The following is a 54617-nucleotide window of genomic DNA, read 5'->3' on the forward strand; positions in this document are numbered from 1 at the left end:
TCGACGACGGACTGGAGGCGGTGGAAGCGGCCGTGCGAGAGGCGCTGCTGGCCGGCACCGCCAGCGACGACGTCATCGTCAACATCCTGGCCCGCAGGCGAGAACCGCCACGACCGCTGACCATTGTCACCCCCGAGGACCTGGCGCTGCGCCATCCGCCCCGCGCCGACTGCAACCGCTATGACAGCCTGCGAGGCCTCCATGCAGCGGCATGAGATGATGACGGCCATGACCGAGTTGGGGCTGAAGGGCATGGCTGGCGCCTTCGACGAGGCGGTGACCACCGGTCTCCAGCGCAAGCGCACGACCATGGAGGTCCTGACCGACCTGCTGCGTGCCGAGGCGACGCACCGCCATGCAGCGTCGGTTCGTTACCGGATGTCGGCCGCCAGGCTGCCGGCGGTGAAGGACCTCGACGCCTTCGTCTTCGGCGACACTCCCATCAACGAAGGACTGGTGCGCTCCCTGCACAGCGGCTCGTTCCTCCCCGGCCGGCGCAACGTCGTGCTGGTCGGTGGGACGGGCACCGGCAAGACGCACCTCGCCACCGCCATCACCGCCAATGTGGTACGAGCCGGCGCCCGCGGGCGCTACTTCAACACGGTGGACCTGGTGAACCGGCTCGAGGAGGAAACGCGCCTCGGCAAGGCCGGCACGTTGGCGGCCCAGCTCTCGCGTCTCGACCTCGTGGTGCTCGACGAGCTTGGCTACCTGCCGTTTGCACGCTCGGGCGGTCAGCTGCTCTTCCATCTCGTCAGCAAGCTCTATGAGCAGACCTCGGTCATCGTCACCACGAACCTGGCCTTCGGTGAGTGGCCGACCGTCTTTGGCGACCCCAAGATGACCACCGCGCTGCTCGACCGCATTACCCACCACTGCGACATCGTCGAGACCGGCAACGACAGCTGGCGATTCAAGCACCGCAGCTGACGCGCGGGACCACCGGCAGAAGATGCTTCGCGCTGGTTGCGCCTCCGGTCGGGCTACGCCCGCCCTACGCCGCAACCAGCGCGAACGGCACGCCCGCCATACCCGTCACACCGCTCGACAAACGGGGTCCCTTTTGGACGCCGATAGGGGGTCCTTTTTGGACGCCGATTGACACCGGTCGCGAGCATATCGATCCGATTGCGGATCGGAGGCACCCATACGTTCGTGAGGCCGGGCACGCGCACTGTGCGGTCCAGCTCCTCCACCAGCTTTGCCGGCGTCATCCCCGCGCGCCATTGATCGCGCGGCTTGAATTGGATGGTCGTCTCGAACATCTCGAGCGGTGCCGGGTCGGTCGCGGTCTCGGCGCGTCCGGCTTTGCCGAACACGGTTTTGACCTCGGGAACGGTTTTTATCAGCCGGTCTGTGCGCTGGAGCAGGGCCGAGGCGCTCGCGGCCGAAAGGCCGGGAAGCGCGGACGGCATGTAGAGCAGATCGCCCTCATCCATCGTCGGGATGAACTCGCCACCCAATCGGGTCAGCGGCCATGCCGTCGTCGCCAGTACCAGGGCGGCGATGCCGATCGCCGCCCAAGGCCGCGCCAACACGCGGTCGAGCGCCGGGCGATAGGCACGGGTGAGCACGCGGTTGATAATGTTGTCGTTCTCGGCCGGAATGCGTCCCCGGATCAGCCATCCCATCAGGACCGGCACGAGCGTTACCGACAGGATCGCCGCTGCCGCCATCGCATAGCTCTTGGTGAAGGCGAGCGGGGCGAACAGCCGTCCCTCCTGCGCTTCGAGCGTGAACACCGGCACGAACGACAGCGTGATGATGACGAGGCTGAAGAACAGCGCCGGCCCGACCTCGGCCGCGGCCTCGGTGATGACGCGCCAGCGTTCCTCGCCCGCCAGCGCCACGCCCGGATGGTCGTGTTCCCATCGCTCGATCCGCTTGTGCGCGTTCTCGATCATCACGATCGCGGCATCGACCATCGCGCCGATCGCGATGGCGATACCGCCCAAAGACATGATGTTGGCGTTCACCCCCTGCACACGCATGACGAGCAAGGCCGCGAGCACCCCCAGAGGCAAGGTGACGATCGCGACCAGCGCAGACCGGACATGCCACAGAAACAACCCGCAGATGATCGCGACGACGACGAACTCCTCGATCAGCTTGCCCGTCAAATTCTCCACCGCGCGGTCGATCAATTGCGAGCGGTCATAGGTGGTGACGATCTCGACGCCGGGGGGAAGGCTCGCTTTCAGTTCCGCGAGCTTGGCCTTGACGGCTTCGATCGTCTGCCGTGCATTCTTGCCCTGACGCAGGATGACGACTCCGCCCGCGACCTCGCCTTCGCCGTTCAGCTCGGCGATGCCGCGGCGCATCTCGGGGCCGATCTGGATCGACGCGACGTCGCCCAAGGTAACGGGGACGCCGGCACCGGCGACCTTGAGCGGGATCGCGCGGAAATCGTCGACGGTGCGCAAGTAACCTGACGCGCGCACCATATATTCGGCTTCGCCCAGCTCGAGGACGGACCCGCCGGCCTCCTGATTGGCGCGGCGAATGGCATCGACGGCCTGAGTGTGCGTGACACCGAATGCGGCGAGCCGCGTCGGGTCGAGCAGCACCTGATATTGCTTCACCATTCCGCCGATGCTCGCCACCTCCGCAACGCCGGGCAGCGTTTTCAGTTCATAACGTAGGAACCAGTCCTGCAAGGATCGGAGCTGCGACAGGTCACGGCGGCCGGTGCGGTCCAACAGCGTGTATTCATAGACCCAGCCGACCCCCGTCGCATCAGGACCCAGCGCGGCCTGCGCGCCTTGGGGAAGCCGTCCCTGCACCTGGCTCAGATACTCCAGCACGCGTGAGCGCGCCCAATAGAGGTCGGTCCCATCCTCGAAGAGGACATAGACGTAGCTGTCGCCGAAGAACGAATAGCCGCGCACGGTTTTCGCGCCAGGCACGGACAGCATCGTCGTGGTGAGCGGATACGTCACCTGGTTCTCGACGATCTGCGGGGCTTGGCCCGGCCAGCTCGTGCGGATGATGACCTGCGTGTCGGACAGGTCGGGGAGCGCATCGACGGGGGTGGCACGCATTGCGAACACCCCGGCCATGGCGAGCGCGATGGCCGCCAGGACGACGAGGAAGCGGTTCGCGACCGACCAGCGGATGATCGCGGCAATCATCGCCCAGCCTCGCGCGTCATGCGGCGCAGCGTTGGACCATCGGCGGGTTGATCAAAGCCGAACCGCACCCGCTCACCCTTGCGATACCCACGCACCAACGCGGGATCGGCGACGCGGAACGTCATTGTCATGGCCGGCCAGCCGATCGCCGGAACGGGCTGATGGGACAGGGTGACGGAACTGCGATCGATCGCCTCGATGCTGCCGACCGTCTCGTAGATCGACGCGGTGGGTTTCACGGCCGGCTTTGTTGCGGGTGACGCTTCGACACCAATCGGACGCGCATCGAGGCCAGCGAGGCTCGCTTCGGAGTCGATCAGGAACTGGCCCGACGCGACAACCTTCTCACCCTCGGTCAGGCCGGCGACTATCTCGGTTTTGCCGCCGCCTTCTGCGCCAGTGCGAACCTCGGCGGGTCGAAAGCGTCCACCCGGCCCTGCCAACATGACGAGTGTGCGCCGGCCGGTCCGGATCACGGCCTCACTCGGAACAAGGAGTGCATCGCGGCTCCCCTGGTCGAGCGCCACGCTGGCGAACATACCGGGGCGCAACCGGCCGGCACGGTTGGGGAGCTCGACGCGGATTGTGAGCGTGCGGCTCGCTGCCTCGGCCTGGGGCAGGATCGCAGCGATGCGGCCCCTGAAGCTTTCGCCCGGGAAAGCCGCCAGCGTGGCGATGACGGGCGTGCCGATCCGCAGGTTTCCTGCGAGGGCCTCAGGGACAGCCGCGTTCAGCCACACGGTGGCGAGGCCGTTCACCTCCGCCAGTGTCTGTCCTTGCGCGACCGTCATCCCCTGTCGGACGCCGAGCGTCTTGATGACGCCCCCCACGGGCGTGCTGATCGTCGTCACACCTTGCGGTCGGCCGCGCCACTCCGCCGATGCAATCGATCCGGCGGGCATCCCGAGAAGCAACAGGCGCTCTCGTGCCGCCCGCGTGAGCCCGGCATCCCCGGTGCGGCGCACGGCGAGATACTCCGCCTGCGCGCCCGCCCATTCGGGCACAAGGATATCGGCGAGCGGGGCGCCTGCCGGCACGACATCGCCTGGCGCGCGCGCATAGACGCGCTGAACGAAGCCGCCGCTGCGTGCCTGCACGACCGCAACGTTGCGGTCATTGAACTCGATGCTGCCGGTTGCCGAGGCCGAGTTTGACAACGATCCGCGTTCGACCGTGACGATCCGCGCGCCGAGCCGCTGGAGGCTGGCCGGATCGATCGCTACGCCCGGTGCGGCGCTACCGCCTGCGCCCTCGTCGGCATAGCGGGGGATCAGTTTCATCCTCATCGACGAGAGACCCGGGCCGTCGTGCCGCTCCCCCGGGATCATCGGATCATACCAGTAGAGGATCTTCTTCTGCGGGGCTGGGGATGCCGTTTGATCGGCAGCCGAGGACGTGCCAAGTTTCGCGAGCCCGAAGCCCACGCCCCCTGCGACCAGCACCAGCGCGCTTACCGCGGTGACAAGGCGGGCGCGGGTAATGGTAGTGTCGCTCATCGATCGGCGCTCCCGAAGGTAATGGTGAGGCGGACAGAGTCTGCGGCGACGAGCGCCTCACGGTCGAGCACGGTCAGCTCGGCGTCGGCGAGCGCGGTCTTGGCTTCGATGGCATCCGCAAGACTCGCGCGACCGGCAGAGTAGCTCGCTATCTCCAGATCGGCTCGCTTCCGAGCGAGCGGAAGGAGCACGTCGCGCGCGCGCTGCCATTGGCTGTGATGCATTTGGTGGTCCGCCAGCGCGGCCTCCAGATCGGCTGCCAATGTGCGCCGGGTTTCTTCGCGCGCGGCCTCGGCCTGCGCCTGTGCGGATTTGCGGGCTTCGATGCGCGGGTTCTGACGCGATCGAGCGAACAGCGGCAGGCTCATCGAAACTCCCGCCGACACCATGTCGCCATACCGGGGGTCACGGCGTTGATAAGCTACCTCTACCCCCCAATCGGGTCGCTTCTCCGCTCGCGCCGCATCCACGTCGGCCTGGGCGCGCTGAATACCGGCCTCGGCGAGAACCATGTCGGAGTGAAGGCTGAGCGCGTCCCGCAGCCGCGCCGGAGCCAGATCGATCGCGGGCATATCGCCGGCAATCTCGGGCGCCGATACGCCGGTCCAGCGAGCCAGCATCGCGCGGGCGCGCGCAACGGCGGCCATCAACTCGTCGCGGCGGTCGTCGAGTGCCGCGATCTCCTGATCGGTCGTCAGTGTCTGACCAGGGCGGACCGAACCGGTCGTCACGGCGGCCCGCGCAGCGGAAGGGAGAGATCGAAGGAATAGCAGAACGGTGTCGAGGGCAGCTAGTCGACGCTCGGCATAAGCAAGGTCGATCCATGCCTGCCCCGCTCCCAATCGCACCTCCCGGAGCTTGGTCGCTTGCGATGCTTCTGCCGTTGCGATCACGGCGCGTGCCTGCGCTTGCGCGGCATGACGCTTGGCAAGGTTGGGTAGGTCCTGTTGGAAACCGACACGCCCCATCGTCATGTCGTCTCTGGATAGGGAGAAGGCGGGTGGCCCAGAGACAGGATAATTCTCGATTCCGATCGACACACGGGGGTCCGGAAGGCTTCCCGCCGCACGTGCATCGGCTTGGGCGGCGCTGACCCCCGCGCGACCGGCAACCGCTCCCGGGGCGTTGGCAACCGCATCGCGCAGCGCTTGGTCATAGGTAAGTGTCTGCGCGTGCGCGGCGCTCGTCGTGAGCGCGGCGACCGCGAGCATCATGGATGCGCGCATCCCTCTAGTCCCTTCATGTCATAATGATGGCCGGGCTCCAAATGGTTGATCGGAGCCCGGCACCTGTTCAGGCTCGCCAGCTTAAGTTGACTGGCCGCCCTTCATTGACATGCAGGCGTCGCGACCGCGTTCCATCATCGGGCACACGCAGGCGCTCGACTGGGGAACGTCCGTAACCCATACGCGACGTGGGGCTTGAAGCGGCGCCCGCGGGCCCGGCTGGTAATTGGAACGCCACTCCCAATGACCATTGCTTTTATTTTCAGATGTGGCCGCCGTCGCTGCCGACGCGGCGAGGCTAGCGGCAAATACCGCCAAGATGAACGTTTTCATGTCACTTTCCAATTTGATCGAGATTTAAAATCGGCAGAGCCGCAACCGGCGAACGGCTGCAGCCTGACACGGCTTGACTCGATCAAACGGTAGGCGGTTCGGGCTCGGGAGCGACGTTGAGGCCGGCAAGTGCCCGGCTGGCAGGCCAGATAACGATTTGAGATGCGATCGAGCGCTTCAGCACTCTTGCCGGCTCCTCAAACGTCATGGGAACAACGCATCCCATTTGGGCGATACACGCCAGCGTCAGTCCTTTGCATGGGTGTTCCGATGACGGATCCGGGGTCGCCATACCCGCGCAATCCATGCGGGATGGGGTGACATGGCTCATCGCCATCTTGGGTGAGAGCGATGGGCCGGCCGCATACGCAATTCCTTGGCCCAAAAGGCCAAGCAACGCTCCAACAAGAAGCAAGAGAGAAAGACGAGCTTTCAACACCCGGATACTATCCCAATTGTCAACGCCGAGGTCAATACGGGTGGTTTGCCGGGTGCCGTAGTGCCGGCATGAAGCGCCGGGGAAGATTTGCCGCTCACAAGACAACCTGTCGTTTAGGCGCCGTGGCTAGCAAAGACACGCCGGCCAGCGGCACCGAACGCAATGACGTCATAGGGCTGGGTTCTCATGCCGGGCACCTCCATGCCCGGTGAGCCCATCGGCATTCCGGCCACGGCCAAGCCGCGCACGCCTTTAGGATGCTGGGCCAGCGCGCGCTTCATGTCCGCGATCGGGACATGTCCCTCAAACGCCATGCCGTCGATGATCGCGGTATGGCAGGACGCGAGGTCAGCGGGCAGGCCGATCTTACGCTGCAGCACCTCACGGCGATCATCGTCGATGATCTGGACCTTGCGGCCGAACTGCTGACGCACCTGCGCCGCCCATTTCTCGCAACAGCCGCAACCCGGATCGCGGTGCATGGCGATGTCGGCCGCGGCCGATGCGACCGCTGGGATGGTCATTAGCAAGGCGGCGACGGCGCCACGAACACCATTCTTCATCATCAGCTCCTAAAAGGAAATCCCCGCCCTGCCGGGGGGTAGGGGGATCGACAGGGCGGGGCAGCGCTCCCTTATTGCGGGCGCTTGCCGTGCTTGCTGAGCCACGCCTGCAGCTCGGCAATATCCTTTTCCTGTTTCGTGATCGTCATCTGCGCCATGCGCTTGGTCTCGGCGTCGCGCGCGTCACGCACCGCAACGCGCGACATGGCGATGGCGCCTCGGTGATGCTCGATCATCTTGCGCGTCCACATTTCGGCCGCGTCGCCCTGCTTGGCCGCCATCATCTTCTGATGCATGTCCATCTCGGCCTGGCCGTAGGGATTGCCGGCCATCATGCCCGCCATGTCGTCGTGGTTCATGCCGGCCATCTGACCGTGGTTCATGCCCTGCATTCCGCCGCTCTGCTGCGCGAGGGCGGGCGTGGCGAGCAGCGCCAAAGCTGCGAATGTTGGTGCGAAGCGCATTATTGATCTCCCTGGGTTCTAAGACTTCTACGCGTGCGAGGCGGCTATCCCTCACCCGGGGTGCTAGAACGCGCGAGAAATTGTCAGGAAACAGGACTTTATTTCCGAGGGCTACGCTCCTGAGCCGCGTATATTATGCCTCGATCACGATGTTGCGACGCCGCGTTTTGGGCCATCGCATGTAGAGAAGCACTGCCCCCCCTAACCAAAGCGCAAGCCCACCGATCGCGAAGGCGAGCAGCCAGGGCGTGTTGAAGTTCTCGTGATTCGTCCAATCCATGATGTGAAGGCCCCAGAAGAAGTCGTAGAGCCGCCAAGTGCCGGTTCGGACAGCCGAGATCCGACCGGTGTCGGCCGCGACAAAGACGCGGGTGGAATCGAGGTCGGCGAACGCGACGCGCCAGGCGGGGAGCGTGCCGCGATATTCGGGGCTGGCGCGCTCGATCCGCTCTACCTTCGCCGCTGGTCGAGCACCGCCACGCCATGCCAAACGCGCGATCTCCTCGGCCTCACGAGCCGTTGGTGCTGGCAGCGCTTGGCCCGTCGCGGCGTCGAACAGGCGCGTTCCCTTGGCTGTCGCGACCTCGGCGACCGGGCGGCCAAGCCACATGCGATAGGTGATGGCCTCGATGGGCGCATCTGCTGCGCCTACGATCGCCGATGGTGGGGCGAACGTGCTGCCGCGGGGAAGGGGCGCCGCGGCTTTGCGGTCAACGAGGTGATCGCCATGCACCCGATCGATCGGCAGGAAGCTCATCAGGGCGCCGCTTGCGAACCATAGCAGGAGCTGCGCGCCGATGATGATCGCGAGCCATTTGTGCGTGCGGCTCGCGAGTAGATGCAGCCTCAGTTTCGCGCTTTTCAGAACCACTCCTCCCTCAACCTCGTCGCCGGGGTCACTTCATACCCGGCATGTCCTTCATCATCTCGTCGTGATCGGCCGGGGCGCTCGCGACCAGTGCCTTATACTGTTCGGGCGTCATGCCGGGGAGCTTGCGGACGAACGCGACCATATTCCAAATTAGGGGGTCGGGATGCGTCTTGCCCCATGCCGGCATGGCGCTGAGCTTCACCCCGTGCTTGATGATCCAGAATTGCTGGGCGGGGGTGAGATCTTGAGCGCGCGCGAGTTCCGGCGCCTGTGGATAGAGGCCCTGGCTCATCTCGGATTTCTCGACGCCGGGGCCGAGATGGCAACCGGAACACATTTCTCCGTAAAGGCCCGCGCCGACTGACACGCGCTGCGCCGATGCCAGATCGGCCGGGGGTGTTATGCCGCGCGCGCGTGCCTCAATCGACCGATCGCGCAGGCGTTCGAGCATTGAATAGACCGCCGGCGTGTGCGGTTCGTCGGCCGCGATGTTATACACGCCAAGGTAGATAAACGCGGCTGCGCCCAGCGCCAGGACGATCGCCAGGGCGCCTACGAACGGCAGGCTCGGGAAGTGCTGCCTTATCGAGCGCCTGCCGTCTTGAGCCATCTGTTCCTCCATCGATCAGAACCAGACACGAACGCCGGCGACGATGCTCTTGGACGTTGCGCGATCCCCATCGGCGCGCGCGTAGCGGGCGGTGTCGCCGAAGCGGCGATCCCATGACACGCCGACATAGGGGGCGAACTCGCGCCGGATCTCATAACGCAGCCGCAATCCAAGCTCGGCGTTGGATAGGCCCGATCCGATCCGGTTTTCCGGCACGTCCTGCGCAGCGAAATTGAGCTCGGCGCGCGGTTGCAGGATCAGCCGCTGGGTGATGCGCTGGTCGTAATAGCCCTCAAGCCGCCCTAGCAGGTCGCCCTTGTTGGACAGGAATACCGCGCCCTCTAGCTCGAAGAAGCCCGGTGCCAGCCCCTCCAGCCCGACGGTCGCATAGGTGCGTTTCGGGGACGGCCCCAAATCCTGGCGGACACCCGCTTGTAGATTGAAATAAGGGCCAATGGTCCGGCTATAGAGCGCCTGCACCTCGGCGCTCTCGATGCCCTCGCGGAAGGCTCCCTCGCCCTCAGACTTGATGAAGAGGCGGTTGATGTCACCCCCGAACCACGCCTCGCCATCCCAGCGATAGCCGTCACGACCGTTGCGGAATTGATACTCAGCGAGGTTCAATAGCACCTGGCTGAAGTTTTGACCGCCGTGATGCTGCTGAAGGTGATGGCGACCCATCGCCATCGCGTCCGCGCCGTAAACGCTGTCGGCCGCATGGTCGGTCGGCAGGGGCGGGGCGGGGGCGTTTCCTGCGGGAAGCGCGGTGCCAGTCTGCTGCACCCCATCGGCCGCCATGCCTGGCATTCCGGCCATTCCCGACATGCCCTGCATGTCGTGGCCGCTGTGCTGGTCGGCTGGCATGGTCATCCCCGGCATCGCCGAATGGTCCATGCCCTGCATCGGCTGCTGGGAGCCCTGAGGGACCGTTTGGCCGTTTCCGGGCATCTGCATCCCCGGCATGGCTTCCATGCCCTGCTGTGAGCCCTGCGGAGCCGCATGGTCCATGCCGGGCATAGACGAGTGATCCATGCCCGGCATGGTCCCGTGATCCATACCATTCATGCCGGCCGTTGGCGCGGCGCGGCGTTTCGTCGTCGAAGCTGATGGTCGCCTCGCAGGAGCTGACCTAGTCTTGGCCGGCTTGCCTTTGGCCGTGGGCTTCACCACCGGCTTCTTTTTCGCAGGCATCGGCATGGTCATGCCCGGCATTGCCGAATGATCCATGCCCTGCATCGACTGAGCGGCGACAGGACCGGCGATGCCGAGCATGGTGGCGGCGGCGAGCGCCGCGGTCAGCCGGTTCATGCCGCCTCTCCCGCGAACGGGCGAACGGTGACGACGCGCATCATGCCTGCGGTCATGTGGTAGAGATTGTGACAGTGGAACGCCCAATCGCCGGGTGCATCGGCGGTCAGATCAAAGGTCATCTTGCCTCCAGGCGGCACGTTGACGGTGTGCTTGCGCGGCGCATGATTGCCGTGCCCCGTCACCAGCTCGAAGAAATGGCCGTGGAGATGGATGGGGTGCGGCATCATCGTATCGTTGACCAACGTCACCCGCGCCCGCTCGCCTTTGCGGAACGGGATGGGGTCGGCGGGATCGCTCAGCTTCTGCCCGTCGAAGCCCCACATGTAGCGCTCCATGTTACCGGTCAGATGGATCTCGAACTGACGCGACGGCGCGCGCACGTCGGGGTTGGGCGCGAGCGAAACGAGGTCGCGATAGGTGAGGACGCGGTGATCCAGGCCCTCCAGACCCTGGGGCGGTTCACCGCTACGGTCCTTCGGCATCGGGGAGATGGTCTGCACGCCCGGCCCCATCTTCACGCCCGGCGCATTCTTCGGGTCGCGCATGTTCATGTTCATGCCGCCACCCGACCCGTGGTCCATCCCGGCCATGCCGCCAGCCTGGCCCGATCCGCCCGACATGGCACTATGGTCCATGCCGGCCATGCCAGCACCGCCCGCTGCCATTTGGCTATGGTCCATCCCGGGCATTACAGCGCCGCCCATCTGGCTGTGGTCCATGCCCGACATGCCGGACATGCCCGCCATCGCTGCGCCTGCCGCGACCGTCCCGTGATCGGTCGGCCCCTTCCAGCCCGTCAGCTTCCAAAGATTGCGCGAGGCGTTCTGCATCAAGGTGGGGTCCGGCCCGCGCGTGGCGACCGGGCTCTCGTCCTTCATGCCGGACATGCCCTGCATCCCGCCCATGCTCCCCATGTCCATGCCCATATCGGTCATGGTCAGCAGCGTGCGCGGACGAAGCGGCGGGACCGGGGCGACCATCCCCTCACGCGGGGCGAGCGTCGCCCGGCCCATGCCGGAGCGATCGATAGCCTCGGAGACGAAGCTGTAGGCCCGGTCCTCGGGCGTCACGATCACGTCGAACGTCTCGGCAACGCCGATCTGGAACTCGTCGATCTTCACCGGACGGACATTCTGCCCATCGGCCTGCACGACGGTCATCGGCAGGTCGGGGATGCGGACGTTGAAGTTGGTCTGCGCCGCGGCGTTGATGATCCGCAAGCGGACCCGCTCGCCCGGCTTGAACAGCCCCGTCCAGTTGTCATACGGCCCGTAGCCGTTGACCAGGAAGGTATAGGTCGAGCCGGTGACGTCGGCGATGTCGGCGGGGTCCATTCGCATCTTTCCCCACTCGATCCGGTCCTTGAGCGGCATTTCCCGACCCGCGAGCAAGCCCGCGAGGGTCGGCCGCTGATAGTTGAAATAGGCGCCGCCCATCTGCTTCAGCTTCCGGAAAATCTGCTCGCCGGTCATCTGGCTGTGGTCGGACAGCACGATCACATGCTCGCGGTCGAACGCGATCGGATCGGCACCGGCCGGGTCGATCACGATCGGCCCGTAAAGTCCGCCCTGCTCCTGCTCGCCGGAATGGCTGTGATACCAGTAGGTGCCCGACTGGATGATCGGGAACTCGTAGATGAAGGTCGAGCGCGCCTTGATGCCGGGGAAGCTGATGCCGGGCACGCCGTCCATCGCGAACGGCACGAGCAGCCCATGCCAGTGGATCGAACTGTCCTCGTCGAGATTGTTGGTGACGGAGAGGCGGACCTTTTGCCCCTCCTTCAAGCGAATGAGAGGGGCCGGCACCGTGCCGTTGACGCCGATTGCGGGCGTCGACTTGCCGTCGACGGGAAGTCTGAAACTGTCGATCGTCAGCGCGATGTCAGTGCCCGAGACGGTCGGCAGCGGTTTGACGATCCCGCCCGAGACAGGCTGCGCCCACGCGGGCATATAGGCGGTCAGCGCCATGCCACCGCCAGCAAGGGCGGCGCCGCGAAGCATCTGGCGGCGATCGATAGTGCGGCTCATACGGTCCTCAAGGCTCTCGAACGGGAGTGTCCCTCTAGCCTTGATACGCAGCTCAGGGCGCTATCCCTCAGCGCCCGCCCAATCGCTCCAGCAACTTCGATCGCGCGCGATAGAGGCGGGTTTCTACCGCCTTTTCGCTGATCGACAACACTGCCGCGGTTTCAGCCTGGCTCAACCCCTCGATCGTGCGCAGCACCAAGGATTCCTTCAATGCGGTCGGCAAGCCCGCAATGGCGCGCGTCACGCGGTCGAGTTCCTGTCGGTCGCCCGTCGCGTCGTCGATCGCCACCTGGTCGTCTGCAATGGCTTCGGCTTCCGGGCCGATCGGTGCGGCGAACGCCAGAAAGCGCCGCACGGTGCGCTTGCGCCCCCAATCGCGGCACTTGTTGATCGCGATCGTCGATAGCCACGCGCGCATCGATCGATCGCCGTCGTAGCGGGGCAGGGCCTGATGCGCCGCGACGAAGGTCTCCTGCAGAAGGTCCAGCGCCTCGTCGGCCTCGCCGACGCACGCGCGCACCATGCGGAAGATTGACTGCCGATGGCGGCGCATGATCTCGGCGAAGGCGGCTTCGCGCCCGGCGATGCTGAGGGTCGCCAGCTCGCCGTCCGTAAGCGTGGTCCAGTCGAGGCTCACGCGCCGAACCTCAACGTGCGTCGTCGGTGAGCGCCTTCACCACGGCCTGATCGAACTGGCCGGTCTGATTGGGCCGCAAGAGCTGGCGCATGGCGAAGATGTGCGCCAGCGTCGCTTTCTGGAGCTCGCCCATGACGGCGTGGCTCTGGTCGACCGCTGCGGCGACGCGCGGCCCGTTGCCATGCTCGGCCTCGATCGCTTCAGCGAGCCGGGCATTGTTCGCCCGCAATTCCAGCTCGAATGCGCGCCGCTGCACGGCGAAACGCTGCTCCAGCACTTCAAGTCGCGCTTCCTGGTTGGCGTCCAGCGCCAGCTTATGATGCAGCACGTCGTGCAGCTCCGAGCCGGGCTGGGCACGTGGCGGAAGTAGCGCCCGCCCCACGAACACACCGATGATCGCGGCGATGAAGCACGCGACAATGCCAAGCAGAAGGCGGATGCGGCCGCTCATTGCACGCCGACGAGCAGCGTGGAGGGCGCGAGCGGCGACACCGGCCCCAAGGGCGATAGCGAAGCCGCGCTGGCTTCCTTCGCGGGCACACCGGCACCGAAGATGCCCATGACGAGCGCCGCAGCGATCGTCATTGCCCCAACGCCTAAGCCGGCGCGCGCCGCTGGACGTGCGGCGACCCGCGCCAGCACGCGATCTTCCATGCCATCAAGGCTCGCGGGCACGGGTGCTTGCGCCAGCCTCATCAATACTGCGTCGAGGTCCATGTCGTTCACTCCACCCCTCTAGCATGGATTACGCAAGCGACGCGCCCATCCCTCAAATCCATCCGTGAGGGGTGGTCGATCGGGGCGCGTAATGAAGGACAGGAACCCTCCTGTCGAAAGGCCCCCTATGCGCCGCCTATCCGTTCTGACTGCTGCTGCCGCTCTCGTCATGTTCGCCGGAACGGCGAACGCCCATCCTAAGCTGGTGTCGGCATCGCCGGCCGCCAATGCGACGGTCGCGAAGCCCGCTCGTATCGAACTTCATTTCAGCGAGAAGCTGATGCCAGCCTTCTCCAAGGCCGATCTCACGATGGCAGCGATGCCCGGCATGGCAGCCATGAAGATGGCCAGCGCCTCCGCGCTCTCGTCCGATGGCCGGACCCTCGTCATCACCCCGAAATCGCCGCTCCCATCGGGTCGGTATAGCGTCGCGTGGAATGTCGTCTCGACCGACACCCACAAGGTCGCAGGAACCTACGTCTTCGCGGTGAAGTGAGGCGATGGGGGACTGGTCGCTTATCGGCGTCCGCTTCGCGCTCTACGTGACGCTGGCTGCGCTGTTCGGCCTTGCCGCATTCAGCCTTTATGGGCTGCGGGCGCGCGAGCGCGGCGACGCGCTCGCGCTGCGTCCCTGGTTCATCGCCAGCGCTGGCCTGAGCCTGTTGTTTTCAGGCGCCTGGGTCGTGCTGATGGCCTCCTCAATGGCCGGAACGCCGGCCTGGCCGATCGACCGTGAAGCAGTCGGCGCGCTGCTCACCGGCTCTGCGATCGGAGCAGCATGGAAGCTGCGCATGGTCATGGTGGCCCTCGCGGCGCTGGCAGCGCTGGTCGCGGGCGGGCGCGGCATCTGGCTGAGCATCGTCGCGCTCTGCTCGGCCGTGGCACTCGCAACGCTGGCGTGGACCGGACACGGCGCGATGGACGAAGCCGTGATGGGCTGGGTCCACCTCATCGTCGACATTCTCCATCTGATCGCCTCGGGCGCTTGGGTTGGCGCACTACTGGGGCTGCTCCTGCTCGTCTCCCGACCCGCGGCGCGCGTAGACGCGGCGCATCTGGGGCTGACGCACCGCGCGCTGCACGGGTTCGGCGCGATCGGGACGGTTGTGGTCGGCACGATCCTCGTCACCGGCCTGGTCAACGGCTGGATGCTGGTCGGGATCGGCAACCTCGCCACGCTTCCTGCGACGCTCTATGGTCAGCTCCTGATCGCAAAGCTGGCGCTGTTCGTCGCCATGCTAGGGCTCGCCTCGCTCAACCGCTTCCGGCTCACGCCGGCATTCGAGCGGTCGATCGCAGCGGACGATCACAAGGGCGCCCTCGGCGCGCTGCGGACAAGTCTGGCGATCGAAACCGCCTGTGTCATCGCGGTTCTCGGGCTGATCGCCTGGCTCGGGACGCTCGCGCCGCCTGCATCGGCGATGTGATGCGCGGCCGGGGAGCCCTCGCGGTCCCCGGCCGTTCACGGGGCCGCGCCTGATGGATCAGTCGATCCTGCTCGACGAGACGGGGAGGATGCTGGCCGTGGCCGGCCTGATCTGCGTGGTGCTGCTCGTGCCGATGATGATCGTCGGGCTGATAATCAGCATCATCCAGGCGGCGACGTCGATTAGCGAACAGACGCTGAGCTTCGTGCCTAAGCTGATCGCGCTAGGCGTATGTTTGGTGATTTTCGGGAGCGCAGCGACCGAGCTCCTGACCAAGTTCACGGCCGAGCTGTTCGCTGTGATCGCGAGCATGGGCCGTTGATATGCAGATAGCTGCGCGGGCGGGCGACCGCCCGCGCAAGCCCCGCTATGCCGCCATCCGATCGCAGGAATCGGCGCACTTCCGGCACGCTGCCACGCAATCCTCCATGCCGCCCAGGGCCTCGCAGCTCGCTGCGCAAGCCCGGCAGATCTCGGCACACTCGCGGCAGATATGCTGATGGTGGGCGGACTTGCGCGCCATGAAGTCGATCGCAACCGCGCAAATTTGCGCGCAGTCGGCCATGATCTTCATATGCTCGGGCGCGGCGTGCTGGCCGCCCATTTCGAGGCAATGGTTCATCGCCATGTGAAGACAGGTCACATGGCATTCGTGGCAGGCGTCCATGCACGCCTTCATGCCGGGGTCGATCTGGTGCATCGCATTATCTCCGTATGAGCCCCCGCCTGTTCCTAGATACGCGCGCCGCGCGATCACCCCTTGCCGCGATCTCCGTCGTTCGCGGCAAGTTACATGGCCCACCGACCGAACAGCGTCGCAACGATGATGCCCGCGCCAAGCATGATGAGCGTCAACACTGTCATCGCGGCGATCTGAGGTCCGGTCACGCGCGCGCCGGCCGCCATGCCGCTCATCCCTGCCATTGCGTCGTGTCCCATGTCCGGCATCGGCGTGGCCGATTGCCGGTCCGCGCCGACTTCGTGTCCGCCATGCCCCAGCGCGCGCACCGTGCCCATGCCGTGCTTCAAGCGCACGCCAACCAGCCAAAGGTTGATCGGATAGGCGACTGCGAACCCGACGAGTGTCGCCAGCGACATGACGCCCCAAAAGCGGAGCGAGCTGGCGTGCATCGCGGCCATGTCGCGGCTCATCAACACCACCATCGTCGGGATCATGCCGGCCATGACGGCATTCATCGACAGCCATTCGGGGATGAACGACATGCGAAGCGCGCCCCAATAGGAACCGCCCGCCATGTCGCGCATGAAAAGCGCCTGGAAAATCAGCAGTCCGAACGCGAAGCCGAACACATATTCCGCGATCACGTCCTGCCACATCGGCAGGCCGAGCGCCGTGGTGATCGCGGCTGCGGCGATGACGCCGGTTGCATCGCCCGCCATGCAATGGATGGCCGAGCCGAACGCCTGCTTCCAGAGCGGTCGAACGAAATCCTCGTGCCGCTCGTTCGCCGGCTCCTGGCAGGACAGGACATAGGCCGCGGCCATGATCGGGCCACCATAGAGCGTGACCAACAGCCACCCCCATTTCATCACGCGCAGCTCGGGGTTGCGGGTGAAGGCATCCCACGCGACGTAAGCGACCGAAAGGGCGGTCAGCACGAACCACCCGATCAGCACGGCGTCGAGCCAGGGGGCCGGGGATGGCATCGTCACGGCAGCACTCCTCTACATGCTAGAGGATACGCGGCTCTCCGGATCATCCCTTGCGCGGAGCGGGCTAGGCGAGCTTGCTGGAAACGGCCTTGATCGCTTTCAGTCCCGATCCGAACCGCGCGATGGCCTCCCGGTTCTTCTCCAGCTCGCCATAGGGCAGGTAGGATATGTCGAGGTCGGCTACGCGGCTGAACGCGGGCCGCTGCAACTGCGCGCGAACGTCCGTCTCGCGCGCGTCGGGCGCGACAAGGAACAGCCCCGCGGTCGCGTGAAGGTCGCCACCGCTCAAGGCCAGGTCGAGCATCCTGACGATGCCCGAATAGATCGAGGTCGAATGCTCCACCTCGAACGCCGCGGCGACATGATCGCCGGCCTTCTCAAGCCACAGCACGTCGATCAGCCGGATCGAGTCAGCGCCCTTCGACGTCGCGATCGTGTCGGGCAGGCGCTCAAGGCATCCTGCGCCCAAGGGTGATCCGTCGAAGGCGCGGCTGCGGTCGTTCGCGGCGATCCATACGTCATAGCCGAGCGCCAACCCTAGATCGCGAAGCCATGCCTGGATTTCGGTATGGGTGCGCTCGTTCTCGCCCTCGCGCTGAGCGGCCTTGCTGAGCGTGCGCGCTTCCTCGCGCGCCGCCTCAAGCCGCTGCCCCCAGCTCGCCAGCGTCGCGCCGCTCACGTCGAGGGGCGGAGCCGGATAGCGATCGGAGCCGATGTCGAACAACAGACCGCCGATCGCGCCTAAATCATTCGATAGCAGCTCGCGGAAGCGGTCGTTGAGATCGAGGATGCCGGTCCGCATCGCCAGAAAATGCTCCCAGCTCCCGAGCTTCACATTCGCCCCCGTCAGCGCGTTGTAGCCCTTAACGATTGCGGTGTTGAAGGGCGGCACCAGCGTCGGGTGAAGGAAGTAGAGGAGGTTGGCGACCGCCGGACCCAGCCCCTTGATCTTCAAACGGTCGATCGCGTGGATATGGCTGATGATCTCCTCGGCCGTGTCGCAACAGGAACAGGCGTCGAGCAAGCGGCCGAACGCGCGCTGATTGTCGGGGCTCTCGTAAATGTCGGGGATGCGGAGCTTCGGCTTCCAGAGGAACGCATGGTCCGCGCCCTTGAAGATTTGCCGCTGCTCGGCGACGGAATGGACGACGGTTTCGAGCGACGATCCGCGGTAGGCGACGCCGAACGTGCCGCGCTCGATCTCGCCGACAACCTGGGTGATGCCGCGCCGGATTGATCGGAAGTTCTTCAACCGCTCGTCCCAAAGAAACCAGCTCCGATAGGTCGCGCCCTGATCGTCACGCCAGCGGGCAATTAAGCGGCGCACCAGGCCGTCATGGTCGGTGCCAGTAGAAAGACTGTCGATCTGCGCTGCCATATGTCCCCGATTGCCCCCGGCCCGCGTTTGGCGAGCTAGTAATAGACCTAAGCTGCGGCCCTTATGGCGTCGAGGGTGTAGAGCTGGCCCCCGCAATATGAGGGCAACGCCGCTCCCGCGCGTAGATTCAACATACACGCCAGCGGTGCCGACAGGGCCTTGACCCTAACACGGTGTCATACCCTACATGCTCTCGGGTCGAAGGAGTCTTGCCATGAACGACCCTCATTACCATTCCCAAGCCGGGCGTTGCGGCTGTTCGAAGCCTGCGCCTGAATCGGTCTCCACGCCCTCATCCTGTTGCGGGGGCGGCTCGGCCGCTCCCGCAAAGATCGAGCACGAACATCATCACACCGAAGCGGGCGGCTGCTGCTCGGGCAGTAAGGACAACGATGCCGCAGCAGCAGTGATCGACGCGGTGTGCGGCATGACGGTCGATCCCGCAAAAACGACACACCATGCCGAGCACGCTGGTCATGCCTATCATTTCTGTAGCGCAGGGTGCCGGAGCAAGTTTGTCGCCAATCCTGACGCCTATCTGAGCGATAAGCCGAAACCGGAGCCGATGGCGACGCCGGGGGCGATGTGGACGTGCCCGATGCACCCGCAAATTCGCCAGGAAGGGCCGGGAACTTGCCCAATCTGCGGCATGGCGCTCGAACCCGAAGAACCGTCGCTCGACGATACTCCCAACCCTGAGCTGGTCGACTTCACGCGCCGACTGTGGGTGGCGGGCGCGCTCACGATCCCGCTGCTCGTCGTCTCGATGTTCGCGGAAATGTTAGGCCTGCATGTGGTTAGCCCTGCGGCCTCGCCTTGGGTCCAGCTCGCACTCACCGCGCCGATCGTGCTGTGGGCGGGCTGGCCGTTTTTCGAGCGGGGGTGGACATCGCTTCGTACCCGCCATCTCAATATGTTCACACTGATCGCGATCGGCGTAGGTGCCGCCTTCCTCTATAGCGTGGTCGCGACGCTCGCGCCGGGCATCTTCCCAGCGACCTTCCGCACGCATGGGAGCATGGTTCCCGTCTATTACGAGGCGGCCGGCGTCGTGGTGACACTGGTGCTGCTCGGGCAAGTGCTCGAACTGCGCGCTAGGGCGGCGACAGGGCGCGCGATCCGCGCTCTCATGGATCTCGCCCCCAAGACGGCGCGACGCTTGCAGCCTGACGGTTCTGAAGAAGAAGTCGGGCTTGCCGACGTGGCAACCGGTGACCGGCTGCGGGTCCGCCCCGGTGAAGCCATCCCGGTCGATGGCGTCGTGGTCGAGGGTCGTTCGTCGGTCGACGAAGCCATGCTCACCGGCGAACCCGCGCCGGTCCTCAAGGAAGTCGAGGCGATCGTTACCGGGGGCACCGTCAACGGGACGGGCAGCCTGGTGATGGAAGCCCGCGCGGTTGGTTCGGACACGATGCTCGCGCGTATCGTCCGCATGGTCGCGGAAGCGCAGCGAAGCCGCGCCCCGATACAGGCGGTCGCCGATCGGGTTTCAGGATGGTTCGTGCCGCTCGTCGTGCTGATCTCGATTGCGACCTTCATCACTTGGTCGCTGGTCGGCCCTGAGCCGCGCATGGGCCATGCCCTGCTTAACGCCATCGCAGTGCTGGTGATCGCCTGCCCGTGCGCGCTCGGGCTCGCCACGCCCATGTCGATCATGGTCGGCACGGGACGCGGCGCTCAGGCCGGCGTGCTGGTGAAGAACGCGGAAGCCTTACAGGGGCTGGAAAAGGTCGATACCCTTGTCATCGACAAGACGGGTACGCTCACGGAAGGCAAGCCCAAGCTGATCGCGGTCGAGACGGTCAGCGCGGTCGGAGAGAACGACATGCTCGCGCTTGCCGCGGCCGTCGAAGGCCAATCCGAACATCCGCTCGCGCACGCAATCGTCGTTGCCGCCAAAGAACGAGGATTGCAGCTCGGCACAGTCGCGGACTTTGCCTCGCAAACCGGGCTGGGTGTCAGCGCCACGGTGGGCGGCCGCTCGGTCGTGATTGGCAATGCGGTGCAAATGAGCCGGATCGGCGCTGATCTCAAGCCGGTCGACGCCGCGGCCGATCGTCACCGTGGCGAAGGCGCGGGCATCATCCTCGTCGCGATCGACGGGGCGCTCGCCGGTCTGCTCGCAGTCGCCGATCCGGTGCGCGCATCGGCGCGCGACGCTATTGCCGCGCTTCGCAAGGAGGGCCTGCGGGTCGTCATGCTCACCGGCGACAATCGTGGGACGGCCGATGCTGTCGCGCGCGCCGTGGGCGGTCTTGATGACGTGCGCGCCGATCTGCTGCCGGAAGACAAGGCGCGTATCATCGGCGAGCTGAAAGCGAGCGGCGCAAGGGTCGCAATGGCGGGCGATGGGATCAACGACGCCCCGGCGCTCGCCGCCGCGGATGTCGGCTTGGCGATGGGAACGGGAACAGACGTGGCGATCGAAAGCGCCGGCATGACGCTCACGCGCGGCGATCTCTCGGCGATCGTGCGCGCCCGCAAGCTCGCTCGCGCGACGATGCGAAATATCCGCCAAAACCTGTTCTTCTCGTTCTTGTTCAACGGAATCGGCGTGCCGGTTGCGGCCGGCGTGCTTTACCCGGTTGCCGGTATCCTGCTGTCGCCGATGCTGGCCGGTGCAGCGATGGCGCTCTCGTCCTTCACCGTGGTCCTGAACGCACTGCGGCTCAACGCGGTAAAGCTGTGAACATCGGAGCGGCGTCGGACGCCAGCGGCGTCTCCCAACGCATGATCCGCCACTATGAAAAGATTGGTTTGGTGCCCGCGCCGCCACGGCGCGGGAACTACCGGGACTACGCCGACGCTGACGTTCATCGGCTGCGATTTATCGCCAACGCGCGCGACCTGGGGTTCCCGATCGAGGAAATCCGCACGCTGCTGGGGCTGTGGTCGGATCGCGATCGGTCGAGCGCGGAAGTGAAGACGCTGGCGGAAGCCCGCGCTGCCGAACTGGGCCGCAAGGTCCGCGTCTTGGACGCCATGCGCCGCTCGCTTACCGGGCTCGCCCAAGCCTGTCATGGCGATGATCGGCCTGATTGTCCGATCATCGAACGCTTGGCTGAATAACTTGCGCGGCTAACTTTTACTCCACTTGAGCGTGATCGTGCGTCGCACCGTTTCACGCGTTTCGCGCTGCGGCTTTGCCGCACCCCTCGATCGCCGCGCGGTTGGCCGTCACGATCCTGTCGGCCCCGACGATGGCGCGGAACGCGGTGGGACTGGCGCTCTGGATCATACGCTGCCCGGCTTCCCAGCGGGGCAAGTCGAGCGTCCGCGCCGCCATGCGCTCGGGCCATTGCCAGCTCGCCGGTGCGATCTCGCGCGCGACCAGGCCCGGCACGATCGCCCATGCGAGGATGCCGGCCGCCACCCCACCCAGGGCAAACCATAGCTGCCGATTCTTCTGGTCGGCGCGTGTCCATGCGGACCCGGCGATGGCGCGAAGATCGGCCATGATGCGGGCCTTGTCCTCGCCCGCCTTGGCGAGCGCCGCCTGATCCTCGCGCCGGGCGGCGCTGCCCGCCGCGGCGATGCGCTGCGCCATCTGCTCCGGCGTCATCGCCAGCGCCGGGGCCGCTTTCAGGAATTGGCCGATGCGCGCGACGTTCTCGCCTGCCGTGTTCACGTTCTGCTGGAGCACGCCAAGCGTCTCGGTATGGTCGGGTATGTCGATCGCCGCGCTCGGCCGCCAAGCCCTCCACGGCGCAGCGCCAGCTCGCCGCGCATGGCCTCGAACGCCTCGGCCGCGCCTGCTCCGCCCTGATCGTCCTCGTTCGTCACCTGTCGTGAGCCTGCAACCCGTGATATTCCTCCGAGTTAATCAAAGGAGACCCAACAATCACCGGACCGGTCATGCCTAAGACACCACACACGAAAGGCCCGGACGAAACCCTTTCTCTCCTCGCCGATCCCTATCGGTTCATCTCCAGGCAGTGCCAGCGCCTAGGCGCAAACGCTTTTGAATCCCGTTTCCTGCTGAAAAAGACCAACTGCCTTAAGGGGGCCAAGGCCGCCGAAATCTTCTACGATACGACCCGCTTCGAGCGCGAAGGTGCCATGCCGGTCGCTATTCAGAAGACACTGCTGGGCCAAGGCGGCGTTCAGGGTCTGGACGGCGAGACCCATCGGCACCGCAAGCAGATGTTCATGGGCCTGATGACACCAGAGCGCGTGCGGGCGCTGGCGCAATTGTTCGAGGCCGAGTGGCGCAGGGCGGTGCCGGGCTGGACGCGCAAAGGAGAGATCGTCTTCTATGACGAGTTGCATGAGCCGCTGACGCGAGCGGTATGCGCTTGGGCGGGAGTTCCTCTTCCGGACGATGAAGCCGGCAACCGCGCGGGCGAGCTGCGGGCGCTGTTCGACGCCGCCGGCTCGGCGAGCCCAAGGCATCTTTGGTCACGGCTGGCCCGTCGTCGCGTCGACGCATGGGCGAAGCGGATCATTGAAGGCATTCGGGCCGGGAGCATCGGCTCGGGCTCGGGGACCGCGGCTTACGCGATAGCCTGGCATCGCGACCGGCACGACGATCTTCTTTCGCCGCACGTCGCAGCGGTCGAACTGGTAAATGTCCTTCGCCCGACCGTCGCGATCGCAGTGTACATCACCTTCGTCGCCCACGCGCTGCAAACCTGTTCAGGGATCAGGGCGGCCTTGGTTCAGCAGCCGGACTATGCCGAGCTCTTCGTCCAAGAGGTCCGCCGATTCTATCCCTTCTTTCCCGCTGTGGTGGCGCGCGCGAGCCAAGATTTCGAGTGGGAGGGGATGGCCTTTCCGGAAGGGCGTCAAGTGGTGCTAGACCTTTATGGGAGCAATCACGACGCAGCGACCTGGGCCGACCCCCAGGAGTTTCGCCCTGAGCGTTTCAGGGCTTGGGACGAAGACTCCTTCAACTTCATTCCGCAGGGCGGCGGCGATCACTATCTCGGCCATCGCTGTCCCGGCGAATGGATCGTCCTCGCGATCATGAAGGTGGCGGCACACCTCCTCGTCAACGCGATGCGCTATGACGTACCGGACCAAGACCTGAGCATCGATTTCGCCAGGCTGCCAGCGCTTCCGAAAAGCGGCTTCGTGATGCGCAACGTCCACATAGGTGGCTAGGGCCGCGTGCCGTGGTGATGGTGATCGGCTCCGTTATCGACCGTTTGCGCGAGTACGGGGTGCGATGCGACATCTACGCAGTCGAATGTTGGTTCAGCAAGTCGATCACGGCGCACCTCGCCGCCCCGTCGCCTTCGCAACGGTCGATGGTCGCAGCCAGCAGGCTTTCTAGTTGCGCCAGATCCTCCATCTTAGCGCGCACACGCTCTAGATGGTGAGCCGCGATCTCGCGGACCTCACTGCATGACGCCTGCGCAGAACCGCCAAGAGACAGGATCGCGCGCACCTCGGCCGGGGAGAAGCCGAGTTCGCGCGCGCGACGGACGAACCCAAGTGCGCGGACGTGACCGGTCCCATATACCCGCCGCCCGCCGCTTGTGCGGGGTGGCGTTGCGAGAACACCAACGCGCTCGAAGTACCGGATCGTCTCGATATTCACGCCAGTCCGGCGAGACAGCTCGCCGATCGTGATGCTTTCCTCAACGCGCATATATTGCTTGCTCCTGTAGTCACTACAGGATGCATAACGGGCTAACCCGCTAGAGGCGATAGATGAACCAAGAGACCATCCCGCGTGAACCCCTAGGCGCACCAACGTCACGACGTCGCGCCGACACGGGGCTATCCGCCCTCGGCGCGCTTGCGAGCTTAGCCGCTGTTCTAGCTGCGGCGTCATGCTGCGTCCTGCCCCTCGCACTCGCGGCGCTCGGCCTGGGGGCGGGCCTGTCCAGCAACTTCGCCGCGCTGATACCACTACGGTGGCCGCTAACGGCGACCTCCCTCATCGGCTTGGCTGCTGGGTGGTGGGCCTACGCGCAGCGGCGGAGGTCCTGTGCTGGGGACCGGTCCTGCACAATGCCGCTGCCCTCGCGCGCGACACCTATCCTGCTCGCGATTGGAACGGTTCTGACGCTTATCGCGTTCGCCTGGGACCTCCTAGAAGCGCCGCTGATGAACGCGCTTTCCTGATGCAGCTCACCTCAACCCTGACCTGTCCCAAATGCGGCGGGGTGGCCACCGAAAGGATGCCCACCAACGCCTGCCAATTCTTCTATGATTGCCGGCATTGCGCGGTGGTGCTGCGGCCCCTGGCTGGCGACTGCTGCGTGTTCTGCTCATTTGGCGATGTCCCATGCCCTCCGATCCAGGAAGCGAAAGCAAACGGGACTGTGGCGGGCTGCTGCGGGTGAGGCGATAGCTTCACGTTTCTTCGTGAACTGGGGTCCTGCTCGCCAAGGTCGCGCAAGCGAAATTGCCTACTTCGGTCTTATTCGACCGGTTCCTGACCTGCCTCAACTGCTCATTTTCGAGAGGGCATTTGAACAGGATAGCATTTCGGGCGCTTCAAAAACCCTTGCTCCTCCAGTTGCTAGAGCATGTAACCGCAATTTGCTCTCCTGCGGACGGGGGGCTGGAGGTGGCTTTTTGACGGCCCGTGTTGAAGCAATCGGTATGTCTCGACGCTCATTAGTGGCGCGGTTGGTGGCCTGTGGAACCGGCTTGGTGCTCGGTTCTCCAACGCTCGCGCGACAGACTTCCCGGTCTGCGGCCTCGTGGAACTTCGGCGCGGCTCACCTCGAATGGGAGCCGCTGGAAGTCGGCACGGGTGATACCCTCCTTGTTTCGGCACAAGTGCGCGGAGTGCCGGCGCGGGCGGTGCTCGACAGTGGCAGCGGCGCGTCGATCATGAGCACGGCGCTCGCGGCGAAGCTCGGCTTGAACAATGGTGAGCGGCGCATGATTAGCGGGCTGAGCGCCAAGGCCCCGGTGCTGCTGGTCCGCGACATCGACGTACAGCTCGCCCGCGAAACCCGTCGCTTACCCTTTGCCGTTGTTGGTGATCTGAGTTCAGTGTCGGCGGCCTTCGGACGACCGATCGACGTTCTCCTCGGTGCCGATATGTTCACGGGCAGCTGCATCGCGCTCGATTTCGCGAACAGGCGTATGGCGGTCGTCAAGTCAGGCACGTTTCTCGCCGGCCCCGACTGGCGCGCTGTCGCGCTCGGACGCGGTGCCAAGCAGGAGCTGTTCATCCGGGCCTCCGTCGAGGGCCTGTCTCCCGTGCCCTTGATGATCGATCTTGGCAGCTCGGCCGCGCTGATGCTCTCGTCGGCCTATGCCCGCGATCAAGGGCTGTTGAACGGGAAGCTCGTCTCGACCGCGGCGATCGGCGGCGTCGATGGTGTGCGTATCAACGATGCTTTCACGATCCAGAACATCAACATCGAAGGGCTTGGCGTCTCGAACGTCCCCACACTCGGGATGAGAGCTTGGCTCTCCACCAGCACGGTTGGCAATGTCGGCCTACCGCTGATCGCTCAATTCGACGTGGTGTTCGACGTGACCGCCGGATTCGTGTGGCTCCGGCCACTCGGTCCTCGTCGTCGCCTGCCGATGCTGAAGGACCGTAGCGGCCTTGGCCTCGCAGCCTCACCAACGGCGCTCACCGTTGTTCATGTGGCGGCGAACAGTCCCGCGGAAAAGGCTGGCTGGGCGGTCGGCGACCGGATCGTGGCGGTGAACGGCCATTCGATCGATGCGAACTATACGCGTGGGGAGCTCTGGCAAGTGCGCTCCCGGCCTGCTGGCACCCTCGTAAAGCTGACGATGGCCTCGGGTGATGTGCGCGAGCTCAGGCTGGCCGATTATTATTGATCGGCTTGAGGGTGGCCTTTGCCGATCGCCTTCATGATCCGACAATCGGCCATGCGCGCCTTGGTGCAGCTCTGGCTGAGCATTGCCAACTCATCCCGCAACACCGCGAGTTGCGCCAGTCTCTCCTCCACATCCTTGAGGTGCTGAGCAGCGATAGCTGAGGCGGCACCACAATCCTGGTCCGGGTTCTGCGCCAGCCCCATCAACGAACGGATCTCGTCGACGGAGAAGCCAAGCCGGCGACCGTTGCGGATGAAGTGCAAACGCTCAATGTCACTGGCATCGTAGGTTCTGCGACCCGACGCCGTGCGAGGGGCGGATCGGAGCAACCCGATCGACTCATAAAAGCGGATCGTCGTCACCTTCGTCGAGGTCTCGCTGGCGAGCTGCCCAATCATCACCGGCTTCATCATGCCATCCTTGCTTATGCGAACGTGTCGCACATTTCGCTTGCTTCTACAGCGACTGGAGGTGGTAAGGAAGGCCGCATGAATGCTTCTACCGAAAGCTGCGGGTGCCACGGGGAGCCCGCGCGCGCGCAAACCGATCCGGCCTATCGCCGTGCGCTGCTGACCGTCGTGGTGCTCAACCTCGGCTTCGGAGTCGCCGAGCTGTTCGGCGGGTTCATCGCCGATAGCCAAGCGCTGAAAGCGGATTCCCTCGATTTTCTCGGGGACGGGTCGATCAGCCTTATCGGTCTTCTCGCGCTTGCCTGGTCCGCACGGGCGAGGGCAAAGGTCGCGCTGACGCAGGGGTTGTTTCTCGGTGCGCTTGGCGTGGGCGTAATCGGTTTCGCGATTTGGCGCGCCCTGAACGCAACCGCGCCGGATGCCGAACTGATGGGCACAATCGGCGTTGTCGCGCTCGCGATCAATGTCGTGTCCGCCTTGGTGCTTGCGCGTTTCCGGGAAGGGGACGCCAATGTTCGCGCGATCTGGCTGTTCAGCCGCAACGACGCGCTCGCCAATGTCGCGGTGATCGCCGCGGCCGGTCTGGTGGCGTGGACAGGAAGCGCCTGGCCGGACCTCGCCGTCGCCGGCCTCATCGCCCTCCTGTTCCTCCACTCCGCTTATGAAATCGTCACTGGCGCTCGGCGCGAACTGGGAGAGCGGTAGTGCGTCTGCTCACCTTGATCCGGGCAATGCTCTCGCTGCGGCTGCTCGCCGCGCTCGCTGCGCTGCTGATCCCTGCTGCGGCATTCGCCGAACCCGGCGACGTGCAAACCGCATGGCGGCTGCTCGACTATATGGCCGTCGATTATGGAGGCGCGGTCGCGAACGGTCGGATCAAGAGCGCGTCGGAATACGCCGAAATGAATGAGTTTGCCGCGTCGGTCTCGACACGGCTTCAAGGCCTGCCGGCGAAGCCGGAGCGCCAAGCCCTCATTCAGCGGGCCGCCAACCTCCAAGCGGTAATCGCGGAAAAGGGATCGACTGAACAGGTGGCAACACTGGCGCACGGGCTCGCGGCCGATCTGCTGCGCGCCTACCCGGTGCCGCTCGCGCCCGATAAGGCTCCGAACCTCGTCTCCAGCGATGCACTGTTCCGACAATCCTGCGCGTCCTGCCACGGGATGACGGGCAACGGCCGTGGCCCTGACGCCGCCAAGCTCGCTACGCCCCCGATTGCTTTCACCGATGCCGAGCGCGCGCGCCAGCGCAGCGTGTTCGCGCTCTATCAGGTGGTGACGCAAGGCATCGACGGGACCGCGATGCAGAGCTTCGCCGATCTGCCCAACGATCAGCGCTGGGCGTTAGCATTCCGAGCCGGGAGCTTCGCCTTCACGGATGCGCAGGCGCGCGACGGCGAGCGGCTTTGGAAATCCGACCCGACCCTTCGCCGGCGCATTCCGGACCTGAAAACCCTGGTCGCGCTCACCCCGGCCGCGCTCGGCGCGGCGATCGGCGACGCCAAGGCTGACGCCGTGCTCGCGTTCCTGCGTCGTCATCCCGAACAGGTGATACAACAGGCTCCCGGCTCGCTCGCGGTCGCCCGCGCCAAACTCGCCGAAAGCGTGGCGGCTGCGCGGCGCGGCGATGCGCGCATGGCGAAAGAGCTGGCGCTGTCGGCCTATCTCGATGGGTTCGAGCCGATCGAGCCAACACTCACCGCGCGCGACGCGACGCTGATGGGTCGAATCGAGGGCGCGATGGGGGAGTTCCGCGCCTCGATCGACCGGGGCGCGTCGCCCGATGATCTCGCGGAGAAGGTCGCAGTACTGGGCGGCCTTTTCGACGATGCGGAAGCGGCGCTCGCGCCTGATGCCGCCACCGAAGCGTCCACGTTCCTGGGCGCGTTCACGATCCTGCTGCGTGAAGGGCTCGAAGCCCTGCTCATCGTTGTCGCCATGATCGCGTTCCTGCGTAAAGCCGAGCGCGGCGAGGCGCTGCGGTACGTGCATGGCGGCTGGGTCAGCGCGATCATCGCGGGCGGGATCACCTGGGCGGTCGCCACCTATGCGATCGGGATCAGCGGTGCGAGCCGGGAGCTGACGGAAGGGTTTGGCTCGCTGTTCGCCGCGGTCGTGCTGCTCTCGGTCGGGATTTGGATGCACGGCAAGGCGCAGGCCGATCAGTGGCAGCGCTATATTCGCGAGAAGATGTCGCGGGCGCTCTCGGGCGGGTCGGGCTGGTTCCTGTTCGGGCTGGCGTTCGTCGTAGTTTATCGCGAGGTCTTCGAGACGATCCTGTTCTATGCCGCGCTTTCGGCGCAAGGTGACAACGGGATGCTTCTCGCGGGGGCCGGGTCGGCGATTGGACTGCTCAGCCTGATCGCTTGGGCCATGCTTCGCTACAGTCGCAAGCTGCCGATCGCGCAGTTCTTCCGCTATAGCTCCTGGCTCATGGCGGTCCTGACCGTCGTGCTGGCGGGTAAAGGCGTCGCCGCGCTCCAGGAAGCCGGCCTTATCAACATCGCACCGCTCGCGGACGTGCCACGGCTGTCGATGCTCGGCGTGTTTCCCACTTGGCAATCGGTGCTGGCGCAACTCCTGATGGCGGTCGCCATTGCGGTCGGGTTCGCCTGGAACGGGCGCGACCGATCCCGCTCGGGTTCCGGCTCAGTGACCCTTGGTTCGAATTAGTGCAATGACATGAAAACCCTTCCGTGATAGAGGCAAGCTAGTGCGAGCCTTTTTGCCTTTCCTGACATGCCTGATGCTGGTCCTGACCAGCTTCTCCGGCATGGCCCATGCCGCCGATCTGGCGGGGGGAAGCATCGCGGGCGTTGAGTTCACGGTCCATACCGCCGGTGACATCGATCAGGTGCCATCGGACTCGGACAAGAATGTCCCGCATCATCACAATTATTGTCACGGACACGACGTCGGCGCGCCTGCGCGCACGACGATGGAATATACCCCCGTCCTCACAGTGCCCAAGCCGACAATCTCCGCCTCTGCGTCGCTCGACGGCCGCACCGGCATGGTCCATTTGAGGCCCCCCCAAGCCTGACGTCCGATTTGGGCGTGCGTTGGCGCGCCCCTGTCGATCATCGTCAGGAGTCCTATTTTCATGAATCGTATCCTCGCGGCCATGCTGGCCGCAGCGTCTTGCGCCACGATGGCGCAGGCGCAGGTCGGACCGTCCGCGCCTGTTGCGCAGGATGCGCCGGTCTACACGCTTGACCAAGCGGTCAGTGCAGCGGGCGGTTCGGCCCCTGCTGCGGAAGCGGCGACAGCTGGAATCGACGCGGCCCGTGCAGGTCGCACAGTCGCCGGCTTGCGGCCCAATCCGGTGGTTCAAGGCCAAGTCGAGAATGTCATCGGCTCCGGGCCGTATCGGGGGGTCCGCAGCGCGGAAACCACGGTCGGCTTTGCGATCCCGATCGAGCTAGGCGGCAAGCGCGGCGCCCGCGTCGCGGTCGCCAATGCGCAATTGTCCCGGGCCGAGATCCAGGCCGCGATCATCGCGGCGGATGTCCGGCTTCAGGTAACGCAGCTCTATGTCGAAGCGGTCGCGGCCGATCGCCGGGTAATGACAGCCCGCGATCAGGCCCGGATCGCCAGCGATGCGCTGCGGGCCGCGAGCGTTCGCGTGCAGGCAGGGCGGGCATCGCCACTCGAGCAACAGCGCGCGGATGTCGCGCGTATCAATGCCGACGCCAATGTGGAGCGGCAGCTTCGCTTGGCCGAGGCGGCCCGCGCCAATCTGGCGCGTCGGATCGGACGGCCGATCGACGGCCTGCTCGATGACACGCTGCTCGATCGCCTTCCCGATGTGAACGTCTATGGGCCGTTGGCACCGGTCAACACGACCGGCACACTCGCGCTGGCGGCAGCCAACGCGGATTTCTCCATTGCCGAAGCCGGCGTGCGGCTCGCGCGCGCCAATCGCGTGCCTGACCTGAACGTCGGGCCGTCGATCCGCCGCCTGGAAGCGACCAACGACATGGCGGCGGTGTTCAGCGTGTCGATCCCGATCCCGGTGTTCAACAATGGTCGCGCCGCGATTGCGCAGGCGACCGCGCAGCGGACCCAGGCGGATGCGCAGCGCCGCGTGACCGCGCTCGACATCGAACAGGCGATCACGGACGCGCAGGCGCAGGCGGCCAATGCCGCAACGACGGCTCGTGCGGCGTCGGGGCCGGCGCTGGCGGCTGCACAGGAGGCCGCCCGCATCGCGCGGATCGGCTATCGCGAGGGCAAGTTCGGCCAGCTCGAATTGCTCGATGCTGAACGCACGCTCGCCGAAACGCGGGTCGCCGCGATCGACGCGCTTGCCAATTACCAGAATGCCCGCGCGCAAGTGGAGCGACTGACCGCTCGTGCGCCCAATGGGGGGAATCAGTGATGAAGAGCTTTTATCTCGCGGGCGCGGCGTCGCTCGCCCTGCTCTTGGCTGCCTGCGGCGGCAAGGATGGCGGAAACGAGGCAACTGCCGAAGGCGCAGCTGCCAATGAGACGGCAGCGGGCACGGAAAAGGGCGGTGCTGAAGGCGGTCATGCCGGTGAAGGCGTCGTCACATTGGGTGCCGACCAGATCGCCACAGCGGGCGTCCAGGTCGGACGGCCGATCATCGGCGGGGCCGGGACGATCGAGCTGCCCGCGATCATCGAGGGCGACCCACAGGGAACGCAGGTCGTCTCGGCCGCAATTGCGGGACGCGTGGTCGCGCTCACCCGTAACCTCGGCCAATCGGTCGGACGCGGCCAGACCATTGCGGTCATCGAAAGCCGCGAGGCGGCGCAGATCAAGGGCGAGGTCGAGGCGGCGCGGGCGCGGCTTCAGCTCGCTAATTCGAACCTCGCGCGCGAACAGCGGCTGTTCGCGCAGAGAGTCTCCCCTGAACAGGATCTGATCGCCGCCCGCACAGCGGCGACGGAGGCGCGGATCGCCCTGACGCAGGCGCAGAGCATGGTTTCGGCGGCGGGTGTCGGCGGCGGCGGGCTCAACCGGCTCGGCATTGCCGCGCCGATCTCGGGCCAGATCATTGCGCGCCCCGTGACGCTGGGACAAACGGTCGCGGCGGATGCCGAACTCTATCGCATCGCCAACCTGAGCCAGGTGTCGATCGCGCTTAATCTCAAGCCCGAGGATGCGGGCCGGGTGCGTCCCGGCAATACGGTGCTGGTGAAGGCGGCAGGCCGTCAGGCGACCGCCCGCGTGACCTTCGTGTCGCCGGCGCTTGATCCGCAGACGCGGCTCGTGCCTGCGCTCGCCACCCTCGACAATCGCGGTGGCGAATGGCGGGTCGGCGAGCCTGTGACGGCAGCCGTGCAGCTCACGGGCAGCGGCGGGAGCGGGGCGGTCCGCGTGCCGACGACGGCGGTCCAGAGTTTCGAGGGCAAGTCGGTCGTGTTCGTGCGCACGCCCACCGGCTTCAAGGCGACCCCGGTCCAGCTCGGCGATGCGTCGGGCGACACGGTGATCGTCCGGTCGGGCCTGACCGGCAACGAACAGATCGCCACCACCGGAAGTTTCACGCTCAAGGCCGAGATCGGCAAGGGCGAAGCGAGCCACGAGGATTAAGCCATGATCGCCCGTATCGTAACCTGGGCGGTCGAGAAGCGCTGGCTAGTCCTGCTCCTCACCGTCATCGTCGCCGCCATCGGCGCCTTTTCCCTCTACCGGCTACCGATCGACGCGGTGCCGGACATCACCAACAATCAGGTCCAGATCAACGTCCGCGCGCCTGCCCTCTCGCCCGAGCTGGTCGAGAAGCAGGTGTCGTTTCCAATCGAAACCGCGCTCGCCGGCACCCCCGGCCTGGAATATACGCGCTCGTTGAGCCGCAACGGCTTCGCGCAGATCACGGCGGTCTTTTCGGACGCGACGGACATCTATTTCGCCCGCCAGCAGGTGGGCGAGCGTCTGCGGGGCGTGCAAGAGAATCTGCCCGACGGCGTGAACCCTGAAATGGGTCCGATCGCGACAGGCCTGGGCGAGGTGTACATGTACACCGTTCGTCTCGATCATCGCGAGGACGACAAGCACAAGCCCGGTGAACCGGGCCAACAGCCCGATGGCAGCTACATCACGCCAGAGGGCGAGCGACTGACGACCGAAGAGGACAAGGCGACCTACCTGCGCACCGCGCAGGACTGGATCGTGACGCCGCTTCTGAAGACCACACCGGGCCTCGCCGGTGTCGACTCGATTGGCGGTTACGCCAAGCAGTTCCTCGTCGTGCCCGACGTGCAGAAGCTGGCCTCGCTCGGCATCACGCTGACGGACCTGGGAAATGCGCTGGAGCGCAATAACACCAGCGTCGGCGGTGGCTTCGTCAATCGCAATGGCGAAGGTCTGGCTGTTCGCTCGGATGCGCTCGTTCGCAATGCCAGCGAGTTGGCCAGGACCGTGATCGCGACACGTAACGGCGTGCCGATCACGGTAGAACAAGTTGCGACTGTGAAGACGGGTCAGGCGATCCGCATGGGTTCGGCATCGGAGAACGGTACCGAAGTCGTCGTCGGCACGGCGATCATGCGGATCGGCGAGAACAGCCGCATCGTGTCGACCGCGGTCGCTGAGAAACTGAAGACGATCAACGCTTCGCTGCCTCCTGACGTCGTAATTCAGCCGGTGCTGAACCGCACCGAGCTGGTCAATTCGACGATCAAGACGGTCGCGAAAAACCTGTCCGAAGGCGCGGTGCTGGTCATCGTCGTGCTCTTCCTGCTGCTCGGCAACTTCCGTGCGGCCCTGATCGCGGCGTTGGTCATCCCGATCACCATGATGCTGACAGGCTTTGGTATGCTGCGCGCTGGGGTCTCGGCCAATCTGATGAGCCTTGGGGCTTTGGACTTCGGTCTGATCGTCGACGGCGCCGTCATCATCGTTGAAAACGCGCTGCGAAGGCTTGCCGAGCAACAGCATCATGAAGGCCGATTGCTGAGCGTCAAGGAAAGGCTCGCGACCGTGGCAGCCGCCGCGCGCGAGATGATCCGGCCCTCGGTCTACGGACAGGCGATCATCATCCTCGTCTACGTGCCGCTACTCACGCTGACCGGCGTGGAGGGCAAGACGTTCGTGCCGATGGCGCTCACCGTCATCATCGCGCTCGGCTTCGCCTTCATCCTGTCGCTCACCTTCGTCCCCGCCATGATCGCGATCTGGCTGTCCAAAAAGGTGGAGGAGAAGGACGGCCGCATCATCACATGGCTGAAGAAGCGCTACGAACCCGGTCTCGACCGGGCGATGAAGCGCCCGACCCTGACGATCGGGGCGGGTGTCGGCAGCCTTGTGGTGGCGGCGCTTGCCTTCACCACGCTCGGCTCGGTGTTCCTGCCGCAGCTCGATGAAGGCGATCTGCTCATCCAGTCGCTCCGCATCCCGGCAACGTCGGTCCAGCAGAGTCAGGCGATGCAGGTGCCGATCGAGAGGATGATGTCGAAGCAACCGGAGGTGGCGTTCGTCTATTCAAAGACGGGCACCGCCGAGCTGGCGGCCGACCCGATGCCGCCGAACGCGACCGACATGTTCGTCATCCTGAAGCCGCGGAAGGACTGGCCGAACCCCGACCTTCCCAAGGAGGAGCTGGTAAGTCGGATCGAGGGTAATCTCGCGAAGTTCCCGGGCAATGCCTATGAGATCACCCAGCCCATCCAGATGCGCTTCAACGAGCTGATCGCCGGCGTTCGCGGCGATATCGCGGTGAAGGTATTCGGCGACGACTTCACACAAATGAACCGGACGGCCGAGCAGGTTGCTGCGGTGCTGCGCAAGACGCAGGGCGCAGCGGACGTGAAGGTCGAGCAAACGACGGGCCTGCCCATGCTCGACATTCGCGTCAATCGCGACGCAATGGCGCGTCTGGGCGTCACTGCCCAAGATGTGCAGGACATCGTCACCGCGACAATCGGCGGGCGCACCTCGGGCCAGATCTTCGAGGGCGATCGGCGCTTTCCGGTCGTGATACGGCTCTCTGAAGCGCAACGGGCGGACATCGGCCTTCTCGAACAGGTGCAGGTGCCGTTGGCGGGGGGTGGCTATGTGCCGCTTTCGAGCGTCGCCGACATCAAGGTGGTCGATGGTCCCAACCAGATCAGCCGCGAGAACGGGAAGCGTCGCGTGGTGGTGCAAGCCAATGTGCGCGGTCGCGACGTCGGCAGTGTCGTTGCGGACGCGCAGGCGGCGATCGGTAGCCAGGTTCGGCTGCCCGCTGGTGCCTATCTCGAATGGGGCGGCCAGTTCGAGAACCTGCAATCGGCAAGCGAACGTCTGAAGCTGGTCATTCCGGCCTGCTTCATCCTGATCCTGTTGCTCCTCTACGGGGCATTGGGATCGGTCCGCGATGCCGCGATCGTCTTCACCGGCGTGCCCTTCGCGCTGGTGGGCGGCGTTCTGCTGCTGTTCCTGCGGGGCATGGACTTCTCGATCTCGGCGGCGGTTGGCTTCATCGCCTTGTCGGGCATCGCGGTCCTCAACGGCCTCGTGATGGTCAGCTCGATCCAGGACCTGATCCGGTCGGGGCTATCGCGCGAAGAGGCGGCCCATGTCGGCGCAATGCAGCGTCTGCGGCCCGTCGTCATGACCGCGCTCGTCGCCAGCCTCGGCTTCGTGCCGATGGCGCTTGGCGAAGGCGCGGGCGCGGAGGTGCAGAAGCCATTGGCGACCGTCGTCATCGGCGGCCTGATCTCGGCAACGCTGCTGACGCTGTTCGTGCTGCCGACGCTCTACGCCCGGTTCGGGCAGAAAGTGATCGAGAAGCCCGAGCACTACAATGAGGAGCATGAAGGGGACGACCACGGTCAGACCTTCGTGAACGACTTGGCCTGAAGGGTGAGCGGGGCGATCCGCGATCGCCCCGCTCATCTCTGGGAGATGGGGATATGCCTCGCACCATAACCAGCTCAATGCTTCACGGCGGGCCACTGCGGATCTGGTCGGCGATCACCGATCCGGATCATCGTCGGGCTTGGAGTCCGCTCGTATTCCTCGACAACCCGTGCCAGCTTGGCGAGACGGAATGTACCTTCGCGATCCAGGGCATCACCCGACCAATTCGGACGCCAGCACGGATTGATCGATTCGATAAGCCGCACGCCTTCGCTTGGTCCTGCGGCATCCCTTATCTGTTCACGCTCGAAGAGCGGTACGAGCTGGCAGGGGACGACGGTGGCACCAGGCTAACACATAGCTGCACGCTGCGCGGGGCGCTGTCTTTGCCGTTCGCGGCGATGATGTTGCGTCGCCTGCGGTCCCTGATGATCGAGGCTGACGATCGCCTCGCAACCTATCTGCGCTGGCGGGTGGGTCAGCCTGCCCGTGGGATCAATCGTCAGCGCGTCCCCTCCCGGTACAGGAGGAAGGCGCGATGACGCCGTTGAAGCGGGTTCTGCCCGCCCTCATCCTCGTTATCGGGCTGGCGGCTTGCACGGAAAGCAAGCCGCCAGCCCCGCCAACGGAGCAGCAAATCCATTCGTCCGACAGCGCCGTGGCGACCGGGGAAATGGGGCGCCATCCCTATCGCTGTTCCGACGGGGAACCGCTGTTCGTCGACTACAAGGACAACGGCCTGCAGATCGATTTGCGGCGCTCCAGCAGCGCCGTGCCCATGACGCTGACCGCGCCAGCGCAGGGCCTCCAATATGTCGGCGAGACAGCCACCGCGACCTTCAAGGGGTCGCAGCTCACCATCGTGGAAGGCGAAGGCCGCACGCGGACCTGCGAACGGGAGGGCACCCGATGAACCGTCCTGTCTTCCGACACGTCGCACTGCAACGGGAGAGAAACGATGTCTGACACGTCGATCTCGAATGTGATGGCCATTCGCGCCGAAGTGATCGCGCGAAGCCGCGCCTTGCGCGAGGCGCAGCCGACGGCACCGCCCGGCGTGACGCCGACCGCTCCAGCCTCAACCTTTGCCGACACCCTCAATGCCGTGGTGGCGAAGGTCAACGAGACCCAGGAGCAGGAGGATGTCGTCACCGAAGCATATGAACGGGGCGAAACCACCGACATTGCGACCGTCGCGCTCATCCAGAGCCGTGCATCCATTACGTTCGAGGCGACGCTGCAAGTCCGGAACAAGCTGCTGTCTGCATATCGAGACATCATGAACATGCCGATCGGATGACGATCGCGGAGATAACTAAGGCGGTATTGGTATGATTGTCGGCACAAGGCCACGATTTACGCAGATTATTGTCGAGGTTTGGAAGCCCCTCACGATCCTGTTCGTGTGGGACGTGGCGGTGACGGCATTCCACATGATGACCCCGATCAAGGAACCGCCTTTGCCGACGGCGCTGTTCGGCACTGCCATCGCGCTCTTCATGGGGTTTCGGACCAACGCCGCTTATGCACGCTGGTGGGAAGCGCGAACTCTTTGGGGCGCGCTCATCAATTCCTCGCGCAGTCTGGCCCGGATCACGCGCAGCCTGACCAAGGGGGAACCCGAGGGCAGTGAGATACGGCACCACATCATCCTGAGGCAGATCGCCTTTGCGCACTCGATGCGCTGCCAGCTTCGCCGACAGTCGCCCTATGAAGAAATTGCCCGGGTCGCCGGAACGGAGGTCGCCGATATGGCGGTCACTCGCCTGAACCCTGCCAATGCGCTCTTGGAGGACATATCGGGCATTTACGCTGACGCGCTCGCGGAAGGTCGGATCACCGAGATCCAGCAGGCAACTGTGGAGCGCGTCCTGATCGACATCGCCAATGCGCAGGGCGGCATGGAGCGGATCAAGAACACGCCGCTGCCCAATGGCTTTCGGTTCTTCCCGAACCTCTTCACGCGTGTGTTCTGCGTGCTGCTCCCGATCGCGCTGGTCGAATCCCTGGGCCTTGCCACGCCGATCGGATCGACGCTGATCGGACTCGTCTTCCTCGCGGTGCTGAGCATCGGCGAGGATCTGACCGATCCGTTCGCCAATAGCGTCCACGATGTCCCGCTCACGGCCATGTGCCGCACGATCGAGATCGACCTTCTCCAAACCGCGGGACTTCCGGCCCCCGAGCCGCTGACACCTGATCACGGGGTGCTGTGGTGATGGGCATGCGCGCCTTGCTGCATCTGCCCGGGCTCACGATCGCGCGCGTTGGCGCCGTTCTCGTCACCGGCGTGATTGTAGGGGCGTGCAACCCGGCTCCGAGCGAACCTGTCGAACCGGCTCATGACAAGCGTGTGACGCCAAGGCTGATCGCGCAGCGCATCATGTATTGCGACGACGGCACCCGCGCCGATGTCGACTTCATCGACGACGGCCTGAAGATGGCCGTCACCTGGCTGCCGAAGGGCAGGACCGAGATCCTGCGCGCCCAGCGAACCGGTGATGAATTTCGCGGCAACCAGTCACGGGCGGTCGTGGCGGGCGGGGCGATCGCCTTCATGCGGCGCGGGAAAATCCACGTCTGTCACCGAACCCCGGAGGGATCATAGGATATGCAGGCACTGCTTTACACGCTTGCGCCTGTGCTGGCGGTCGTAATCGGCGCGATCATCGCGAGCCGCACAAAGTTAAATCCTGGCCTCGTGGCGGGGCTACAGCATCTTGCTGCCGGCGTCGTGTTCGCGGCGGCAGCGACTGAAATCCTGCCGCAGGTCAAGCATGAGGCTTCGCCCAGCGCGACGTTGATCGGCGGGGCGGCGGGCGTCGTAACGATGCTGGGTCTCAAGGCTTTCGAGGCCCGCTTCAAGGGGCCGATGGCGCTGCTCGCCGCGATCGGCATCGACATCCTGGTCGATGGCCTGGTGCTCGGCCTTGCGTTCGTCGCGGGCGAGAAGGCGGGATTTCTGCTGACGATCGCGCTGACACTCGAAGTGCTCTTCCTGGGTCTGACACTGACCAACGAGCTGGCGGAAACCTATCGCTCGCGCCTGCGCATCATCGTGATCGTCTCGGCCTTGGCGCTGCTGCTGCCGATCGGCGCGCTCGCTGCCGTTCCTGTCGCCACGCTCTCGCCGGTAATGGTCGCTGGCTTCCTGAGCTTTGGGCTGATGGCGCTGCTCTACCTCGTCACGGAAGAGCTGCTGGTTGAGGCGCACGAGAAGCCTGACACCCCGCTCATCAGCTCGATGTTCTTCGTAGGGTTCCTCGCCCTCCTGACGCTCGAGGAGATCATGGGATGAATGCGAGCAACGACAACGCGGGCACGCAGGAGCGTCGCACGCTCTGGATCGTGCTGCTGCTGAACGCAGCAATCGCAGCGGGCTTTTTCGTATCCGGCGCGTTCGCCGATTCAAGTGCGCTCATCGCCAACGGCGTCGACAATCTGTCCGACACCGCCGTTTACGCTCTCAGCCTCGTCGCGCTGACCCACGGTAAGACGTGGAAGACGCGCGCCGCGATCGCATCGGGGGTAATGCTGCTGATCTTTGCGGGCGGCATCCTGATCGATGTCGGGCGACGCTATGTGCAGGGGAGCGAGCCGATCGGACCGACCATGATGGTCATGTCGGCGATCGCCGGCGTCGTAAACTACCTCTGCCTGCGGCTGCTCCAGCGGCTCAAGGATCCGGACGTTAACCTACGGGCCGCCACCACCTTCAGCTTCAATGACTTCATTTCCAATGGCGGCATCCTGATCGCGGGCGTGCTGGTGCTGTGGCTGGGCACCAACTGGCCGGACCTTCTGGTCGGCTTCGCTACCGCCATCATCGCCATCAAGGGCGGTGTCGAAATCCTGCGCGACGCGCGCGCCGAAACCAAGAAAAGCGAAAGGAGGTCGTCATGAACGACAAGCTCGAACTCGATATTCCAGTATTGTTGCCGGACCTTCCTGACGCGGCCGACGCTTGCCTGGACCGTCTCGTATCAACCCTGTCAAAGCGCGAAGGCGTCGAGCGGGCGCATGTGATCTGCCTCGACGGCGACACGCCGGCGGCCCTGTGCATCCATTTCGACGCTGCCAAGCTGCCGCTGCCGCGCTTGCGCGAGATGGTGCGCGCCGCGGGCGCCGAAATCACCGAACGCTACGGCCATGCGATCTGGCAGGTGACGGGGATCAGCCACGAGCGTCGGGCGCGCACCGTCAGTGACGCGCTATGCGCGCTGCCGGGCGTGGTGCAGGCGAGTGCCAGTACCAGTGGGTCTGTCCGGGTTGAATATGACCGCCGCGAGACCACCGAAGAGGAGGTGCGTTCGGCGCTTCGCAAGTTGAAGGTCCGGGTGGGCAAGCGGGTCGCCGCCGACGACCATGCCGGCCATGACCATGGTCCCGGTGGGCACGGGGCGGGCGAGGAGAAACACGGTCCTGGCGACGGTCACGACCATAGCCATGCCGATTTTCTTGGTCCCAACACCGAGTTGATCTTTGCGCTCGCTTGCGGCGCGCTGCTGGGAATTGGCTACGCGATCGAGAAGCTGGCCACCGGTGCACCGGACTGGCTGCCGACCGCCTGCTACATCGCAGCCTATTTCTTCGGCGGGTTCTTCACGCTGCGCGAGGCAATCGACAATCTTCGGCTGAAGAAGTTCGAGATCGACACGCTGATGTTGGTTGCTGCCGCCGGCGCCGCTGCGCTGGGCGCATGGGCCGAAGGCGCGCTGCTGCTGTTCCTGTTCAGCCTTGGCCATGCGCTTGAGCATTACGCGATGGGACGCGCCAAGAAGGCGATCGAGGCGCTGGCGAAGCTCGCGCCCGAAACCGCGACCGTGCGACGTGACGGGCAGACCAGCGAAATCCCGGTCGAGGAGATGGTTGTCGGGGATATTGCTATCGTCCGACCAAACGAACGCCTTCCCGCCGATGGTTTCGTCATCACGGGCACGAGCGCGATCAACCAAGCCCCGGTGACCGGCGAGAGCATCCCGGTCGACAAGGTGCCGGTCGCGGACGCGGCAGCCGCCCGCGCCAAGCCCGATGCGGTCGAGGCGGAGAGCCGCGTCTTTGCCGGCACGATCAATGGCGGCGGCGCGATCGAGATCGAGGTGACGCGCCGATCCAACGAGTCCGCGCTCGCCAAGGTGGTGAAGATGGTGAGCGAGGCGGAGACGCAGAAGTCGCCGACGCAGCGCTTCACCGATCGGTTCGAGCGCATCTTCGTGCCCGCCGTCCTGATCCTGTCGGTGCTGCTGCTGTTCGCCTGGGTGGTCATCGACGAGCCGTTCCGCGACAGCTTCTATCGCGCGATGGCGGTACTGGTCGCAGCGAGCCCTTGCGCGCTCGCGATCGCGACGCCGAGCGCGGTCCTGTCCGGCGTCGCGCGCGCGGCACGTGGCGGTGTGCTGGTGAAGGGCGGTGCGCCGCTCGAAAACCTCGGCTCGTTGAAGGCGATCGCCTTCGACAAGACCGGCACGCTGACCGAAGGGCGCCCGCGCATCACCGATGTCGTGCCCGTCGACGGCACCGACGAAGGCGAGCTGCTGTCGCTGGCCGTCGCTGTCGAGGCGCTGAGCGATCACCCGCTGGCCCAAGCGATCGTCAACGACGGCCGCGAACGCCTGAATGGGCGCCCGTTGCCCACCGCTGGCGACCTCAAGAGCCTGACCGGTCGTGGCGTCACCGCGAGCGTGGATGGCGAGACGGTGTGGATCGGCAAGGCCGAGATGTTTGGGGGCGAGGGCATACCGGCGCTGGGGCAGGGGGCGCAGGACGCGATCGCGAAGCTGCGCGAGAACGGCCGCACGACGATGGTCGTCCGCAAGGGAGACCGCGACCTAGGCGCGATCGGCCTGATGGACACGCCCCGCGAAGCGGCCAAGACCGCGCTGCGCCGGCTGCACGAGATGGGTGTGTCGCGGATGATAATGATCTCCGGCGATCACCAGAAGGTCGCCGAAGCGATCGCCAACGATGTCGGAATCGATGAGGCGTGGGGCGACCTCATGCCCGAAGACAAGGTGGCCGCAATCAAGAAGCTTGCCGGCGAGGACAAGGTCGCGATGGTCGGCGACGGCGTGAACGACGCGCCCGCGATGGCGAGCGCCACGGTCGGCATCGCAATGGGCGCGGCGGGGTCGGACGTAGCGCTCGAGACGGCCGACGTAGCGCTGATGGCCGACGACCTGGCGCACTTGCCGTTCGCGGTCGGCCTGAGCCGTCATACGCGCGGCATCATCCGTCAGAACGTGTTCGTCAGCCTGGGCGTCGTCGCCTTCCTCGTGCCTGCCACCATCCTCGGCCTCGGCATCGGGCCAGCGGTGGCGGTCCATGAGGGATCGACACTGCTCGTCGTCATCAACGCGCTCCGGCTGCTCGCCTACCGCGACCCGGCGGGGAACGCGGCATGAAGTGGCTGGTCGCTTTCGACCTCGACGGCACGCTCGCGGAGAGCAAACGCCCGTTATCGGAGGATATGGCCGCGATCATCGCCCGGTTGCTCGCCGTTACCGATGTGGCGGTGATCTCGGGCGGGGACTGGCCACAATTCGAAAAGCAGGTCGCGTCGCGCTTGCCTGCGGACGCAGCGCTCGACCGCCTCTGGTTGATGCCGACCACCGGCACCAAGCTCTATCGCTTCATCGATGGGGCTTGGTGCGTGGTCTATGCCGAGCTGTTCGACGATGCGGAGAAGGCGAAGATCCGCGCGGCCTTCGACCGGGCGCTGGCCGATGCCGGCCTCGCCGATGAACGCATATGGGGCGAGCGGATCGAGGATCGCGGCAGCCAGATTACCTTTTCGGGGCTGGGGCAGGCGGCGCCGCTGAAGGAAAAGGAGGGATGGGACCGGGATCGGAAAAAACGCACTGCATTGCAGGCGACCTTGCGCGCAGTGCTGCCGGGCCTCTCGATCAATCTTGGCGGTACGACATCGATCGACGTGACGAGGGCAGGGGTCGACAAAGGCTACGGCCTGAAGCGCCTGAGCGCCGAAAGCGGCGTGCCGCTCGACGGCATGTTGTTCATCGGCGATGCGATCTTCCCCGGTGGAAATGACTATCCCGCCGTCGAGATCGGCCTCGACACGGTCAGGGTGCGCGACGTTGCGGAAACCGCCGCCGTCGTGGCCGCCATCATCGCATGTCTGCACCGGTAGGTTCGCAGATGTTCACGATCCTCGCCTTAATCACGAGCGCCTTCAAGGCGCTCGGCCCAACATTCGTTTTTAACCTCCGATTTGGAGCGATCGCGTAGAACAGGCAGGCCGGCATGTTTCAAAGCTCATGGTGGGAGATAACCACCCATATCATCAGTCTCGCCGTCGCCTACGCGCTTGCCCTTCCGGTTGGCTGGGATCGCGAGAAGGACGCCCGTAGCGCAGGCATCCGCACATTCCCGTTGGTTGCCATCGCCAGTTGCGGCTTCGTGCTGGTAGGCATCGCGATCCTCGGCCGCACGTCCCCGGCGCAGGCCAGGTTGCTCGAAGGTCTGATTACAGGCGTCGGTTTCATTGGGGGCGGCGCGATCCTGAAGAAGGGTAGCAAAGCCTCGGGTACGGCAACAGCGGCCAGCCTGTGGGCGACTGGCGCGCTCGGGGCGGCCGTCGGCTACGGCCTATACGATATCGCCTTCATCCTGAGCTGCACCACCTTCCTGACCCTGCGCTGTTCTCGTCCGCTCAAGCGCGCTACCAATGGCGACGCCTGTACTCCGGCAAGTCCATGACGACCTCTCAGGCGAGCCGATGGACACATCCAGTGCAAGCCCTCACCCGACGTTGGGCGCCGGCGCGGACTATCCCGGCGCGGGACCGCCAACACCGCTTGCTGCGCTGGGCGACGCTGTTGGAGCGCAATCCTCACCAGATCATCGGCCTGCTGCCTCCCTCTTGGGCAGGCGGTGACGCGCGCGGCCCGATGATCGATCGGCCGAGCGCGATCGATGTCGCATGGGACGATGTGGTGCTGCGTGTGATGGGGCTGGCGGGTCGATCGCGCCGTGAAGCCAAAGCATTCTTCGGGCTGTCGGACGCGGAATTGGATCGAATTGTCGCTGGGTCGTGGCGGTGTCCGATCCGCCCCGCTTGGCAGGTCGCCGCGCGGATCAGGAACGTCGAGTGCCCGCGACTGGAAAACGCGATCGTAGGATCGGTCCTCGCCCTCATCCTCGTGTTCTGCGCCATCTTCTATTGGATCATCTGACGAGGCTGTCTTGTGTTCGACATCATAACATCGATCCTATCGGCACTCGGCGGCTTTGGCGTCTTCCTGCTGATGCTGGCCGAGAACGTCTTTCCGCCGATTCCATCGGAAGTGATCCTGCCCCTTGCGGGCTACACGGCCGCGCAGGGGCGCGGCTCGCTGTGGGTGGTCGTTATCGCTGGCACCCTCGGATCGGCCGCAGGAGCGATCCTATGGTACTATGTCGGGCGCTGGATCGGCATCGATCGGTTGAAGCGCTTTGCTTCTCGCCACGGTCGATGGCTGACGTTGACGGCGGACGAGATCGATCATGTCGATCGCTGGTTCGACCGCTATGGCCGTTGGGCGGTTCTGTTCGGACGAATGGTCCCGGGAGTCCGGACGTTGATTTCGGTGCCAGCAGGGGTCAGCGGAATGCCCCTCGGTCCGTTCCTGCTTTCCACGCTTGCCGGCTCGGCAATATGGACCGTGATCCTCGTGCTAGCCGGCTACGAGCTGGGCGAACGCTATAATCAGGTGGCGAGCGTCATCGAACCGGTCAGCAACGCCGTGCTCTTGCTGGCCGTCATTTGGTATCTCTGGCGGGTCGCGACCTTCGGGCGATCCGGGGATCGCCATTGATGAATGTCAATGGCTCGTCTCCCGTTTTTCCCGCCGGACTTTGGCTTACGGCAGCTTCGATGCTGGTCTTCGTCACGCGCTACGCCAGTGCCCTTGGCCTGGTCCCGCGAGGAACCACGTTCATTCTCATCAAGTGGATCGGGAGGCTTTACCGCATCGGGTTTCGCGCATGGCGTCGCAACGGGGGGAAGTGGCGCTGGGCCGCATCATCAAGATCCACCGCCACAAGGTAAGCGAAGCATCCTATGTACTATCTTGCAGTCAAGGCCATCGTCTCGGGCATACTAATCGCGGCAGCGTCGGAAGTGGCGAAGCGCTATCCCGGGTTCGGAGCGCTGATTGCGTCGCTACCGGTCGTCTCGGTCCTTGGCATGATATGGCTGTGGCACGACCGGCCTGATGCGATGAACATGGCGGCCCATGCGCAGGCGACCTTCTGGTTCGTACTCCCCTCGCTGCCGCTATTCCTACTGATACCAGTCCTTTTGCGTCACGGAATTGGCTTTTGGCCAGCCTTGGCCGCCGGATGCTGCCTGACCGTCCTGCTCTATATCGCGATGGTTCTCGCACTCCGGCGCTTTGGCATCGCTTTGTGATTTCCATGAACAACGAGCGGGTGAACAGAATGACAAACCTCAAGGAACGCGCGCTCATTGCCGCTGTCGCGACCATCGCTCTGACTGGATGCGGACTGATTAAACCACGGGATGCTGGCTATTTCCGTTTCCACGCGGAAGAGGCGAGGCTGGTTGTCACCCGCTGCGAGCGGGGCCAGGAAACCGGCAGCGACTGCGAGGCCGCGGCCCAGGCCGTGGCCGAGCTCGATGCGGCTGCGCGCCGGCAACCTCCGGCCAGAGCCGGACGCCAGCGCGGACATGATGCTACACTGGAGAAGGAACGTGATGATCGGAATTAACGGCACGCTCGCGCTGATGGTCGCAACGGCCGCTGGACTGACGCCACCTGCTGCGAGCGCACAGCACGCTCAACACGGTACGAGCGTGACCCGGGGAGCTGATGCGGGAAAGCGGGCCGACACGCCCGCAACCAGAGCCTACCGGGCCGCGAACGCCAAGATGCATGGCGCTATGGACGTGGCCTTCACTGGTGATGCCGACGCCGACTTCATGCGCGCGATGATCCCCCATCATGAAGGCGCGATCGCGATGGCCGAGATAGAATTGAGGTACGGGCGCGATCCCGCTGTTCGCCGGCTTGCAGCCGAAGTAGTGGCGACGCAGCGGCGCGAGATCGCCGAGATGCGGGCGTGGCTTGCCCGGCGCGAAACCCGCAAGTAGCGGCCCGAAGCCTTACCGCCGTCAATGATGGCGGCGGTAATGCCTCGGACGGGAATGACGATCATAGTGCCGATCGCGCACGTAGTGGCGAGACTGGTATCGCGGAGAGTCGGCATAATAGCCGCCACCATAATAGGGCTGCGCATAGCCATAGCCGTGATTTGACACGACCACACGTCCATGTCCGCCGTAGCTACCATGACCTGTGGAATGACGGCCACCATGGTGCTGCGCCATCGCAGTACCAGGGACCAACGAAGCCAGCAGCCCCGCTGCAATCCAAAATGTCTTACGCATGTCTACTCTCCTACCATCGGACGATAGGATCGAACGACGGCGTATTTGATATTAGGGCTTCTACTTGAACCGACACTGAACTTGATGCCGGTCAACGATACCAGAACGTGCGCATGTAGACTCAAATCTGGGCCTTTGTGGTGCCGACAGTCGAACCTTGTGCCTTTGAGCCTCTCAATCGCATGGACAACGCTGTGATGGCTGGCAGGACAAGAAGGGTCAGGATTGTCGATGTTATAAGCCCCCCGATGACGACCGTTGCGAGTGGGCGTTGCACTTCTGCTCCTGTGCCGGTCGCAAGCGCCATCGGCACGAAGCCAAGAGACGCGACCAGCGCGGTCATCAGCACCGGACGGACGCGCTCCATTGCGCCGCCCACGATCGCATCGTCGTCGGCCGCACCGTCTTCGCGATACTTTCCGATCGCACTCATCATCACGAGGCCGTTGAGGACGGCAACGCCCGATAGGGCTATGAACCCGACCGCTGCGGTGATCGAGAAGGGGATACCGCGCAGCAGCAGCGCAAACACGCCCCCTGCGAGCGCCATCGGCACCGCCGAGAACACGATCGCCGCCGACACGAAGCTGCCGAGCGCCATGTAGAGCAGGGCATAGATCGCGATAAAGCAGATCGGCACGACGATCAGCAGGCGCAACCGAGCCGATTGCAGGCTCTCGAAGGTGCCGCCCCACTCAGTATACATGCCGGCGGGAAGCTGCATCTGGCCGATCCTCGCCTGTGCTTCGTCGACGAACCCGCCAAGATCGCGCCCGCGGACGTTGATCTGCACGACCACCATCCGCTTGCCATTCTCGCGACTAACCTGGTTCAACCCCTGCGTGTAGTTGAACCGGGCGACCTGGCTGAGCGGGATCGAGCGCGCCACCTGACCCTCGGCAGTGGGCAGCATCACCGGGATCGACCCCAGTGTCTCAAGGTCATCCCGTTGCGCATCGGGGAGGCGGACCACGACGTCGAACCGCCGGTCTCCCTCGAACAACAACCCGGCCTCGCGCCCGCCAAGCGCAGCCGAGACCGTGTTCGCCACCTCCTCAACCGACAGGCCATAACGGCCCGCCGCTTGCCGATCGATCTGCACGTCGAAGGTCGGCGCGCCGGACGTCTGTTCGGCACTCACGTCACCAGCGCCCGGGATGGTGCGCATGACGGAAGCGATGCGCCGCGCCTGTTCGCTCATCGCGTCGAGGTCATCGCCGTAGAGTTTGATCGCGACGTCGGCGCGAACGCCGGCGATCAGCTCGTTGAAGCGCATCTGGATCGGTTGCTGAATCTCTGTTCGGTTGCCGATCAGCGGTTTCATCCGCTCCTCGATGCGGCGAAGGATGTCCTCCTTGCTCTTAACCTCCGCCGGCCACTCGTCCTCTGGCTTTGGAATCACATAGGTATCCGACGCATTGGGCGGCATCGGATCGGTGCCGAGATCGGCGTTGCCGTTCTTAGAGAAGACCAGCGCCACCTCCGGCAGCGTCTTCAATGCATTCTCGATCTGAAGCTGCATCTGTGTCGACTGATCGATCGACGCCGATGGCACGCGGAAGTTGGTGACGGTTATGTCCTTCTCGTCGAGCTGCGGCATGAACTCCTCGCCGAGCAAGCCAAAGCTCAGCACTGCCGCGACGAACACGCCGACACCGCCCAGAATGAAGGGCATCGGCCGAGCTACGCCCCTGCCCAGCACGGGGGCGTAGCGTTCCTTGAACCAGCGGATCGGCTTCACTTCCGTCTCGCTGACCCGGCCCTTGACGACGATCGCGATCATCGCGGGAACGAAGGTCAGCGACAGGACGAAAGCGGAGGCGAGCGCCACCATCAACGTGATCGCCATCGGCGCGAACGTCTTGCCCTCAACGCCCTGGAAGGTGAGCAGCGGCACGAAGACGAGGAAGATGATGAGCTGACCATAAACGGTCGGCCGCACCATCTCCTTGGCCGCGAGTGTCGTTTCCTCCATCCGCTCGTCGCGGGTGAGAAGCCGGCCTTCATGCTCCTGGCGCTCGGCGAGGCGGCGAAGCGCATTCTCGACGATGATGACGGCGCCGTCGACGATCAGCCCGAAGTCGAGCGCTCCAAGGCTCATCAGGTTGCCCGATACGCCCAGCCCGTTCATGCCGGCGGCCGTCATCAGCATAGTGATCGGGATGACCGCAGCGGTGATGAGCGCGGCGCGGATGTTGCCGAGCAGCAGGAACAGCACGACGATGACGAGCAGCGCGCCTTCTGTGAGGTTCTTTTCGACCGTCGCGATCGTCGCGTTGACCAGCTTGGACCGGTTGTAGACCGGCTCGGCGAACACGTCGGGCGGCAGCGCCTTGTTGATCTGCGTCAGCTTCTCGGCGGCATCGGTCGCGACGATGCGGCTGTTGTCGCCCACCAGCATCAGCACGGTCGAGATGACCGCTTCCGATCCCATGCGACTGCCGGATCCGGTGCGGACCGCACCGCCGATCACGACCTGGCCCACGTCCTTGACGCGGATGGGAACGCCGTTCCGGGTTGCCACGACGGCTTCCTGAATGTCATCGATCGATTTGAGGCGAGCATCGGCGCGGACAAGGAAGCTCTCGCCGGCACGGCGGACGTAATTGGAGCCGGCAGAGAGATTGGCCCGCTCCATCGCGTCCGCCAACTCCGTCACCGACAGCCCATAGCTAACGAGCGCGTTCAGGTTTGGCTCGATCAGATATTGCTTCACATAGCCGCCGTTGGAATCAACCCCGGCGACGCCGCGCACGGCGCGCATCTGTGGGCGGATGATCCAATCCTGCACCGTGCGGAGATATGCCGCCTTCGCCAGCTCGGTGGTCAGGCGTTCGCCCTCGGGCGTGAGATAGCTGCCGTCCGACTGCCAGCCCGGCTTCCCATCGACCGTCTTCAAGCCCTTGCCGTCGGGGTGACGGAAGGCGACCGAATAGAAGAAAATCTCGCCGAGCCCGGTGCTGAGCGGTGCTAGGATCGGCTGCGCGTTGGAAGGCAGGCTGTCGCGCGATTGTGCGAGCCGTTCCGTCACCTGCTGGCGCGCGAAGTAAATGTCGGTGCGGTCGGTGAAGACCGCCGTTACCTGGCTGAAGCCGTTGCGCGAGATGGAGCGGGTCATCTCAAGCCCTGGGATTCCGGCCAGCGCCGTTTCCACCGGGAACGTCACCTGCTTTTCGATGTCGACCGGCCCAAGCGTCGGGGCGAATGTGCTGATCTGGACCTGTCGGTTGGTGACGTCGGGCACAGCGTCAATCGGCAGCTTGGTGATCTGCCATAAACCAAAGCCAATGACGACGAGGGTCAGGACGGCGACAAGCCATCGCATCCGGACCGAAAGGGAGAGGATGCGGCCGATCATTCCGCCGACTCCTTCTCGATCTCCGCTTTGAGGAGAAAAGCGTTGGTGGTGGCGATCTGCGTGCCGGCGGCGAGGCCGCCGGTGATCGCCACCATCCCGCCTGATCGGCTGCCGACCTGAACCGGCTGTGCGCGGAAGCCTTGGCCGGTGCGGACGAACACTACGGTATCGCTGCCAAGCGTCTGCACCGCGTCTTGCGGCACCATCACGCCACTCTTGGCGGCCCCGCCGCTGGCGAGGATACGAGCCTGCACAAGCTGGCCCGGGGCGAGTGTGCTGCCGCCAGAGGTCGGCGTGATGACGACGGTCGCGGTCCGCGATTGCGGATCGACGACGCCGGTCGACGAACGTACGCGGCCCTCGATCTTGCGGCCATCGGTGGTGGTCAACTCCACCCTGTCACCTTCTCGGACCCGGCCTGCATCGGCGGGGGGAACGCTAGCCGTGATCTGAAGCCGGCGCGGGTCGGCGACGCGGAACAGCTCGGTTTCAGCCGCGACGAACTGGCCGAGATTGGCACCAGCATTGGTGACGCGCCCCGAGACGGGGCTGACGACCGCAACCGATCGGCCGTCACCTGATACGCGGGCAGCGCCTGCGGCGGCGCTAGCGCGCCGGGCATCGGCCTGGGCGACCGCCAGATTGGCTTGTGCGGCTTCATAGTCAGCGCGGGGGGTGACGCCCTGGGCAAGCAAACCGCGTTCGCGTTCGAGCTGGCGAGCGGCGAGAGTGACGCGCGCGGACGCGGCCGAGCGATCGGCTGCGATCTGCGAAGCATCGCGGCTCTCGACCAGAGCGAGCGTCTGGCCGGCTCGCACAAGATCGCCGATGCGGACCATGATACGGCTGACCGTGCCCGGTGCGCGCGCGGTCAGCACCGCCTCGGCGTCGGGCGTCGCCTCGACCGTAGCGGAGGCAAGGATCGCGGCGTCCAGCTCGCCGGAGGCCGCCGGGGCTACAGTGATCTGCGATGCCGAAAGTGCCTGCTGCGTCATCGCGACCGTGTTCGACGGCTTGGCTGGCGCTGCGGCCTCCGTAGGAGCAGGGGCAGGGGCGGGCGATTGGGTGAGGCGCGCAGCGCCGAATCCAAGCGCGGCGGCAGCGACCAGGCCAATGGCGGCGCCGGTGTAGAGGCGAGTTTTATCGGTCATTGCACCGCTTCTCCGGTGATGGTGAGGCCCTGCAGACGGGCGAGATTGGCGCGGGCGTCGAGGCGCGCTGCGGCGGCATCGAGGATGAGGCCGCGGGCGACTCCGAGATTTTGACGTGCGGCGAGCAGTTCGATCAGCGGGCTTTTACCTGCCTCGTAAGCGATGCGGGCGAGGCGGTAGCCTTCTTCGGCGGTTGTCAAAGTCCGCTGCGCGGCAGCGGCACGAGCGTCGGCTGCCTCGACCAGCGCTAGACCGGCGCGTGTCCCGGCCTCGGCTTCGAGCCGGGCCGCGGCGGCGCGCGCTTCTGCTCCTTGCAGCTCAGCGCGTGCCGCCGCGATGTTGCCCTGGTTGCGATCGAAGAAGGGGAGCGGGACCGATATGCCGGCGACTAGGGCAGGGCCGCTCGCGACGCGGAGTTGACGCACTCCAAGCTGCGCAGTGACGTTCGGAATGGCGAGGCGCTGTTGCACCGTCACCGCCCGCGCAGCGGCGTCTTGTTCGGCTTCCGCGACCCGCACCGTCGTCGCCTGCATCGCGTCAATGGGACCGAAAGCCGGCTTGGCATCGAGCCGATCGAGGAGTGACTCCGAAAGACCGGTGAAGGGGGTGGTCATACCGGCGAGCGCCGAAAGACGTGCCAGCGCGACCGTCTTGAAAGCGCGCGCGTTTTCGAGGTCGGCCTGAAGCGTGTTCAGTTCGGTTTCGGCCTGCACTTGCCGGAGACGGGCTTCCTTGCCGGCGCCGACCAAAGCGCGGGCAACCCTCAAGACATCGGTCGCCTGTTTAACCTCTTCTTCGGCGATGGTGATGCGACGATCGGCGATTTCGGCACCAGCATAAGCGCGCGCCAGCTCAGTCGCAAAGACGAGACGGCCGTCACGATCGCGCGCCTTTGCCGCAACGATCCCGGCTTCACCGGCGGCGATCCGAGCGGATCGCTTGCCGCCCAGTTCGACAGGCTGATCGACCTGGAAAGTCGTCTGTTGTTGATTGCGCGCATTGCGATCGTGGTCGCCCACGAAATTCTCTGCATAGACATTGATCGAGGGGTTCGGTCGGGCGCGCGCTTGTAATGCCAAGCCGCGTGCTCGGGCGACGTCTGCTTCTAGCGCCAGGACGCGCGGCACATCACGCGTCTGATTTAGAAGCTGTGCAAAGGGGGGTGCGGTCTGCGACCACGCCGCACCTACGGGCGATAGCGCCGCAAAGGCGCCGGTCAGCGCAACGGTGCGCGACCGGCGAAAACTGCCGTTCATAGTGCATGATCCTCTAGGGTAGTCAGTCGACGCGCGCGGCGTCGGCGAGACTCAACCGCGAGGCGGACGCAGAAGCTTAGATGGGTCGATCCCGCTGGGGAGCGATGGAGTTAATATCGACCACACGCGAGCGGCGACGATGGCCGCAACCGGCGCAGCCCTCGCGCCATCGAAAGCAACCCAGTGGCCTGCGGCGTGGGCAAGAAGGTGAGCTGGCCCGTCGCCGTCGGCCTGCTTTGCCGGAGCCTGATCGTCATGATCGATCATAACCGCATGGTCGTGATCGTCATCAGAATGGGTATCGACCATGGCGACTTGAACCGGGCCGTGATCGTGAACCATGGCGCTATGCCATCCCGATACTGCGACAAGCCCGAGGACAGCGGCCAGCGCCAACACGACTCCTAGGATCGCAACAGAGGAACGCTGCACCGCCATCATTTGCAGCGTAAGCCGACGCAAAAAACGGGGCAAGGAAATCACTTGCCGGTCAATTCGAGCGTTCACGCTATTTCAGCCTGCTCGACATTATACCAGCGCCTTGGCGGCGAGACACGACATCAGGACGTGCCCCCCTTTGCGGAACGGTCGGTCAGCTTTGCCAAGCGGTGTGGCAGGTCGCTCATGACGCGGCGTGCATCACCAGGTCGCAGGTTACGCCAACGCCGGACCTCGTCGCGCGTGCGGCCACACCCCCGGCACCATCCGGTGCGGGCATCGAAACCACATAGATCGACGCAAGGCGATCGCATCAGATCGCGCCGATCCGACTGAGGCCTTGCAAGCCGGAATAGGCCATGTAGCCCGCGATCACGAGCATCAGGCCCGCCGACGCATAAGGCGCCTTGCGCGCGAAGTCGCCGAACCCTGACCAGCGCTTGCGGATGTGCGTGACGCTGAGCGATGCGATGACGCCGGCGCTGACCATCGTCACGGCAAGGCCGACGCTGAACGCGCTCACCAGCACGACACCGAGCGCGAGACGCTTGAGCTGGAGGCAGAGCAGGAGGACGGTGACGGCTGCGGGGCAGGGGATCAGCCCGCCCGTCAGGCCGAACAGCGCGATCTGGCCGGTCGTTACCTGACGATCGGCGAACCGGCGGCTGATATCGGCGGCGTGGGCGCGCTCATGCGCGTTCATGTAGGCATCGTCGCCCGTGACCTTCAGTCCATCATGCCCGTGGCCGTGATCGTGCCCGTGTTCGGCGAATGTGAGGTCGTAGTCATGGCTGTGGCCGCCGTGGCCCAGCGAGACGCGCGCGTTGAAGGCGTGCGGTTCCGGGATCTCCTCGACGCTTTCGATGTAATCGCCCCGATCGACGAAGCGGAATGTCTGCGAACGGCCTTCGCCGCGATCCGTTGTGAGGATAACATCCGCCGCTTTCCAGCCACCCTTGGCAAAGCTCGCCCGCCAGCGCGGCGGCACGCCATCCTCGAAAATCTCCAGACGCATCATGCCGTGGCCGGTGTCGATCGTGCGGATCTCGTCCTCGCCGTGATGGTGGTGGTGATCGTGCGCGGCTTCGGCCTTCTGATCGGCACGCGTGCGCCAAATCATCCATAGACCGATGCCAAGAACGATGACGGCCGAGCCGAGCAGGAGGTAAGGCTCGGTCGTTTCGGTGTTGATGCCGCGCCCGAGATATTGCCCGCCAAGCGCGATGCCCCACACGATCGCGGTGTGCGAAAGCGCCGCGCACAGGCCGAGCAGGACGGCTTGGCCAACAGTGCCACGCACTGCGATAATAAACGCAGCCATCATGGTCTTGGAATGGCCGGGCTCCAGCCCGTGCAGCGCACCGAGCAGCAGCGCGGTCGGGATGAACAGCCAGAGATTGGAGCTGCCCTGTTGAACGAGTTCGGCGAAAGAGGTCATGGTGCGTCCCGGCAAGCCCGGCGGTCGCGACCGATCGGACGTGAAGTTCGGGCAGGTCCATATCCCCCCATGGGGATAGAGTCTATCCCCCCGGGGGGTTGCTCGACAAAGTTCGTCCGTTTGTCTTATAGGGTGACATGGCCCATTACGATCATTCCAATCATCCCGCGATCATCAAGCGGCTCAACCGTGCGACCGGGCACCTGAAAAGCATCGTCGGGATGATCGAAGAGCAACGGCCGTGCGTCGATATCGCGCAGCAGCTTCAGGCGGTGGAGAACGCGATCGCCAGCGCCAAGCGCGCGCTCATCAACGATCATATCGATCACTGCTTGGTTCACGCCGAAGAGGGCGAGGGGACAAAGGTGGCGGTGGAGCAGTTCCGGGCGATATCCAAATACTGGTGATCGCCTAATCGGACAGGGTTGATCGGATTCGGCTTGTACATATGCCCCCCAGGGGATACGGGCGTCTCACTCTTGGGGAGTAGCTACCCGCTGTTGCGGGGCCATCGTCAACATCCTTGAACCTTCCGGTTCGTGGCGATGGCAGCAGATTTTGATCTGCCCGGCGAGACCAACGATGCGCTACCTCTCTCGTGGCCGGAGGTGGATTGCGTCGTTCGGTTGACGGCCCTTGGACGTATATCAATGACGGGTTTGCTAACGCTCGGCGCTCTTGGCGCCAGCTTGTCGGTCGACGCCTTCGCTGCGGCGGTGGGGAAGGGTGCGACCAATCAGCGCAATCGTTGGCGCGATGCCTTACGTGTCGGCGCCGTGTTCGGCTTCTTCGAGGCGATCACGCCGGCGATTGGCTGGGCGATCGGCCTGGCGCTGAGCACTTGGATCGCGGCAGTCGATCATTGGATAGCCTTCTTCCTGCTTTTCGGCGTCGGCGGGCATATGATCCATGCAGCGACGAAAAGCGACGTGGACGCGGGTCAGCGCGCTCAGACCGGCGTGTGGCGACTGGTCGTTACCGCGCTCGCCACCAGCATCGATGCAACGGCGGTGGGTGTCAGTCTCGCGGTCATGCAGGTCAATATCCTGACCGCGTGCCTCATCATTGGCGGGATCACCACGGTCGTCGCCACGATCGGCGTCATGCTCGGCAAGCACGCGGGACGGTATATCGGCCGCTATGCAGAGATGCTGGGCGGGCTGACGCTCATCCTCATCGGCGGCACGATCCTCTACCAGCACCTCACCGCCTGACCTCAAACCAGCGCGCCGCTTGCTCGCTTGGCGGGGAAGCGGCGCGCGATTTCGCAGCTAGTCCGCGATAAAGCT

Annotated in this window: 58 protein-coding genes, 2 pseudogenes and 1 riboswitch (1 of these 61 running past the window's edge); of the genes and pseudogenes, 35 read left to right on the forward strand and 25 right to left on the reverse strand. The window is 65.0% G+C overall.

The features are described from left to right. Positions 1-215 (forward strand): annotated as a pseudogene (locus tag BMX36_RS19220) (IS21 family transposase); the annotation flags it as partial. Beyond that, positions 202-930: an IS21-like element helper ATPase IstB gene (gene istB, locus BMX36_RS19225; RefSeq protein ID WP_061781605.1), complete on the forward strand. Its 729-nt coding sequence runs from the start codon at positions 202-204 to the stop codon at positions 928-930. The pseudogene BMX36_RS19220 and the gene istB, both read left to right, overlap by 14 nt. A 170-nt stretch (positions 931-1100) precedes the next feature. Here istB and BMX36_RS19230 read toward each other — a convergent pair. The 12 genes and pseudogenes from BMX36_RS19230 to BMX36_RS19285 form a co-directional block, all read right to left on the reverse strand. After that, positions 1101-3131, reverse strand: a pseudogene (locus BMX36_RS19230) (efflux RND transporter permease subunit); the annotation flags it as partial. Then, positions 3128-4627, reverse strand: coding sequence for an efflux RND transporter periplasmic adaptor subunit (locus tag BMX36_RS19235; RefSeq protein WP_043060764.1), 1500 nt, complete (start codon positions 4625-4627; stop codon positions 3128-3130). The pseudogene BMX36_RS19230 and the gene BMX36_RS19235, both read right to left, overlap by 4 nt. After that, the gene (locus tag BMX36_RS19240; RefSeq protein WP_018251210.1) at positions 4624-5841 is read right to left on the reverse strand and encodes a TolC family protein; all 1218 of its coding nucleotides are present in this window, start codon (positions 5839-5841) and stop codon (positions 4624-4626) included. The genes BMX36_RS19235 and BMX36_RS19240 overlap by 4 nt, the downstream gene beginning before the upstream one ends. A gap of 897 nt (positions 5842-6738) precedes the next feature. After that, complete coding sequence (locus BMX36_RS19245) at positions 6739-7191, reverse strand: DUF411 domain-containing protein (RefSeq protein ID WP_017980778.1); 453 nt, start codon at positions 7189-7191, stop codon at positions 6739-6741. Between the two features lie 68 nt (positions 7192-7259). Next, the gene (locus tag BMX36_RS19250; protein WP_042469554.1) at positions 7260-7652 is read right to left on the reverse strand and encodes a DUF305 domain-containing protein; all 393 of its coding nucleotides are present in this window, start codon (positions 7650-7652) and stop codon (positions 7260-7262) included. 133 nt (positions 7653-7785) lie between these two features. After that, entirely contained in the window at positions 7786-8523 is a 738-nt protein-coding gene (locus BMX36_RS19255) for a PepSY domain-containing protein (RefSeq protein WP_017980780.1), read from the reverse strand. A 25-nt stretch (positions 8524-8548) separates the two neighbouring features. Then, on the reverse strand, positions 8549-9145 hold the full coding sequence (locus tag BMX36_RS19260; protein ID WP_017980781.1) for a c-type cytochrome: 597 nt from the start codon (positions 9143-9145) through the stop codon (positions 8549-8551). A gap of 3 nt (positions 9146-9148) precedes the next feature. Further along, entirely contained in the window at positions 9149-10441 is a 1293-nt protein-coding gene (locus BMX36_RS19265) for a copper resistance protein B (RefSeq protein WP_043060765.1), read from the reverse strand. Beyond that, positions 10438-12471, reverse strand: coding sequence for a copper resistance system multicopper oxidase (locus BMX36_RS19270; protein ID WP_018251213.1), 2034 nt, complete (start codon positions 12469-12471; stop codon positions 10438-10440). The genes BMX36_RS19265 and BMX36_RS19270 overlap by 4 nt, the downstream gene beginning before the upstream one ends. 67 nt (positions 12472-12538) lie before the next feature. Continuing rightward, positions 12539-13108 carry an RNA polymerase sigma factor gene (locus BMX36_RS19275; protein ID WP_018251214.1) on the reverse strand — a complete coding sequence of 190 codons (570 nt, stop codon included), beginning with the start codon at positions 13106-13108 and terminating at the stop codon, positions 12539-12541. A gap of 10 nt (positions 13109-13118) precedes the next feature. Further along, entirely contained in the window at positions 13119-13559 is a 441-nt protein-coding gene (locus BMX36_RS19280; protein WP_017980786.1) for a periplasmic heavy metal sensor, read from the reverse strand. Continuing rightward, positions 13556-13825 (reverse strand): hypothetical protein, encoded by a 270-nt coding sequence (locus BMX36_RS19285; RefSeq protein ID WP_020486670.1) that lies wholly within the window; start codon positions 13823-13825, stop codon positions 13556-13558. The genes BMX36_RS19280 and BMX36_RS19285 overlap by 4 nt, the downstream gene beginning before the upstream one ends. Before the next feature lie 127 nt (positions 13826-13952). Here BMX36_RS19285 and copC point away from each other — a divergent pair, with 127 nt between their 5' ends. From copC to BMX36_RS19300, 3 genes are read left to right on the forward strand one after another with little or no spacing between them, the layout of a single operon-like run. Further along, positions 13953-14321 (forward strand): copper homeostasis periplasmic binding protein CopC, encoded by a 369-nt coding sequence (gene copC / locus BMX36_RS19290; protein WP_020486671.1) that lies wholly within the window; start codon positions 13953-13955, stop codon positions 14319-14321. 4 nt (positions 14322-14325) lie between these two features. Continuing rightward, a complete protein-coding gene (copD, locus tag BMX36_RS19295; RefSeq protein WP_017980789.1) occupies positions 14326-15252 on the forward strand; it encodes a copper homeostasis membrane protein CopD in 927 nt (308 codons plus the stop codon). 52 nt (positions 15253-15304) lie between these two features. Next, positions 15305-15574 carry a flagellar biosynthetic protein FliQ gene (locus tag BMX36_RS19300; protein ID WP_017980790.1) on the forward strand — a complete coding sequence of 90 codons (270 nt, stop codon included), beginning with the start codon at positions 15305-15307 and terminating at the stop codon, positions 15572-15574. 45 nt (positions 15575-15619) lie between these two features. Here BMX36_RS19300 and BMX36_RS19305 read toward each other — a convergent pair whose 3' ends face one another. The 3 genes from BMX36_RS19305 to BMX36_RS19315 form a co-directional block, all read right to left on the reverse strand. Then, complete coding sequence (locus tag BMX36_RS19305; protein ID WP_017980791.1) at positions 15620-15952, reverse strand: four-helix bundle copper-binding protein; 333 nt, start codon at positions 15950-15952, stop codon at positions 15620-15622. An 89-nt stretch (positions 15953-16041) separates the two neighbouring features. After that, complete coding sequence (locus tag BMX36_RS19310) at positions 16042-16920, reverse strand: DUF4396 domain-containing protein (RefSeq protein ID WP_017980792.1); 879 nt, start codon at positions 16918-16920, stop codon at positions 16042-16044. 70 nt (positions 16921-16990) lie between these two features. Beyond that, a complete protein-coding gene (locus tag BMX36_RS19315) occupies positions 16991-18304 on the reverse strand; it encodes a hypothetical protein (RefSeq protein ID WP_017980793.1) in 1314 nt (437 codons plus the stop codon). 331 nt (positions 18305-18635) lie between these two features. Here BMX36_RS19315 and BMX36_RS19320 point away from each other — a divergent pair, with 331 nt between their 5' ends. Together BMX36_RS19320 and cueR are read left to right on the forward strand one after the other, a co-directional pair. Then, positions 18636-20993, forward strand: coding sequence for a heavy metal translocating P-type ATPase (locus BMX36_RS19320; RefSeq protein WP_371262954.1), 2358 nt, complete (start codon positions 18636-18638; stop codon positions 20991-20993). Beyond that, entirely contained in the window at positions 20990-21373 is a 384-nt protein-coding gene (cueR, locus tag BMX36_RS19325; RefSeq protein WP_017980795.1) for a Cu(I)-responsive transcriptional regulator, read from the forward strand. Before BMX36_RS19320 ends, cueR begins: the two co-directional genes overlap by 4 nt. A gap of 52 nt (positions 21374-21425) precedes the next feature. Here the strand turns inward: cueR and BMX36_RS19330 are convergent, their stop codons facing one another. Next, on the reverse strand, positions 21426-21947 hold the full coding sequence (locus BMX36_RS19330) for a DUF6118 family protein (protein WP_017980796.1): 522 nt from the start codon (positions 21945-21947) through the stop codon (positions 21426-21428). Positions 21948-22159: 212 nt separating this feature from the next. On the opposite strand from BMX36_RS19330, the gene BMX36_RS19335 reads away from it, so the two are divergent. Continuing rightward, complete coding sequence (locus BMX36_RS19335) at positions 22160-23407, forward strand: cytochrome P450 (RefSeq protein WP_017980797.1); 1248 nt, start codon at positions 22160-22162, stop codon at positions 23405-23407. A 73-nt stretch (positions 23408-23480) separates the two neighbouring features. On the opposite strand, the gene BMX36_RS19340 is transcribed toward BMX36_RS19335, so the two are convergent. Next, positions 23481-23897, reverse strand: coding sequence for a MerR family transcriptional regulator (locus BMX36_RS19340; protein WP_017980798.1), 417 nt, complete (start codon positions 23895-23897; stop codon positions 23481-23483). A gap of 62 nt (positions 23898-23959) precedes the next feature. Between BMX36_RS19340 and BMX36_RS19345 the strand changes: the two genes are divergently transcribed. From BMX36_RS19345 to BMX36_RS19355, 3 genes are all read left to right on the forward strand, one after another. After that, on the forward strand, positions 23960-24376 hold the full coding sequence (locus tag BMX36_RS19345; protein WP_017980799.1) for a mercuric transporter MerT family protein: 417 nt from the start codon (positions 23960-23962) through the stop codon (positions 24374-24376). After that, complete coding sequence (locus BMX36_RS22335; protein ID WP_081609171.1) at positions 24376-24597, forward strand: GDCCVxC domain-containing (seleno)protein; 222 nt, start codon at positions 24376-24378, stop codon at positions 24595-24597. The genes BMX36_RS19345 and BMX36_RS22335 overlap by 1 nt, the downstream gene beginning before the upstream one ends. Positions 24598-24859: 262 nt before the next feature. After that, the gene (locus tag BMX36_RS19355) at positions 24860-26062 is read left to right on the forward strand and encodes an aspartyl protease family protein (RefSeq protein WP_081614886.1); all 1203 of its coding nucleotides are present in this window, start codon (positions 24860-24862) and stop codon (positions 26060-26062) included. Here BMX36_RS19355 and BMX36_RS19360 read toward each other — a convergent pair. After that, a complete protein-coding gene (locus BMX36_RS19360; RefSeq protein WP_007406847.1) occupies positions 26056-26475 on the reverse strand; it encodes a MerR family transcriptional regulator in 420 nt (139 codons plus the stop codon). The two genes, BMX36_RS19355 and BMX36_RS19360, sit on opposite strands and share 7 nt — an antisense overlap. Positions 26476-26550: 75 nt before the next feature. Here BMX36_RS19360 and BMX36_RS19365 point away from each other — a divergent pair, with 75 nt between their 5' ends. The 21 genes from BMX36_RS19365 to BMX36_RS19465 all read left to right on the forward strand — a co-directional run bounded on the left by BMX36_RS19365 (position 26551) and on the right by BMX36_RS19465 (position 45390). Continuing rightward, entirely contained in the window at positions 26551-27177 is a 627-nt protein-coding gene (locus BMX36_RS19365; RefSeq protein ID WP_004212870.1) for a cation efflux transmembrane domain-containing protein, read from the forward strand. Beyond that, positions 27177-29144: a cytochrome c/FTR1 family iron permease gene (locus BMX36_RS19370; RefSeq protein WP_066651687.1), complete on the forward strand. Its 1968-nt coding sequence runs from the start codon at positions 27177-27179 to the stop codon at positions 29142-29144. Before BMX36_RS19365 ends, BMX36_RS19370 begins: the two co-directional genes overlap by 1 nt. 73 nt (positions 29145-29217) lie before the next feature. Next, positions 29218-29514 (forward strand): hypothetical protein, encoded by a 297-nt coding sequence (locus BMX36_RS19375; RefSeq protein WP_007406840.1) that lies wholly within the window; start codon positions 29218-29220, stop codon positions 29512-29514. 60 nt (positions 29515-29574) lie between these two features. Further along, on the forward strand, positions 29575-30852 hold the full coding sequence (locus BMX36_RS19380; RefSeq protein ID WP_013039111.1) for a TolC family protein: 1278 nt from the start codon (positions 29575-29577) through the stop codon (positions 30850-30852). Continuing rightward, positions 30852-32030 (forward strand): efflux RND transporter periplasmic adaptor subunit, encoded by a 1179-nt coding sequence (locus BMX36_RS19385; protein ID WP_004212877.1) that lies wholly within the window; start codon positions 30852-30854, stop codon positions 32028-32030. Before BMX36_RS19380 ends, BMX36_RS19385 begins: the two co-directional genes overlap by 1 nt. Positions 32031-32033: 3 nt before the next feature. Next, positions 32034-35279, forward strand: coding sequence for an efflux RND transporter permease subunit (locus tag BMX36_RS19390; protein ID WP_007406862.1), 3246 nt, complete (start codon positions 32034-32036; stop codon positions 35277-35279). A gap of 53 nt (positions 35280-35332) precedes the next feature. Beyond that, positions 35333-35821 (forward strand): SRPBCC family protein, encoded by a 489-nt coding sequence (locus BMX36_RS19395; protein WP_043060768.1) that lies wholly within the window; start codon positions 35333-35335, stop codon positions 35819-35821. Continuing rightward, entirely contained in the window at positions 35818-36192 is a 375-nt protein-coding gene (locus BMX36_RS19400) for a hypothetical protein (RefSeq protein ID WP_007406844.1), read from the forward strand. Before BMX36_RS19395 ends, BMX36_RS19400 begins: the two co-directional genes overlap by 4 nt. A gap of 45 nt (positions 36193-36237) precedes the next feature. After that, positions 36238-36579, forward strand: coding sequence for a flagellar hook-basal body complex protein FliE (gene fliE, locus BMX36_RS19405; protein ID WP_007406845.1), 342 nt, complete (start codon positions 36238-36240; stop codon positions 36577-36579). 31 nt (positions 36580-36610) lie between these two features. Then, positions 36611-37498 carry a bestrophin family protein gene (locus tag BMX36_RS19410; protein ID WP_007406841.1) on the forward strand — a complete coding sequence of 296 codons (888 nt, stop codon included), beginning with the start codon at positions 36611-36613 and terminating at the stop codon, positions 37496-37498. A gap of 5 nt (positions 37499-37503) precedes the next feature. Next, a complete protein-coding gene (locus BMX36_RS19415) occupies positions 37504-37887 on the forward strand; it encodes a hypothetical protein (protein WP_007406861.1) in 384 nt (127 codons plus the stop codon). A 3-nt stretch (positions 37888-37890) separates the two neighbouring features. Further along, a complete protein-coding gene (locus tag BMX36_RS19420) occupies positions 37891-38577 on the forward strand; it encodes a ZIP family metal transporter (RefSeq protein WP_007406853.1) in 687 nt (228 codons plus the stop codon). Beyond that, entirely contained in the window at positions 38574-39182 is a 609-nt protein-coding gene (locus BMX36_RS19425; RefSeq protein WP_007406859.1) for a cation efflux transmembrane domain-containing protein, read from the forward strand. The genes BMX36_RS19420 and BMX36_RS19425 overlap by 4 nt, the downstream gene beginning before the upstream one ends. Beyond that, complete coding sequence (locus tag BMX36_RS19430; RefSeq protein WP_007406838.1) at positions 39179-41680, forward strand: heavy metal translocating P-type ATPase; 2502 nt, start codon at positions 39179-39181, stop codon at positions 41678-41680. Before BMX36_RS19425 ends, BMX36_RS19430 begins: the two co-directional genes overlap by 4 nt. Next, positions 41677-42426 carry an HAD-IIB family hydrolase gene (locus tag BMX36_RS19435; RefSeq protein ID WP_007406852.1) on the forward strand — a complete coding sequence of 250 codons (750 nt, stop codon included), beginning with the start codon at positions 41677-41679 and terminating at the stop codon, positions 42424-42426. Before BMX36_RS19430 ends, BMX36_RS19435 begins: the two co-directional genes overlap by 4 nt. Before the next feature lie 113 nt (positions 42427-42539). Further along, entirely contained in the window at positions 42540-42995 is a 456-nt protein-coding gene (locus BMX36_RS19440; protein ID WP_018251228.1) for an MgtC/SapB family protein, read from the forward strand. 119 nt (positions 42996-43114) lie between these two features. Continuing rightward, on the forward strand, positions 43115-43471 hold the full coding sequence (locus BMX36_RS19445; protein WP_231731359.1) for a hypothetical protein: 357 nt from the start codon (positions 43115-43117) through the stop codon (positions 43469-43471). 12 nt (positions 43472-43483) lie between these two features. Continuing rightward, the gene (locus tag BMX36_RS19450) at positions 43484-44092 is read left to right on the forward strand and encodes a DedA family protein (protein WP_007406854.1); all 609 of its coding nucleotides are present in this window, start codon (positions 43484-43486) and stop codon (positions 44090-44092) included. A 245-nt stretch (positions 44093-44337) separates the two neighbouring features. Further along, complete coding sequence (locus BMX36_RS19455) at positions 44338-44688, forward strand: DUF3147 family protein (RefSeq protein WP_018251229.1); 351 nt, start codon at positions 44338-44340, stop codon at positions 44686-44688. A 5-nt stretch (positions 44689-44693) separates the two neighbouring features. Continuing rightward, on the forward strand, positions 44694-45008 hold the full coding sequence (locus BMX36_RS19460) for a hypothetical protein (RefSeq protein WP_206379108.1): 315 nt from the start codon (positions 44694-44696) through the stop codon (positions 45006-45008). Beyond that, the gene (locus tag BMX36_RS19465; protein ID WP_050794225.1) at positions 44995-45390 is read left to right on the forward strand and encodes a CopM family metallochaperone; all 396 of its coding nucleotides are present in this window, start codon (positions 44995-44997) and stop codon (positions 45388-45390) included. The genes BMX36_RS19460 and BMX36_RS19465 overlap by 14 nt, the downstream gene beginning before the upstream one ends. 21 nt (positions 45391-45411) lie before the next feature. Here BMX36_RS19465 and BMX36_RS21445 read toward each other — a convergent pair whose 3' ends face one another. The 4 genes from BMX36_RS21445 to BMX36_RS19480 form a co-directional block, all read right to left on the reverse strand. Then, positions 45412-45687, reverse strand: a complete 276-nt coding sequence (locus BMX36_RS21445) for a hypothetical protein (RefSeq protein ID WP_143058621.1) — start codon at positions 45685-45687, stop codon at positions 45412-45414. 121 nt (positions 45688-45808) lie between these two features. Next, positions 45809-49045: an efflux RND transporter permease subunit gene (locus BMX36_RS19470; RefSeq protein WP_018251231.1), complete on the reverse strand. Its 3237-nt coding sequence runs from the start codon at positions 49043-49045 to the stop codon at positions 45809-45811. Continuing rightward, positions 49042-50196 (reverse strand): efflux RND transporter periplasmic adaptor subunit, encoded by a 1155-nt coding sequence (locus BMX36_RS19475; RefSeq protein WP_007406857.1) that lies wholly within the window; start codon positions 50194-50196, stop codon positions 49042-49044. The genes BMX36_RS19470 and BMX36_RS19475 overlap by 4 nt, the downstream gene beginning before the upstream one ends. Next, complete coding sequence (locus BMX36_RS19480; protein WP_007406848.1) at positions 50193-51452, reverse strand: TolC family protein; 1260 nt, start codon at positions 51450-51452, stop codon at positions 50193-50195. Before BMX36_RS19480 ends, BMX36_RS19475 begins: the two co-directional genes overlap by 4 nt. A gap of 195 nt (positions 51453-51647) precedes the next feature. On the opposite strand from BMX36_RS19480, the gene BMX36_RS19485 reads away from it, so the two are divergent. After that, the gene (locus BMX36_RS19485; RefSeq protein WP_043058994.1) at positions 51648-51860 is read left to right on the forward strand and encodes a hypothetical protein; all 213 of its coding nucleotides are present in this window, start codon (positions 51648-51650) and stop codon (positions 51858-51860) included. A 152-nt stretch (positions 51861-52012) separates the two neighbouring features. On the opposite strand, the gene BMX36_RS19490 is transcribed toward BMX36_RS19485, so the two are convergent. Together BMX36_RS19490 and BMX36_RS19495 are read right to left on the reverse strand one after the other, a co-directional pair. Continuing rightward, positions 52013-52204 (reverse strand): DUF1289 domain-containing protein, encoded by a 192-nt coding sequence (locus BMX36_RS19490; RefSeq protein WP_037569978.1) that lies wholly within the window; start codon positions 52202-52204, stop codon positions 52013-52015. Next, positions 52204-53328, reverse strand: a complete 1125-nt coding sequence (locus tag BMX36_RS19495; RefSeq protein WP_007406849.1) for a nickel/cobalt efflux transporter — start codon at positions 53326-53328, stop codon at positions 52204-52206. Before BMX36_RS19495 ends, BMX36_RS19490 begins: the two co-directional genes overlap by 1 nt. 137 nt (positions 53329-53465) lie before the next feature. Between BMX36_RS19495 and BMX36_RS19500 the strand changes: the two genes are divergently transcribed. Both BMX36_RS19500 and BMX36_RS19505 read left to right on the forward strand, forming a co-directional pair. Further along, positions 53466-53735, forward strand: coding sequence for a metal-sensing transcriptional repressor (locus BMX36_RS19500; protein WP_007406864.1), 270 nt, complete (start codon positions 53466-53468; stop codon positions 53733-53735). A 68-nt stretch (positions 53736-53803) separates the two neighbouring features. Further along, a riboswitch (yybP-ykoY riboswitch) is annotated at positions 53804-53967 on the forward strand. An 11-nt stretch (positions 53968-53978) separates the two neighbouring features. Beyond that, the gene (locus BMX36_RS19505) at positions 53979-54542 is read left to right on the forward strand and encodes a manganese efflux pump MntP (RefSeq protein ID WP_018251237.1); all 564 of its coding nucleotides are present in this window, start codon (positions 53979-53981) and stop codon (positions 54540-54542) included. A 57-nt stretch (positions 54543-54599) separates the two neighbouring features. Here BMX36_RS19505 and BMX36_RS19510 read toward each other — a convergent pair whose 3' ends face one another. Further along, positions 54600-54617: the final stretch of a hypothetical protein gene (locus tag BMX36_RS19510; RefSeq protein ID WP_018251238.1), read on the reverse strand. Its footprint extends 180 nt past the window's final position; only the last 18 of its 198 coding nucleotides appear in the window; its start codon lies beyond the right edge, outside the window — the gene reads right to left on this strand; its stop codon occupies positions 54600-54602.

Origin of the sequence: Sphingomonas sp. OV641 (assembly GCF_900109205.1) — a bacterium.
Lineage (GTDB): Bacteria > Pseudomonadota > Alphaproteobacteria > Sphingomonadales > Sphingomonadaceae > Sphingomonas.

What these genes read in the sequence shown, in the direction of transcription:
- BMX36_RS19460 (WP_206379108.1), top strand. Translation starts at nt 44,694, where the DNA reads ATGAACAACGAGCGGGTGAACAGAATGACAAACCTCAAGGAACGCGCG.
- BMX36_RS19495 (WP_007406849.1), bottom strand. Translation starts at nt 53,328, where the DNA reads ATGACCTCTTTCGCCGAACTCGTTCAACAGGGCAGCTCCAATCTCTGG.
- BMX36_RS19235 (WP_043060764.1), bottom strand. Translation starts at nt 4,627, where the DNA reads ATGAGCGACACTACCATTACCCGCGCCCGCCTTGTCACCGCGGTAAGC.
- BMX36_RS19345 (WP_017980799.1), top strand. Translation starts at nt 23,960, where the DNA reads ATGAACCAAGAGACCATCCCGCGTGAACCCCTAGGCGCACCAACGTCA.
- copD (WP_017980789.1), top strand. Translation starts at nt 14,326, where the DNA reads ATGGGGGACTGGTCGCTTATCGGCGTCCGCTTCGCGCTCTACGTGACG.
- fliE (WP_007406845.1), top strand. Translation starts at nt 36,238, where the DNA reads ATGTCTGACACGTCGATCTCGAATGTGATGGCCATTCGCGCCGAAGTG.
- BMX36_RS19250 (WP_042469554.1), bottom strand. Translation starts at nt 7,652, where the DNA reads ATGCGCTTCGCACCAACATTCGCAGCTTTGGCGCTGCTCGCCACGCCC.
- BMX36_RS19340 (WP_017980798.1), bottom strand. Translation starts at nt 23,897, where the DNA reads ATGCGCGTTGAGGAAAGCATCACGATCGGCGAGCTGTCTCGCCGGACT.
- BMX36_RS19475 (WP_007406857.1), bottom strand. Translation starts at nt 50,196, where the DNA reads ATGACCGATAAAACTCGCCTCTACACCGGCGCCGCCATTGGCCTGGTC.
- BMX36_RS19425 (WP_007406859.1), top strand. Translation starts at nt 38,574, where the DNA reads ATGAATGCGAGCAACGACAACGCGGGCACGCAGGAGCGTCGCACGCTC.
- BMX36_RS19400 (WP_007406844.1), top strand. Translation starts at nt 35,818, where the DNA reads ATGACGCCGTTGAAGCGGGTTCTGCCCGCCCTCATCCTCGTTATCGGG.
- BMX36_RS19280 (WP_017980786.1), bottom strand. Translation starts at nt 13,559, where the DNA reads ATGAGCGGCCGCATCCGCCTTCTGCTTGGCATTGTCGCGTGCTTCATC.
- BMX36_RS19305 (WP_017980791.1), bottom strand. Translation starts at nt 15,952, where the DNA reads ATGCACCAGATCGACCCCGGCATGAAGGCGTGCATGGACGCCTGCCAC.
- BMX36_RS19470 (WP_018251231.1), bottom strand. Translation starts at nt 49,045, where the DNA reads ATGATCGGCCGCATCCTCTCCCTTTCGGTCCGGATGCGATGGCTTGTC.
- BMX36_RS19505 (WP_018251237.1), top strand. Translation starts at nt 53,979, where the DNA reads ATGACGGGTTTGCTAACGCTCGGCGCTCTTGGCGCCAGCTTGTCGGTC.
- BMX36_RS19360 (WP_007406847.1), bottom strand. Translation starts at nt 26,475, where the DNA reads ATGATGAAGCCGGTGATGATTGGGCAGCTCGCCAGCGAGACCTCGACG.
- BMX36_RS19455 (WP_018251229.1), top strand. Translation starts at nt 44,338, where the DNA reads ATGTACTATCTTGCAGTCAAGGCCATCGTCTCGGGCATACTAATCGCG.
- BMX36_RS19420 (WP_007406853.1), top strand. Translation starts at nt 37,891, where the DNA reads ATGCAGGCACTGCTTTACACGCTTGCGCCTGTGCTGGCGGTCGTAATC.
- BMX36_RS19365 (WP_004212870.1), top strand. Translation starts at nt 26,551, where the DNA reads ATGAATGCTTCTACCGAAAGCTGCGGGTGCCACGGGGAGCCCGCGCGC.
- BMX36_RS19310 (WP_017980792.1), bottom strand. Translation starts at nt 16,920, where the DNA reads ATGCCATCCCCGGCCCCCTGGCTCGACGCCGTGCTGATCGGGTGGTTC.
- BMX36_RS19435 (WP_007406852.1), top strand. Translation starts at nt 41,677, where the DNA reads ATGAAGTGGCTGGTCGCTTTCGACCTCGACGGCACGCTCGCGGAGAGC.
- BMX36_RS22335 (WP_081609171.1), top strand. Translation starts at nt 24,376, where the DNA reads ATGCAGCTCACCTCAACCCTGACCTGTCCCAAATGCGGCGGGGTGGCC.
- BMX36_RS19355 (WP_081614886.1), top strand. Translation starts at nt 24,860, where the DNA reads ATGTCTCGACGCTCATTAGTGGCGCGGTTGGTGGCCTGTGGAACCGGC.
- BMX36_RS19315 (WP_017980793.1), bottom strand. Translation starts at nt 18,304, where the DNA reads ATGGCAGCGCAGATCGACAGTCTTTCTACTGGCACCGACCATGACGGC.
- BMX36_RS19335 (WP_017980797.1), top strand. Translation starts at nt 22,160, where the DNA reads ATGCCTAAGACACCACACACGAAAGGCCCGGACGAAACCCTTTCTCTC.
- BMX36_RS19440 (WP_018251228.1), top strand. Translation starts at nt 42,540, where the DNA reads ATGTTTCAAAGCTCATGGTGGGAGATAACCACCCATATCATCAGTCTC.
- istB (WP_061781605.1), top strand. Translation starts at nt 202, where the DNA reads ATGCAGCGGCATGAGATGATGACGGCCATGACCGAGTTGGGGCTGAAG.
- BMX36_RS19500 (WP_007406864.1), top strand. Translation starts at nt 53,466, where the DNA reads ATGGCCCATTACGATCATTCCAATCATCCCGCGATCATCAAGCGGCTC.
- BMX36_RS19430 (WP_007406838.1), top strand. Translation starts at nt 39,179, where the DNA reads ATGAACGACAAGCTCGAACTCGATATTCCAGTATTGTTGCCGGACCTT.
- BMX36_RS19385 (WP_004212877.1), top strand. Translation starts at nt 30,852, where the DNA reads ATGAAGAGCTTTTATCTCGCGGGCGCGGCGTCGCTCGCCCTGCTCTTG.
- BMX36_RS19270 (WP_018251213.1), bottom strand. Translation starts at nt 12,471, where the DNA reads ATGAGCCGCACTATCGATCGCCGCCAGATGCTTCGCGGCGCCGCCCTT.
- BMX36_RS19395 (WP_043060768.1), top strand. Translation starts at nt 35,333, where the DNA reads ATGCCTCGCACCATAACCAGCTCAATGCTTCACGGCGGGCCACTGCGG.
- BMX36_RS19490 (WP_037569978.1), bottom strand. Translation starts at nt 52,204, where the DNA reads ATGCGATCGCCTTGCGTCGATCTATGTGGTTTCGATGCCCGCACCGGA.
- BMX36_RS19245 (WP_017980778.1), bottom strand. Translation starts at nt 7,191, where the DNA reads ATGATGAAGAATGGTGTTCGTGGCGCCGTCGCCGCCTTGCTAATGACC.
- copC (WP_020486671.1), top strand. Translation starts at nt 13,953, where the DNA reads ATGCGCCGCCTATCCGTTCTGACTGCTGCTGCCGCTCTCGTCATGTTC.
- BMX36_RS19300 (WP_017980790.1), top strand. Translation starts at nt 15,305, where the DNA reads ATGGATCAGTCGATCCTGCTCGACGAGACGGGGAGGATGCTGGCCGTG.
- BMX36_RS19415 (WP_007406861.1), top strand. Translation starts at nt 37,504, where the DNA reads ATGCGCGCCTTGCTGCATCTGCCCGGGCTCACGATCGCGCGCGTTGGC.
- BMX36_RS19465 (WP_050794225.1), top strand. Translation starts at nt 44,995, where the DNA reads ATGATCGGAATTAACGGCACGCTCGCGCTGATGGTCGCAACGGCCGCT.
- BMX36_RS19390 (WP_007406862.1), top strand. Translation starts at nt 32,034, where the DNA reads ATGATCGCCCGTATCGTAACCTGGGCGGTCGAGAAGCGCTGGCTAGTC.
- BMX36_RS19265 (WP_043060765.1), bottom strand. Translation starts at nt 10,441, where the DNA reads ATGAACCGGCTGACCGCGGCGCTCGCCGCCGCCACCATGCTCGGCATC.
- BMX36_RS19380 (WP_013039111.1), top strand. Translation starts at nt 29,575, where the DNA reads ATGAATCGTATCCTCGCGGCCATGCTGGCCGCAGCGTCTTGCGCCACG.
- BMX36_RS19410 (WP_007406841.1), top strand. Translation starts at nt 36,611, where the DNA reads ATGATTGTCGGCACAAGGCCACGATTTACGCAGATTATTGTCGAGGTT.
- BMX36_RS21445 (WP_143058621.1), bottom strand. Translation starts at nt 45,687, where the DNA reads ATGCGTAAGACATTTTGGATTGCAGCGGGGCTGCTGGCTTCGTTGGTC.
- BMX36_RS19260 (WP_017980781.1), bottom strand. Translation starts at nt 9,145, where the DNA reads ATGGAGGAACAGATGGCTCAAGACGGCAGGCGCTCGATAAGGCAGCAC.
- BMX36_RS19375 (WP_007406840.1), top strand. Translation starts at nt 29,218, where the DNA reads ATGCTGGTCCTGACCAGCTTCTCCGGCATGGCCCATGCCGCCGATCTG.
- BMX36_RS19240 (WP_018251210.1), bottom strand. Translation starts at nt 5,841, where the DNA reads ATGATGCTCGCGGTCGCCGCGCTCACGACGAGCGCCGCGCACGCGCAG.
- BMX36_RS19480 (WP_007406848.1), bottom strand. Translation starts at nt 51,452, where the DNA reads ATGAACGGCAGTTTTCGCCGGTCGCGCACCGTTGCGCTGACCGGCGCC.
- BMX36_RS19285 (WP_020486670.1), bottom strand. Translation starts at nt 13,825, where the DNA reads ATGGACCTCGACGCAGTATTGATGAGGCTGGCGCAAGCACCCGTGCCC.